The organism is Pseudomonas hygromyciniae, from assembly GCF_016925675.1.
GTDB classification, from domain to species: domain Bacteria; phylum Pseudomonadota; class Gammaproteobacteria; order Pseudomonadales; family Pseudomonadaceae; genus Aquipseudomonas; species Aquipseudomonas hygromyciniae.
This window is the reverse complement of the sequence record NZ_CP070506.1, coordinates 3,796,021-3,853,691: the sequence shown is the minus strand read 5'-3', so window position 1 is coordinate 3,853,691 and position 57,671 is coordinate 3,796,021. Positions and strand designations below refer to the sequence as shown.

At 61.5% G+C, this 57,671-nt stretch carries 47 protein-coding genes and 3 pseudogenes (2 of these 50 only partly in view); 34 read left to right on the top strand and 16 right to left on the bottom strand.

The genetic code is table 11. The features are described 5' to 3' along the window. Both JTY93_RS16985 and JTY93_RS16980 read right to left on the bottom strand, forming a co-directional pair. A protein-coding gene (locus tag JTY93_RS16985) for an efflux RND transporter permease subunit (protein WP_205476719.1) crosses the window boundary here: on the bottom strand, positions 1-1,670 show its 5' portion. Its footprint begins 1,405 nt before the window's first position; only the first 1,670 of its 3,075 coding nucleotides appear in the window; the start codon lies at positions 1,668-1,670; the stop codon falls past the left edge of the window. 2 nt (positions 1,671-1,672) lie between these two features. Then, complete coding sequence (locus JTY93_RS16980; RefSeq protein ID WP_205476718.1) at positions 1,673-2,785, bottom strand: efflux RND transporter periplasmic adaptor subunit; 1,113 nt, start codon at positions 2,783-2,785, stop codon at positions 1,673-1,675. Positions 2,786-3,002: 217 nt separating this feature from the next. Between JTY93_RS16980 and JTY93_RS16975 the strand changes: the two genes are divergently transcribed. The 3 genes from JTY93_RS16975 to JTY93_RS16965 all read left to right on the top strand — a co-directional run bounded on the left by JTY93_RS16975 (position 3,003) and on the right by JTY93_RS16965 (position 5,933). Then, the gene (locus JTY93_RS16975; RefSeq protein WP_205476717.1) at positions 3,003-3,878 is read left to right on the top strand and encodes a pirin family protein; all 876 of its coding nucleotides are present in this window, start codon (positions 3,003-3,005) and stop codon (positions 3,876-3,878) included. A 70-nt stretch (positions 3,879-3,948) separates the two neighbouring features. Then, positions 3,949-5,391 (top strand): mechanosensitive ion channel family protein, encoded by a 1,443-nt coding sequence (locus tag JTY93_RS16970; protein ID WP_205476716.1) that lies wholly within the window; start codon positions 3,949-3,951, stop codon positions 5,389-5,391. A 104-nt stretch (positions 5,392-5,495) separates the two neighbouring features. Further along, complete coding sequence (locus tag JTY93_RS16965) at positions 5,496-5,933, top strand: carboxymuconolactone decarboxylase family protein (protein WP_205476715.1); 438 nt, start codon at positions 5,496-5,498, stop codon at positions 5,931-5,933. A gap of 214 nt (positions 5,934-6,147) precedes the next feature. Here the strand turns inward: JTY93_RS16965 and JTY93_RS16960 are convergent, their stop codons facing one another. Then, positions 6,148-8,298: a TonB-dependent siderophore receptor gene (locus JTY93_RS16960; protein WP_205476714.1), complete on the bottom strand. Its 2,151-nt coding sequence runs from the start codon at positions 8,296-8,298 to the stop codon at positions 6,148-6,150. Between the two features lie 192 nt (positions 8,299-8,490). Here JTY93_RS16960 and JTY93_RS16955 point away from each other — a divergent pair, with 192 nt between their 5' ends. Further along, entirely contained in the window at positions 8,491-9,270 is a 780-nt protein-coding gene (locus tag JTY93_RS16955) for an acetoin reductase (protein ID WP_205476713.1), read from the top strand. Positions 9,271-9,398: 128 nt separating this feature from the next. Here JTY93_RS16955 and JTY93_RS16950 read toward each other — a convergent pair whose 3' ends face one another. Continuing rightward, positions 9,399-11,261: a sigma-54-dependent Fis family transcriptional regulator gene (locus JTY93_RS16950; protein ID WP_205476712.1), complete on the bottom strand. Its 1,863-nt coding sequence runs from the start codon at positions 11,259-11,261 to the stop codon at positions 9,399-9,401. A gap of 309 nt (positions 11,262-11,570) precedes the next feature. Between JTY93_RS16950 and JTY93_RS16945 the strand changes: the two genes are divergently transcribed. The 3 genes from JTY93_RS16945 to JTY93_RS16935 are packed head-to-tail and all read left to right on the top strand — an operon-like array spanning position 11,571 to position 14,694. After that, on the top strand, positions 11,571-12,548 hold the full coding sequence (locus JTY93_RS16945; protein WP_205476711.1) for a thiamine pyrophosphate-dependent dehydrogenase E1 component subunit alpha: 978 nt from the start codon (positions 11,571-11,573) through the stop codon (positions 12,546-12,548). Positions 12,549-12,574: 26 nt separating this feature from the next. After that, entirely contained in the window at positions 12,575-13,594 is a 1,020-nt protein-coding gene (locus tag JTY93_RS16940) for an alpha-ketoacid dehydrogenase subunit beta (protein ID WP_205476710.1), read from the top strand. Beyond that, positions 13,591-14,694, top strand: coding sequence for an acetoin dehydrogenase dihydrolipoyllysine-residue acetyltransferase subunit (locus JTY93_RS16935; protein WP_205476709.1), 1,104 nt, complete (start codon positions 13,591-13,593; stop codon positions 14,692-14,694). Before JTY93_RS16940 ends, JTY93_RS16935 begins: the two co-directional genes overlap by 4 nt. 114 nt (positions 14,695-14,808) lie before the next feature. On the opposite strand, the gene JTY93_RS16930 is transcribed toward JTY93_RS16935, so the two are convergent. Further along, complete coding sequence (locus JTY93_RS16930) at positions 14,809-15,705, bottom strand: helix-turn-helix domain-containing protein (protein WP_205476708.1); 897 nt, start codon at positions 15,703-15,705, stop codon at positions 14,809-14,811. A 138-nt stretch (positions 15,706-15,843) separates the two neighbouring features. Here JTY93_RS16930 and JTY93_RS16925 point away from each other — a divergent pair, with 138 nt between their 5' ends. The 11 genes from JTY93_RS16925 (at position 15,844) to JTY93_RS16875 (ending at position 28,180) form a co-directional block, all read left to right on the top strand. After that, positions 15,844-17,202: a glutamine synthetase family protein gene (locus JTY93_RS16925; RefSeq protein WP_092239378.1), complete on the top strand. Its 1,359-nt coding sequence runs from the start codon at positions 15,844-15,846 to the stop codon at positions 17,200-17,202. 31 nt (positions 17,203-17,233) lie between these two features. Next, the gene (locus JTY93_RS16920; RefSeq protein ID WP_205476707.1) at positions 17,234-18,322 is read left to right on the top strand and encodes a polyamine ABC transporter substrate-binding protein; all 1,089 of its coding nucleotides are present in this window, start codon (positions 17,234-17,236) and stop codon (positions 18,320-18,322) included. Beyond that, positions 18,319-19,614, top strand: a complete 1,296-nt coding sequence (locus tag JTY93_RS16915; protein WP_205476706.1) for an NAD(P)/FAD-dependent oxidoreductase — start codon at positions 18,319-18,321, stop codon at positions 19,612-19,614. Before JTY93_RS16920 ends, JTY93_RS16915 begins: the two co-directional genes overlap by 4 nt. Positions 19,615-19,710: 96 nt before the next feature. Beyond that, positions 19,711-21,066 carry an MATE family efflux transporter gene (locus JTY93_RS16910; protein WP_205476705.1) on the top strand — a complete coding sequence of 452 codons (1,356 nt, stop codon included), beginning with the start codon at positions 19,711-19,713 and terminating at the stop codon, positions 21,064-21,066. An 83-nt stretch (positions 21,067-21,149) separates the two neighbouring features. Continuing rightward, entirely contained in the window at positions 21,150-21,650 is a 501-nt protein-coding gene (locus JTY93_RS16905) for a sigma-70 family RNA polymerase sigma factor (protein WP_205476704.1), read from the top strand. 32 nt (positions 21,651-21,682) lie between these two features. Further along, positions 21,683-22,651: a FecR family protein gene (locus JTY93_RS16900; RefSeq protein WP_205476721.1), complete on the top strand. Its 969-nt coding sequence runs from the start codon at positions 21,683-21,685 to the stop codon at positions 22,649-22,651. A 96-nt stretch (positions 22,652-22,747) separates the two neighbouring features. After that, positions 22,748-25,153, top strand: coding sequence for a TonB-dependent siderophore receptor (locus tag JTY93_RS16895; protein WP_205476703.1), 2,406 nt, complete (start codon positions 22,748-22,750; stop codon positions 25,151-25,153). Between the two features lie 325 nt (positions 25,154-25,478). Beyond that, positions 25,479-26,528, top strand: a complete 1,050-nt coding sequence (locus tag JTY93_RS29155) for a type III secretion effector protein (RefSeq protein ID WP_240344277.1) — start codon at positions 25,479-25,481, stop codon at positions 26,526-26,528. A 181-nt stretch (positions 26,529-26,709) separates the two neighbouring features. After that, positions 26,710-27,027 (top strand): hypothetical protein, encoded by a 318-nt coding sequence (locus JTY93_RS16885; RefSeq protein ID WP_205476702.1) that lies wholly within the window; start codon positions 26,710-26,712, stop codon positions 27,025-27,027. Positions 27,028-27,228: 201 nt separating this feature from the next. Then, a complete protein-coding gene (locus tag JTY93_RS16880) occupies positions 27,229-27,576 on the top strand; it encodes a hypothetical protein (RefSeq protein WP_205476701.1) in 348 nt (115 codons plus the stop codon). Beyond that, positions 27,566-28,180 carry a type III secretion effector protein gene (locus JTY93_RS16875; protein WP_169995036.1) on the top strand — a complete coding sequence of 205 codons (615 nt, stop codon included), beginning with the start codon at positions 27,566-27,568 and terminating at the stop codon, positions 28,178-28,180. Before JTY93_RS16880 ends, JTY93_RS16875 begins: the two co-directional genes overlap by 11 nt. Positions 28,181-28,190: 10 nt before the next feature. Here the strand turns inward: JTY93_RS16875 and JTY93_RS16870 are convergent, their stop codons facing one another. Then, complete coding sequence (locus JTY93_RS16870; RefSeq protein WP_029296682.1) at positions 28,191-29,345, bottom strand: MFS transporter; 1,155 nt, start codon at positions 29,343-29,345, stop codon at positions 28,191-28,193. Positions 29,346-29,664: 319 nt separating this feature from the next. Between JTY93_RS16870 and JTY93_RS16865 the strand changes: the two genes are divergently transcribed. The 5 genes and pseudogenes from JTY93_RS16865 to JTY93_RS16845 all read left to right on the top strand — a co-directional run bounded on the left by JTY93_RS16865 (position 29,665) and on the right by JTY93_RS16845 (position 36,746). Then, positions 29,665-30,636, top strand: coding sequence for a diaminopimelate epimerase (locus tag JTY93_RS16865; protein ID WP_205476700.1), 972 nt, complete (start codon positions 29,665-29,667; stop codon positions 30,634-30,636). 296 nt (positions 30,637-30,932) lie between these two features. Next, positions 30,933-32,978 (top strand): annotated as a pseudogene (locus JTY93_RS16860) (type VI secretion system Vgr family protein). Beyond that, positions 32,978-33,814 (top strand): DUF4123 domain-containing protein, encoded by an 837-nt coding sequence (locus tag JTY93_RS16855; protein WP_205476698.1) that lies wholly within the window; start codon positions 32,978-32,980, stop codon positions 33,812-33,814. The pseudogene JTY93_RS16860 and the gene JTY93_RS16855 overlap by 1 nt, the downstream one beginning before the upstream one ends. Further along, positions 33,807-34,580 carry a hypothetical protein gene (locus JTY93_RS16850; RefSeq protein WP_205476697.1) on the top strand — a complete coding sequence of 258 codons (774 nt, stop codon included), beginning with the start codon at positions 33,807-33,809 and terminating at the stop codon, positions 34,578-34,580. Before JTY93_RS16855 ends, JTY93_RS16850 begins: the two co-directional genes overlap by 8 nt. A 12-nt stretch (positions 34,581-34,592) precedes the next feature. Next, positions 34,593-36,746, top strand: a complete 2,154-nt coding sequence (locus tag JTY93_RS16845) for a lipase family protein (RefSeq protein WP_205476696.1) — start codon at positions 34,593-34,595, stop codon at positions 36,744-36,746. A gap of 9 nt (positions 36,747-36,755) precedes the next feature. On the opposite strand, the gene codA is transcribed toward JTY93_RS16845, so the two are convergent. The 6 genes from codA to JTY93_RS16815 form a co-directional block, all read right to left on the bottom strand. Beyond that, the gene (gene codA / locus JTY93_RS16840; protein ID WP_205476695.1) at positions 36,756-37,991 is read right to left on the bottom strand and encodes a cytosine deaminase; all 1,236 of its coding nucleotides are present in this window, start codon (positions 37,989-37,991) and stop codon (positions 36,756-36,758) included. Positions 37,992-38,019: 28 nt separating this feature from the next. Beyond that, positions 38,020-39,222: a PucR family transcriptional regulator gene (locus JTY93_RS16835; protein ID WP_205476694.1), complete on the bottom strand. Its 1,203-nt coding sequence runs from the start codon at positions 39,220-39,222 to the stop codon at positions 38,020-38,022. Further along, complete coding sequence (gene codB, locus JTY93_RS16830; RefSeq protein WP_205476693.1) at positions 39,219-40,487, bottom strand: cytosine permease; 1,269 nt, start codon at positions 40,485-40,487, stop codon at positions 39,219-39,221. The genes JTY93_RS16835 and codB overlap by 4 nt, the downstream gene beginning before the upstream one ends. 205 nt (positions 40,488-40,692) lie before the next feature. Beyond that, positions 40,693-41,316, bottom strand: a complete 624-nt coding sequence (locus JTY93_RS16825) for an NUDIX hydrolase (RefSeq protein ID WP_205476692.1) — start codon at positions 41,314-41,316, stop codon at positions 40,693-40,695. 129 nt (positions 41,317-41,445) lie between these two features. Continuing rightward, a complete protein-coding gene (gene queD / locus JTY93_RS16820) occupies positions 41,446-41,802 on the bottom strand; it encodes a 6-carboxytetrahydropterin synthase QueD (RefSeq protein ID WP_003190259.1) in 357 nt (118 codons plus the stop codon). A gap of 134 nt (positions 41,803-41,936) precedes the next feature. Next, the gene (locus JTY93_RS16815) at positions 41,937-42,254 is read right to left on the bottom strand and encodes a hypothetical protein (protein WP_205518887.1); all 318 of its coding nucleotides are present in this window, start codon (positions 42,252-42,254) and stop codon (positions 41,937-41,939) included. 76 nt (positions 42,255-42,330) lie between these two features. Between JTY93_RS16815 and JTY93_RS16810 the strand changes: the two genes are divergently transcribed. Next, a complete protein-coding gene (locus JTY93_RS16810; RefSeq protein WP_169994876.1) occupies positions 42,331-42,588 on the top strand; it encodes a hypothetical protein in 258 nt (85 codons plus the stop codon). Positions 42,589-42,615: 27 nt separating this feature from the next. On the opposite strand, the pseudogene JTY93_RS16805 reads toward JTY93_RS16810, so the two are convergent. Next, positions 42,616-42,800, bottom strand: a pseudogene (locus tag JTY93_RS16805) (helix-turn-helix domain-containing protein). Positions 42,801-42,893: 93 nt separating this feature from the next. Further along, positions 42,894-43,973: a patatin-like phospholipase domain-containing protein gene (locus tag JTY93_RS16800; protein ID WP_092238909.1), complete on the bottom strand. Its 1,080-nt coding sequence runs from the start codon at positions 43,971-43,973 to the stop codon at positions 42,894-42,896. A gap of 159 nt (positions 43,974-44,132) precedes the next feature. Here JTY93_RS16800 and JTY93_RS16795 point away from each other — a divergent pair, with 159 nt between their 5' ends. From JTY93_RS16795 to JTY93_RS16765, 7 genes and pseudogenes are all read left to right on the top strand, one after another. Then, positions 44,133-44,441 (top strand): PepSY domain-containing protein, encoded by a 309-nt coding sequence (locus JTY93_RS16795; RefSeq protein ID WP_205476690.1) that lies wholly within the window; start codon positions 44,133-44,135, stop codon positions 44,439-44,441. Beyond that, complete coding sequence (locus tag JTY93_RS16790) at positions 44,441-44,755, top strand: PepSY domain-containing protein (RefSeq protein WP_169994872.1); 315 nt, start codon at positions 44,441-44,443, stop codon at positions 44,753-44,755. Before JTY93_RS16795 ends, JTY93_RS16790 begins: the two co-directional genes overlap by 1 nt. Then, positions 44,755-45,423 carry a response regulator transcription factor gene (locus JTY93_RS16785; protein WP_169994871.1) on the top strand — a complete coding sequence of 223 codons (669 nt, stop codon included), beginning with the start codon at positions 44,755-44,757 and terminating at the stop codon, positions 45,421-45,423. The genes JTY93_RS16790 and JTY93_RS16785 overlap by 1 nt, the downstream gene beginning before the upstream one ends. After that, a complete protein-coding gene (locus tag JTY93_RS16780; RefSeq protein ID WP_205476689.1) occupies positions 45,420-46,739 on the top strand; it encodes a sensor histidine kinase in 1,320 nt (439 codons plus the stop codon). Before JTY93_RS16785 ends, JTY93_RS16780 begins: the two co-directional genes overlap by 4 nt. A 204-nt stretch (positions 46,740-46,943) precedes the next feature. Continuing rightward, positions 46,944-47,898 (top strand): annotated as a pseudogene (locus JTY93_RS16775) (TAXI family TRAP transporter solute-binding subunit). Positions 47,899-48,024: 126 nt separating this feature from the next. Beyond that, positions 48,025-50,052: a TRAP transporter permease gene (locus JTY93_RS16770; RefSeq protein ID WP_205476687.1), complete on the top strand. Its 2,028-nt coding sequence runs from the start codon at positions 48,025-48,027 to the stop codon at positions 50,050-50,052. Then, positions 50,049-50,465 (top strand): DUF1850 domain-containing protein, encoded by a 417-nt coding sequence (locus JTY93_RS16765; RefSeq protein WP_205476686.1) that lies wholly within the window; start codon positions 50,049-50,051, stop codon positions 50,463-50,465. The genes JTY93_RS16770 and JTY93_RS16765 overlap by 4 nt, the downstream gene beginning before the upstream one ends. A gap of 7 nt (positions 50,466-50,472) precedes the next feature. Here JTY93_RS16765 and JTY93_RS30280 read toward each other — a convergent pair whose 3' ends face one another. Continuing rightward, the gene (locus tag JTY93_RS30280) at positions 50,473-52,620 is read right to left on the bottom strand and encodes a methyl-accepting chemotaxis protein (protein WP_205476685.1); all 2,148 of its coding nucleotides are present in this window, start codon (positions 52,618-52,620) and stop codon (positions 50,473-50,475) included. Between the two features lie 238 nt (positions 52,621-52,858). Between JTY93_RS30280 and JTY93_RS16755 the strand changes: the two genes are divergently transcribed. Both JTY93_RS16755 and ctpM read left to right on the top strand, forming a co-directional pair. Continuing rightward, positions 52,859-54,178 carry a Na+/H+ antiporter family protein gene (locus JTY93_RS16755; RefSeq protein WP_169995082.1) on the top strand — a complete coding sequence of 440 codons (1,320 nt, stop codon included), beginning with the start codon at positions 52,859-52,861 and terminating at the stop codon, positions 54,176-54,178. Positions 54,179-54,342: 164 nt separating this feature from the next. Beyond that, positions 54,343-56,022: a methyl-accepting chemotaxis protein CtpM gene (ctpM, locus tag JTY93_RS30290; protein ID WP_205476684.1), complete on the top strand. Its 1,680-nt coding sequence runs from the start codon at positions 54,343-54,345 to the stop codon at positions 56,020-56,022. 118 nt (positions 56,023-56,140) lie between these two features. Here the strand turns inward: ctpM and trhP are convergent, their stop codons facing one another. Then, the gene (gene trhP, locus JTY93_RS16745) at positions 56,141-57,460 is read right to left on the bottom strand and encodes a prephenate-dependent tRNA uridine(34) hydroxylase TrhP (RefSeq protein WP_205476683.1); all 1,320 of its coding nucleotides are present in this window, start codon (positions 57,458-57,460) and stop codon (positions 56,141-56,143) included. A 162-nt stretch (positions 57,461-57,622) separates the two neighbouring features. Here trhP and JTY93_RS16740 point away from each other — a divergent pair, with 162 nt between their 5' ends. Further along, positions 57,623-57,671: the 5' end (the start) of an AI-2E family transporter gene (locus JTY93_RS16740; RefSeq protein ID WP_205476682.1), read on the top strand. It continues 1,019 nt past the right edge of the window; the window shows 49 of its 1,068 coding nt (coding positions 1-49); its start codon is at positions 57,623-57,625; its stop codon lies off the right edge, out of view.

Genomic DNA, 57,671 nt, shown 5'->3' with positions numbered 1-57,671 from the left:
GAGCGGTCGGAGTTAGGGAAGAACTGCTTCTTCACCACGGCCATGCCCAAGCCGCACAGCACAAACGCCGACACGACCAGGCCGGTCACCAGCCAGCGTCGGCGCACGCAGGTTTGCACCAGGTGGCGCAGTTTCTGGTACCAGGGGCCGGCATAGATTGCGTCGTGGCCGCCGGGCACCGGCTGGATGTTCGGCAGCAGCTTGACCCCCAGGTACGGGGTAAATACCACCGCCACCAACCAGGAGGCGATCAGGGCAAAGCCAACGATCCAGAAGATATTGCCGGCATACTCGCCCGCAGCCGAACGGGCAAAACCCACCGGCAGAAAGCCGATGATCGTCACCAGGGTGCCGGTCAGCATGGGGGCGGCGGTGGAACTCCAGGCGAAGGTGGCGGCGTGGATGCGGTCGAAACCTTCTTCGAGCTTCACCACCATCATTTCAATGGCGATGATCGCGTCGTCCACCAAAAGCCCCAGGGAAATAATCAGCGCGCCGAGGGTGATGCGGTCAAATTCACGGCCGGTCAGCAGCATGATCACAAACACGATGGACAGGGTCAGCGGCACCGCTGCCGCCACCACCAAACCGACGCGAAAGCCCAGGGCCAACAGACTGATGAGCATCACCACGGCCAGGGCGACGAAGAACTTGAGCATGAATTCATCGACTGCCAGGCGGATGTTTTTCGCCTGGTCGGAGACTTTCGCAAAGTTGACGCCCAGGGGCAGATCCGCCTGGATCCCCGCTTCCTCGGCTTTGAGGCTCTTGTCCAGGTCCAGGCCATTCCAGTGTTTTTCCATGATGATGCCGAGCATCAACGCGGGGTCGCCCTGGTGGCGGATGCGGTAGCTGGGCGGGTCTTCATAGCCACGGCTGACGGTGGCGACGTCAGCGATGCGCAGCACTTTGCCGTCCACCGGCAGCGGCACGTTTTCGATCAGCGCCAAGCTGTCGAAGGCGCCGTCGATACGGATATAGGCGCGGGCGCCGGCGGTTTCGACAAACCCCGATGGGGCCACGGCGTTTTGCGCGGCGAGGGCGGCGAAGATCTGCTCGGGCTTGATCCCCAGGGTGGCCAGGCGCTCATAGGAAAACTCGACAAACACCCGCTGCGCCTGCTCGCCGAGGATATTGACCTTCTTCACCCCCGGTAGCCTGAGGAAGTCCTGGCGTATGGCTTCGGCCATCTGTACCTGTTGGCGATGGGGCAGGTGTTCGGCTTCCAGGGCGTACAGGGCGAAGTACACATCGGAATATTCATCGTTGAAGAAGGGCCCGATCACACCTTTGGGCAGCCTGGCGGCTTCGTCGCTGAGTTTTTTGCGGGTCTGGTAGAACAGGTCCTGGATTTCATTGGGGCGCGTGGACTCGAGGAAGGTCATGCGCATCGACACGAAACCCGGTTGGGCGATGGTTTCCACCCGATCGTAATAGTCCAGTTCTTGCAGGCGCTTTTCCAGGCGGTCGGCCACTTGCTCCTGCATCTCCTGGGCCGTGGCGCCGGGCCAGGCGGCGCTGATGGTCATGACCTTGACCGTGAACAACGGGTCTTCGGCACGTCCCAGTTTGCCAAAGGAAAAAATCCCGGCGGCGAGTATCGCGAGAATCAGGAACAGCGTGACGGCGCGGTGCTTGACCGCCAGTGCAGAGAGGTTGAGGCCATGCATGCTCAAGGTTCCTGGCGGCGATTGAGGGTCAGTGCCTGGGCGGGCAACAGGCGCACGCTGTCACCCTGGTGCAGCAGATGCGCGCCGAGGGCGACGATCAGTTGCCCGGGGCTGACGCCGCCGGAAAGCAAGGCTTCTTCCTGGCCCAGGCTGGCCACCGTGACCGGGGCGAAGCTGACCTTGTCATCGGCACCAATCAGCCAGACTCCGGTGCCGTTGCCGGCATCCAGCAGGGCGCCAATCGGCACGCGGGTCTGTGGCGGTTGGCCGTTGCCTTGCAGGCGCAAGGTGATGGTGGAGCCGAGGGCGAAACGCTCAACCGTGCCGTGCAATACATAGCGCGCACGGTAGGTGCGGGTGACGGGATCGGCGCTGGCGGACAGTTCGCGCAAGGTTGCGTTGACGGCGTGGTCCGGCGCGCCGAACGGCAAGGCCAAGGCTTTTTGCGAGGCGCGGTCGCGCTGGTTTTCCGGCAGGTTGATGATTGCTTCCCGTGCTCCGTCGTGGGCCAGGCGTGCGACGATCTGCCCTTCGGCTACCACCTGGCCGCGCTCTACCCGCACGTCGGTGATCACCCCGTCGCCATCGGCTCGCAGCACCGAGTAGGTGCGACGGTTTTCGATCTGGCTGGCATCCGACCGGGCGGCGGCGAGTTCCGCTTCGGCGACCCGCAGGTTAGTCGCGGACTGGTCGAAAATCTGCCGTGACACCGCGCCAGTGCTGGCCAGGCGTTGGTAGCGGTTTGCATCATCACGGCGCTGGCGCAGTTGGGCCTGGGCGGCGTTGACGCGGTTGTTCGCCGAACGCAGTGCCAGTTCGAAGTCGCCGATGTCCAGCACCAGCAAGGTGTCGCCACGGGAAACGTGTTGGCCGGGATCGACCTTGCGTTCGATCACCTTGCCGCTGACTCGAAACCCCAGATCACTTTCGGTCCGGGCCGCCACCACGCCGGTATAGGCGTTCTGCTGGCTGGCGGCGGCTTCGACCTTGGCCGCCAGCACCGGACGTGATGGCGCAGCATTGGCGCTGGGGTCGGCCTGGCTGTTGCAGCCGCTGAGCAGCAGCAACAGCGCCAAGGGCGGGAAAAGGCTTTGAAGGAGAAGGCGCGTGCTCATTTCAGGCTCCTGGTGCTGCTGGGTCAGTAAAAATTACATGTGTAATATTTTGTGGAATATTACGACCGAAATATAATTTAATCCAGCCCCTAAAAGTGAGTTGAGCGGGAGAGTGGCGACATCAAGTTGTCCCATGTATGGAACGATGCGAGTCAAATCCGCCGTCTACCGCCTTATTGGTATTGGATTTAAGGTGTATGCACATTGGAGGACCCTCATGAAAAACATCATCGGTATCTACACCAGCCCACGCGGCCATTGGGTTGGCGACGGTTTCCCGGTTCGCACGCTGTTTTCCTACGACACCATGGGTAAGCACATCAGCCCGTTCCTGCTGCTGGACCACGCCGGCCCGGAACATTTCACCCCCACCACCCAGCGACGTGGCGTGGGCCAGCATCCCCATCGCGGCTTTGAAACCGTGACCATCGTTTACGAAGGTGAAGTCGAGCACCGCGATTCAACCGGTGCAGGCGGCACCATCGGCCCCGGCGACGTGCAGTGGATGACGGCAGCCAAGGGCATCCTGCATGAGGAGTTCCATTCCCAAGCCTTCGCCAAACGAGGTGGGGCCCTGGAAATGGTGCAGCTGTGGGTCAACCTGCCGGCCAAGGACAAAATGAGCGACGCCGGCTACCAGACCATCCTCGACGGCGATATCCCCGCGTTGCCCCTGGCCAACGGTGCTGGCAGCCTGCGCCTGATCGCCGGTGAGTTCGACGGCCACACAGGCCCGGCGCGCACCTTTACGCCCATTGATGTGTGGGATCTGCGCCTCAATGGCGGCAAGGCCGTGACCTTTGACCTGCACGCCGGGCGCAATACCGCGCTGGTGGTGCTCAAAGGCACCGTGCAAGTCAACGGCGGTGAAGTGGTCCGGGAAGGGCAACTGGTGCTGTTCGAGCGCGATGGCAAGCAGATCAGCCTGGAGTCCAACACCGACGCCATGGTGTTGCTGCTCAGTGGTGAACCCATCGACGAGCCCATCGTCGGTCACGGCCCGTTCGTGATGAACACCGAGCAAGAGATCCACCAGGCCTTTGCCGACTTCCAGTCCGGCCAATTCGGGCAACTGCACGGCGCCGCCGATTGATTGGTGGCGCCCTATACCCGCCAACTGCATTTCATGCGATCTTCAGGGCATTCGCCCTGGAGTCGCCTGGATGCTGTCTTTTATCGCCGATCACCCGATGCTGTGCGCCCTGGCGCTGATCCTTATCGATATCGTCGTCTGGCGTCTGTTTTCGGCCAGCCCCGGCAACTGGAAATTGATCGCGCGCCTGGGGATTTTCGCCGTGTTCAGCGCCGTGCTGTTCAACGATGGCATGAACCCCATGCAACTGGCGCCCTATGCCGACAACACCCCGCTGCACCTGGCCGCCACGGCGTTGCAGATCGGCTGGTGGTTGTTCGCCGCGCGCACCCTGACGGTCTTGCTCGGGGCCTTGATGATGCAGCGGGTCGGCCATACCGGGCGGTTGCTGCAAGACCTGATGGGCGCGGTGATCTTCCTGATCGCGATCATCGCGGCCATGGCCTACGTGCTCGACCTGCCAGTCAAGGGCGTGCTGGCGACGTCCGGCGCGGTGGCGATCATCGTCGGCCTGGCCTTGCAAAGCACCTTGAGCGACGTGTTCTCCGGGATCGTGCTCAACACCACCAAGCCCTACCAACTGGATGACTGGATCTCCATCGACGGCACCGAAGGCCGGGTGACGGACATCGACTGGCGTGCCACGCGCCTGCAAACCTCCCAGGGCAGCATGGCGGTGATCCCCAATTCGTTGGCGGCCAAGGCCAAGATCATCAACTTCTCGCGCCCGGCCGATATGTTCGGCCTGGCGGTGAGCCTGCAAGTCAGCCCCCATGCGCGCCCACAAACAGTGCTCGAAGCCTTGGAGCGTGCCATGCAGGGCTGCCGGCAATTGCTGGCCAAGCCGGCGCCAAGCGTGGCGTTCAAGACCTCCACGGGCGGCGGTGTGGAATATGAAATCAGCGGTTTTGTGCCTGCCATGGGCCTTAAACGCGAGGTGCGCAATCAGCTTTATGACCTGGCCTACCGGCATTTGCAGGCGGCTGGCGTCAGCCTGCTGTCGAGCGCCGAGAGCCCCACCTCGCCGACCACCTCGCCGGCGCGGGCGCTGCTGGAAAGCTCCAATATCTTCTCGACCCTGCGCCAGGAAGAGAAGGAAACGTTCAGCCAGAACATGACCCTGCGCACCTTCCGCGCCGGCGAGATGATCCTGCCGACGGGGGAGGTCAGCGATCATCTGTTTATCATCGAGTCCGGGGTGGTTTCGGTGATGCTGGCCAAGGCCGGGCACACGTTCGAAGGCGGGCGCATGGGCCCCGGTGAAGTGATTGGTGAAGCCGGGATCCTGGGTGAGCAAAGCGTGCCGGCGGACTTTGTGGCGAAGACCTACTGCACCCTCTACCGCATCGAAAAGGAATACCTCAAACCGTGCCTGGACGCGCGCCACGATATCAGCGAAGCCATGCAAAACCTCCTGGATTTCCGCCTGCATGCCGCCCAGCACCTGACCCAGGACGCGCCAATCGTACCGGTGAAAAAGGGCTTCTTGCATTGGCTGCGCAGCCGCGCCTGAAGCGCTTGGCATTGGCTACCTGTTCTTCGCCCGGATTGGCTATTTGTGCAGGGTAGTGGGGTGATTAAGCTGGGCACCAATCCCCACTGTCCTGGAGTAACACCATGTCTGCCCGTATCGATTTCTACACCGCTTCCCCTGACGCGATGAAAGCCATGCTCGCCCTGGAAGCGGCCGTCGGCAAATTGTCCATCGAACTGCCGCTGCTGGAGCTGGTGCGCCTGCGCGTGTCCCAGATCAACGGCTGCGCCTTCTGCCTGGACATGCACACCGCCGATGCACGCAAGGGTGGCGAGACCGAACGTCGCCTGTACACCCTTTCGGCCTGGCGTGAAACGCCATTCTTCACCCCACGGGAACGTGCCGCCCTGGCCTGGGCCGAAAGCCTGACACTGATCAGCCATACCCACGCCTCGGACGAAGATTACGCGTTGCTCAATGACCAATTCAGCCCCGCCGAACAGGTTGACCTGAGCGTGGCCATCGCCACCATCAACAGCTGGAACCGCCTGGCGGTGGGCTTTCGCAAGATGCCCAAGTAACACCATTCAAAGATGGGCGCTGGCTATTAAGGGCCAGCGGACCAATCCCCTGTGGCGAGCGGGCTTGCCCCGCGCTGGGCTGCGTAGCAGCCCCAAAACCAGCCGCTAGGGTGTATCTGGCACACCGCATTCGGCTTATTGGGGCTGCTAAGCAGCCCAACGCGGGGCAAGCCCGCTCGCCACAACAGCCCGATTCAGGTTACTTGGGGCGGGATCAGAAGTTGACGGACGCACTCAAGCGCGCCGTCAATGGCGCGCCCTGGAACAGATAGTCATCGCCCATGTATTCGCCCGCGTCACGCCAGTAGCGCTTGTCGAACAGGTTGTCGACGCTCAGGCGAAACACCGTTTCATAGCCGTCAACCTTGGTGGTGTAGCGGCTGCCAATGTTGACCAGCGCATAGTCGCCCACTTCCACATTGCCGGTGCGATTGGCGTTTTTGCTGGCGCTGTATTGCACGCCGCCGAGTACCGCCAGGCCGTTGACCCACGGTAGGGCGTAGTCGGCGTATACGCTGGCGCGCAGCTTGGGCACGTTGATCGTCTGGTGACCTTCGTATTGCGGCGTGCCGCTGCCGTTTACCCGGGCGCGAATCGCCGCCACGCTGGTGGCGATCTGCAGACGCTCGGTGGCCCAGCCATTGGCCGACAGCTCCAGGCCGGTATTTTTCTGCTGGCCCTGCTGCACGTAGGTGAAATCGCCGGCGCTATCGGGCTTGGCGTACTGGTAGGCCTGGCGTGTCTGGAACACGGCGGCGGCGAAGCTGATGCGGCGCCAGTCGTATTTCACCCCGGCTTCGAGCTGGCGGGAAACGGTTGGCGCAAGTATCTGGCCGGGAATCCTCGCATACCACGGTGCTTCGCCGCCCAGCGACAGGCCTTTGCTGTAGCTGGTGTACAGAGACAGGTTTTCCATCGGCTTGAAGATCAAGGCAGCGTTGGGCAGGAACACATACTTCTGGGTATGGCGAGCCTGCACCCCAGTCTCGTCGAAGGCTTTTTCATCCAGGCGCACTTCACGGCCACCGAGCACGGTTTGCCATTGCTCGTTGAAACTGATGCGGTCGGTGACGAACAGCCCGTACTGGCGGCTGTCGAGGCGCCGGTGACTGTCGTTCAATGGTTTGTCGGTGGGCGGGAAGGTTTCCGGGTCCTGATTGATGTTGCCGGTGCCGACGTATTCGTTGACCGACTTGCGCTTGTCGATCACCCGGCGGAACGCGCTGGTACCGAAGGTCAGCTCATGGCCTATGCCTGCGGTGTCGAACAGCCCGGTCATGGCCGCCTGGATTTCATCATTGCGCCGGGTGTCGTCGGGGCTTCGGTAGTCGTAGACGTCGTAGTCACCCTCGGGGCTGAAAGTGTTCGCGTTGCACGTGCCAACGTAGTAGCAACCCCACGCAAACGAACTGTAATCATCAATTACCACCTTGCTGCGGGCCGCGCTGACGCTGCCTTTCCACTGGTCGCTGAAGCGGTACTCGAACTTGCCGTTGAGGTTCAGCGATTCGATGCCCACCTGCTTGGAGCCGCTCTGATGGCCGAGCAGTTTTTTCGGCGAGGCGTCATGGGGCACTTCGGTGCCGCCGAGCAGTTGGTAGCCGGGCACCGAACGCTGTTGCTTGTCCTGGTATTCGGCATCCAGTTGCAGCACGGCGTCGGGGCTGATGTTCCAGTCGAAGGCCAGGGACACAAAATCGCGCTGGCCATTGGCGTGTTCGACATAAGAGTTGAGGTCTTCATGGGCGACGTTGGCGCGCAAGCCAAATTGCTGCTCGCTGCCAAACCAGCCACCGACATCGGTAGCGATGTAGCCGCTGCCGCGATCATCGGTGGACAGCGTGACTGAACGCACGTCTTCCGGGCGCTTGGTCACGTAGTTGATCACGCCGCTGGGCTCGGCAATCCCGCTTTGCAGGCCCGCCAGGCCTTTGAGCAGTTCCACCCGCTGTTTGTTTTCCAGGGCGACGTTCTGCTCGCCGGTGACGGTGCGACCGTTGATCTTGTAGCTGCTGGCGGCATTCAAGGAAAAACCCCGGACCACGAAGTTTTCGTAGTAGCCGATCGGCGCGTAGCTTTCGCCCACCGAGGCGTCGTTGCGCAGCACTTCACTGAGCAGGCGTGCCTGCTGGTCCTTGATCAGCGCGGCATTGATCACGGTGATCGAAGCCGGGGTGTCGAGCAGCGGCGCTTCCTCGAAGCCGCCGACCGACGCGCTTTGTGCGCGATAACCGGACTCATCCTCGCCCTGGATATTCAGCGCTGGCAATTCAAGCTCAGCCGCCAGGCTGTTGCCAATGCCGCCGCTGAGCAGCAGGCCGAGGGCCAAATGTGAGGTGACGACGGGGCGAAAACGCAAAACCATGGGGGCAAGGCCTTAAAGCGCGGGGCGGGGGCGCATAAGCTAGGCATAACTGCGGGCCTTTACAAGTACTGGCCGTGGCGCGTCGGCTTGAGACGTTGCGTCTCAAGCCCCACGCCAGGTCATCCGGGCCTCGACAGCGCGACCCCGCACCTGCGATAGACAAGGCTTCGCTTATCGTTGCAGGAGATCATCATGAGTATCGCTGGAAAAGTTGCACTGGTGACCGGCGCCGGTCAGGGCATTGGCCGGGCCATCGCCCTGCGCCTGGCGCGGGACGGGGCGGATATCGCCCTGGTCGACCTCAATAACGCCAAGCTTGAAGCCGTGGCAGCCGAGGTCGTGGCACTGGGGCGCAAGGCCTCGGTGTTTACCGCCGACGTGTCCAAGCGTGAGCAGGTGGTCGCGGCGGTCGACCATGCGCACCAGACCCTCGGTGGCTTCGACATCATCGTCAACAACGCTGGAGTGGCGCAGATCGATTCGCTGCTGGAGGTGACCCCGGAACAGGTCGAACGCACCCTGGGTATCAACGTGCAGGGCGTGTTGTGGGGCATCCAGGCTGCTGGCAATAAATTCAAGGCGCTCAAACAGAAGGGCAAGATCATCAACGCCTGCTCGATTGCCGGGCATGAAGGCTTTGCCCTGCTGGGCGTGTACTCGGCGACCAAGTTTGCCGTGCGCGCCCTGACCCAGGCGGCGGCCAAGGAACTGGCCAGCGCCGGGGTGACGGTCAATGCCTATTGCCCGGGTGTAGTGGGCACCGATATGTGGGTCGAGATCGACAAGCGCATGGCCGAGATTACCGGTGCTGAAGTTGGCGCAACGTACAAGAAGTACGTAGATGGCATCGCACTGGGCCGCGCAGAAACGCCGGAGGACGTGGCAGGCCTGGTGGCCTACCTGGCCGGCCCGGATTCGGACTACATGACCGGCCAGGCACCGTTGATCGACGGCGGCCTTGTGTACCGCTAACCCCAGGCTCGACCCGGTAAAAATGTGGGAGCGGGCTTGCTCGCGAAGGCGGTGGGTCAGGTAGCTTATTTGTTACTGACACACCGCTTTCGCGGGCAAGCCCGCTCCCACATTTGGATTGCAGGGTTTCAGGGGTGTTTACCGGGCATATCAATGCCCAGTTGCTTGACCCGGCGATACAAGGTCGCGCGGGAAATCCCCAGCGCCTGCGCCGCCGGCAACGGCTTCCAGCGATGGCGCACCAGCGCATCCAGCAGCACCTGCCGCTCTGGGCTCGCACTGTGTTCTACCTCGACTTCCACCCGTTCGCCGCGCACCTCGACCGGCAAGTCCGTCAGTTGGATCGTCCCGCCTTCGCACACCGCACAGGCATAGGCCAGCACATGGCGCAGTTGCCGCACGTTGCCAGGCCAGGCATAGCCCAGCAGTGCCTCAAGCGCTGCCTGACCGATGCCCACCGTGATTGCGCAGCTGCGTGCTTCCTGCTCCAACAACCGGTTGATCAAGCCCAGTTTGTCGGTGCGCTCGCGCAGCGGCGGCAAGGTGACACGGGCGCAGCCCAGGCGAAAGTACAGGTCTTCACGAAAACGCCCGTCATTGACCAGGGCCGCGAGGTCGCGGTGGCTGGCGCAGATGACCTGGATATCCACCGCTTGGGTTTTCGCCGCACCCAGCGGGGCCACTTCACCTTCGGCCATCACCCGCAGCAAGCGTGTTTGCAGGGCCAGGGGCATATCGCCGATTTCATCGAGGAACAACGTGCCGCCGTGGGCCTGTTGCAACAGCCCGGTCATGCCCTTGCTGGAGGCCCCGGTAAAGGCACCGGCGACGTAGCCAAACAGCTCGCTTTCAATCAGGTTTTCCGGGATTGCCGCACAGTTCACCGCCACGAATGGCCCATCGCGGCGCGCACTGCGGGCGTGCAGTTGGCGGGCGAAGACTTCCTTGCCGGCCCCGGTTTCGCCTTGCACCAGCACCGGCAGGTTGCGGTCCTTGACCCGCACGGCCAGGCGCAGGTGTTCTTCCACCCGTGGGTCGACCTGGGCATGGGGCAGCGCCCGCGCAGGTTGGCGCCGCGGGGTGTTGACGCGCACATGCAGCACGCCAGTTTCTCCCAGCCACTGCAGTTGCTGGACCGATTGATCGGTCACCGCGCGCAACGCGTCGAGGTCGAACACCTCGCCGATATGCACCGGCACCTGGCCAAAGCGCCGGCGCAACGCCTGGCGTGCCTTGCTGTTCAAGGCTTGCAGACGACCTTCCTGGTCCCAGGCCAGCAGCAGGTCGGGTTGGCTGTCGACATAACCCGGCGTGCTATGGGCCTGGAGCACCCAGTGGCGGGCGGCGCTGTGCATGAAGAAGGCGTTTTCGATGGCCTGGGCGCTCTGCGCCACCATCTGGCGCACCAGGTGCTGGCTGCGTCGGTCATCCGGCGATTGCAGCGCCGAAGCGTCCATCACCCCCAGCAGGTTGCCCTGGGGGTCGAAGATCGGCGCGGCGGAGCAGGTCAGGTTGATAAAGGCGGCGCGGAAGTGATCGCGCTTGTGCACCGTCACCGCCGCTTGGCTGGTCAACACCGTGGCCACGCCGCACGTGCCTTCTTCGGCTTCCGACCAGCAGGTGCCCAGGTACAGGCCGGCCTTGCGGCAGTCGCTGCGGATCGCCGCATCTACCCGGTGGTCGATGGTCTGGCCCTGGGCGTCGGTGAGCATCACGCAGTAGTCGGCATGGCGCACGCGGTGGTGCAGTTGGCTGACTTGCTCGCTGGCAATGCGCATGAACAGCTCGGCGCGCTCGCGGCATTCCTTGAGCAACGGTTCGGTGAGGATCCGTGGACCCTGCAGCGAGCCAGGATCCAGGTGGTGTTGCTCCATGGAGCGACGCCATGAATCGAAAATCAGCGACGGCACTGGCGCCTGGGGCAGGCGCTCGGCATTACGGACCACGCGACTGACACAGTCGACATGCTCCCTGGAGTTCGCGGCGAGCATAAGGCCTCCGGTTCTCGATCTTTGTTGTTATGCCCGCCATTAAGCGCCCAGGGGCGCAAGGGGACAAGGGCGGCCTGACCAACTGCCCGCCGTGAGACGCAACGTCTCATCCTGCCTGAGACGCAGCCCGCACGCTGCAATGCGCCGTCTCATTGTGCGGTGGCCTGCCGCACCGGCACAACCGCACGGCACTGCTCTGGATCAAGGCTTTGCCAGGTTTTGCCGCACGTTGGCACAGGCTGTGCTGAACAGGTTGCAGCTGGCCGCAGCCAGCCTTTTGTGTGTCGAGACAACCTGGAGAACAACAAGATGTCCACTCACCTGTCCACTGATCAACTGCTGCATGCCTATACCGTGATGCGCACCATCCGTGATTTTGAAGAACGCTTGCACGTGGAATTCGCCACCGGCGAAATCCCAGGCTTCGTGCACCTGTATGCCGGCCAGGAGGCCTGCGCCGCCGGGGTCATGGCCCATCTCAACGATGAAGATTGCATCGCCTCCAACCACCGTGGCCACGGCCACTGCATCGCCAAGGGCGTGGATGTGTTCGGCATGATGGCCGAGATCTACGGCAAGAAAACCGGGGTATGCGGCGGCAAGGGTGGCTCCATGCACATTGCCGACCAGGAGAAGGGCATGCTCGGCGCCAACGGCATTGTCGGTGCCGGCGCTCCGTTGGCGGCCGGTGCGGCATTGGCGTCCAAACTCAAGGGCAGCCAGGGCGTGGCCGTGGCGTTTTTTGGCGACGGCGGTTCCAACGAAGGCGCGGTATTCGAGGCGATGAACCTGGCCGCGATCATGAAATTGCCGTGCCTGTTCGTCGCCGAGAACAACGGCTACGCGGAGGCGACCGGTTCCGGCTGGTCGGTGGCGTGCAAGGACATTGCCGAGCGTGCCGTGGGGTTTGGCATGCCGGGGGTGATCGTCGATGGCAATGACTTCTTTGCCGTCCACGCAGCGTTGGGCGTGGCGGTGCAGCGGGCGCGCCAGGGCGAGGGGCCGACCCTGGTCGAGGTCAAGCTGCACCGCTTCTACGGCCACTTTGAAGGCGACGCGCAAACCTATCGCGGCCGCGATGAGGTGAAAAACCTGCGCGAAACCCAGGATTGCCTGGCGCTGTTTCGCCAGCGCTGCAGCGCCGAAGGCTGGCTGGACGCGGCGCAGTTCGAGCGCATCGACGCCGAAGTCGCGCAGTTGATCGACGACGCCGTGCGCCTGGCCAAGTCCGATCCCAAGCCCCAGGCAGCCGACCTGCTCAGCGATGTCTACGTCGCCTACCGCTAATAACAACAAGACCCGGAGAGAATTTTATGGCTCGCAAAATCAGTTATCAGCAGGCAATCAACGAAGCCCTGGCCCAGGAAATGCGCCGCGACCAGAGCGTGTTTATCATCGGCCAGGACGTGTCCGGCGGCACCGGCGCCCCTGGCGAGCAAGATGCCTGGGGCGGTGTGCTGGGGGTGACCAAGGGCCTGTACCCGGAGTTTCCCGAGCGCGTGCTGGATGCGCCGCTGTCTGAAGTTGGTTACGTGGGCATGGCCGTTGGCGCCGCCACCCGGGGCATGCGCCCGGTGTGCGAGTTGATGTTCGTCGACTTTATCGGCTGCTGCCTCGACCAGTTGCTCAACCAGGCCGCCAAGTTCCGCTACATGTTCGGCGGCAAGACCACCACGCCGCTGGTGGTGCGCGCCATGTACGGCGCCGGCCTGCGTGCCGCGGCCCAGCATTCGCAGATGCTCACCTCGATGTGGACGCACATCCCTGGCCTGAAGGTGGTGTGCCCAGCCACGCCCTATGACGCCAAGGGCATGCTGATCCAGGCGATCCGCGACAACGACCCGGTGATCTTCCTTGAACACAAGATGCTCTACAGCCTGCAAGGCGAAGTGCCGGAGGAGCTGTACACCGTGCCGTTTGGCGAGGCTAACTTTGTGCGTGAAGGCAACGACGTGACCCTGGTGACCTACGGGCGCATGGTGCATGTGGCCCTGGAAGCTGCGGCCAACCTGGCGCGCCAGGGCATCGACTGCGAAGTGCTGGACCTGCGCACCACCAGCCCGCTGGATGAAGACAGCATCCTTGAAAGCGTGGAGAAAACCGGGCGCCTGGTGGTGATCGACGAGTCCAACCCGCGCTGCTCGATTGCCACGGATATCAGCGCCCTGGTGGCCCAGCGTGGGTTTTCCTTCCTGCGTGCGCCGATTGAGATGGTCACTGCGCCGCATACGCCGGTGCCGTTTTCCGATGCCCTGGAAGACCTGTACATCCCCGACGCGGCAAAGATCGAGGCCGCTGTGCGCAAGATCGCTGACAAGAGGACTGCGGCATGATCCATACCTTGACCATGCCCAAGTGGGGGCTGTCGATGACCGAAGGCCGGGTCGATGTCTGGCTCAAGCAGCCGGGCGACCGGGTAGAGAAGGGCGAGGAAGTGCTTGACGTGGAGACCGACAAAATCTCCAGCAGCGTCGAGGCGCCGTTCAGCGGCGTGTTGCGCCGGGTGCTGGCGCAGAGCGACGAGACGTTACCGGTCGGCGCGTTGCTGGGCATTGTGGTGGAGGGCGAAGCCACGGAAGCAGAAATCGATGCGGTGATCGACAGCTTCAATGAAGGCTTTGTCTCCAGCAGCGCCGAGGCGCAGGCGTCGGGGCCGAGTGCGCAGAAGGTCGAGCTGGGCGGGCGCCTGCTGCGTTATCTCGACCTTGGCGAGGGTGGCACGCCGCTGGTGCTGATCCACGGTTTTGGCGGCGACTTGAACAATTGGCTGTTCAACCATCCGGCCCTGGCCGCCGAGCGCCGGGTGATCGCCCTGGACCTGCCGGGGCATGGCGAGTCGGGCAAGCACCTGCACGGTGGCGATGCCGAGGAGTTGAGCCAGGCGGTGTTGGCGTTGCTCGATCACCTCAAGCTTGAACGCGTGCACCTGGCTGGGCACTCCATGGGCGGGCTGGTTTCGTTGACAGTGGCGAGCCAGGCGCCGGGGCGCGTAGCGTCGTTGGTGCTGATCGCCAGCGCCGGCCTGGGCGCGGATATCAACGGCGATTACCTGCAGGGATTCACCGAGGCCAATAACCGCAACGCGCTCAAGCCGCAGTTGGTGCAACTGTTCAGTGACCCGGCATTGGTCACGCGGCAGATGCTCGAAGACATGCTCAAGTTCAAACGGTTGGAAGGGGTGGATCAGGCGCTGCGCCAGCTCAATGCCAAGCTGTTCGACGGTGGACGGCAGATGTTGGACTTGCGGGCGGTGGTAGGGCAGCAGCCGAGCTTGGTGATCTGGGGCAGTGACGATGCCATCATCCCGGTGCGGCATGCCCAGGGGTTGCAGGCCCAGGTGGAGGTCTTGCCGGGGCAGGGGCATATGGTGCAGTTGGAGGCGGCGGAGCAAGTGAATCAGTTGCTGAGTCTCTTCCTCAAATCTCAAGCCTGATAGCAATCAAATGTGGGAGCGGGCTTGCTCGCGAATACGGTGGGTCAGTCAGACATTCATTGCCTGACACACCGCTTTCGCGAGCAAGCCCGCTCCCACAGGGTTGACCGTGTATCAACCATGACGCTTGAGGGTTTCGCTGGGCAGTTCCTTGAACAGCGCCCGGTAGCTATTGGAAAACCGTCCCAAATGCCAGAACGACCAATTCATCGCCACCTCGGCCACCGTGGTGGTGGCGCAGCTCAACAACTCGCGCCGCGCGCCGTTCAATCGGCGCAGGCGCAGCCATTGTGCCGGGCTCATCCCGGTGTAGGTCTTGAAGCCTTGTTGCAACTGACGCAGCGGCACACCGGCAATCTGTGCCAGTTGCAGCAGGTTGACCGTTTCATCCGGCGCATCCGCCGCCCACGCGCCAATGCGCGCCATCAACTGGCGTTCTGCGCTGCGTCGCTGCAATGAGTGGCGGTCCAGGCAGACACAGGCGTTGTCGAGGATAAACAGACAATCGTCCAGTAGTTGCCGGGTCAGGGCGTCGCGGCTGAGCGGGTCGATCACACTGGACAAACGCGTTAGGGTGCCACTGAGCCAGCGGCTGAACAGCGCGTTTTGTTGGCCGGTCAACGGCGCCATGAACAGGCCTTCAAGGCTGGCCACGTCCAGGCCATGGCGTTGCACGAACTGCGGGCCAAACACCACCGCCACTTCACGGTAGTTTTCCGGGGTGATCCAGGTATTGCGGCTTTCGCCATTGAGCAGATACAGCGCGTTGTCGCTGCCGTCGAAACAGAAGGCGAGTGAGCCCGGCGGCGCATTGAAGTGCTGCTCGACGCGGGTATTCATGCACTCTTCGTACACCTGCACACCCTGTAGGTCGAGGTAGCGGATCTGCCCGGCAAAATGCCCCGGGGACATCTGCTGGTACTGCTGCACCCAACCGGGTGTCGCACTGCATTGAGCGGCCACATCACCGGTGGTGAAGGCCTGTACGCGCAAAGCTGTTGCCTGTGTCATGGGTGATCCGTGCGCACTCTATTGGTGCGTTGTGGGTCGTGCAAAGTGGATAGATGCCGGGGTAAGGCTGGCCCAAGATAGACCTCAATGCGCTGGGAGTACAAGCCGGCGCAGCACCCAACCCATGCCGAGGTCTTTATGAATGCCCCTTTCGATCAGCTGTCCACCTGGCTGAAAGAACACAAGATTACCGAAGTCGAATGCGTGATCAGCGACCTGACGGGCATTGCCCGCGGCAAGATTGCGCCCACCAACAAGTTTTTGCATGAGCGTGGCATGCGCTTGCCGGAAAGCGTGTTGCTGCAAACGGTAACCGGGGACTTTGTCGACGACGATATCTATTACGACCTGCTGGACCCGGCCGATATCGACATGATCTGCCGCCCGGTGGCCAACGCCACCTATGTGGTGCCGTGGGCCATCGAACCCACCGCCATCGTGATCCACGACACCTTCGATAAACAGGGTAACCCCATCGAACTGTCGCCACGCAATGTGCTGAAAAAGGTTCTGCAGCTGTATACCGACCAAGGTTGGCAGCCGATTGTCGCGCCGGAAATGGAGTTCTACCTGACCCAGCGCTGCGAAGACCCGGACCTGCCGCTGAAAACCCCGGTGGGGCGTTCCGGGCGTGCCGAAACCGGGCGCCAGTCGTTCTCCATCGACGCGGCCAACGAGTTCGACCCGCTGTTTGAAGATGTCTATGACTGGTGCGAAGCCCAGGGCCTGGACCTCGATACGCTGATCCACGAAGACGGCCCGGCGCAGATGGAAATCAACTTCCGCCACGGCGACGCCCTCGACCTGGCCGACCAGATCACCGTGTTCAAGCGCACCCTGCGCGAAGCGGCGCTCAAGCACAATGTGGCCGCAACCTTTATGGCCAAGCCTGTGGCCGACGAGCCGGGCAGCGCCATGCACCTGCACCAGAGCGTGGTGGATATCGCCACCGGCCAACCGGTGTTTGTCGACGCTGACGGGCAGATGAGCCAGCTGTTCCTGCAGCACATTGGCGGCCTGCAGAAGTACATCCCGATGCTGCTGCCGATGTTCGCGCCCAACGTCAACTCGTTCCGCCGCTTCCTGCCCGACACCTCGGCGCCGGTCAACGTGGAGTGGGGCGAAGAAAACCGCACCGTCGGCCTGCGCGTGCCGACCTCCAGCCCCGACGCGATGCGCGTGGAAAACCGTCTGCCGGGTGCCGATGCCAACCCCTACCTGGCCATCGCCGCCAGCCTGCTATGCGGCTATCTGGGGATGATCGAAAAGATCCAGCCGAGCGCGCCGGTGGAAGGCCGCGCTTATGAACGCCGCAACCTGCGCCTGCCGATCACCATCGAAGATGCCCTGGCGCGCATGGAAGCCTGCGACACGGTCAAGCAGTACCTGGGGGACAAGTTTGTGCGGGGGTATGTCGCGGTGAAACGCGCCGAGCATGAGAATTTCAAGCGGGTGATCAGCTCCTGGGAGCGTGAGTTCCTGCTGCTGAGTGTCTGACTCCACCACCAACCATAAAAAAGGTGTCGATATGCCTCTCGTCAAACAGCTTCTCCCACTGGCCCTGGCCGCAGTGTTCAGCAGCGCCAGCCACGCCGCACCGACGGTCAGTGTCTACAACTGGACCGACTACATCGGCGAGACCACCCTGGCCGACTTCCAGGCCAAGACCGGGACCAAGGTGGTCTACGACGTGTTCGACTCCAATGAAACCCTGGAGGGCAAGCTGCTGGCGGGGCGTACCGGGTATGACGTGGTGGTGCCGTCCAATCACTTTTTGGGGCGCCAGGTAAAGGCCGGGGCGTTCCTCAAGCTGGACCGCGCGCAATTGCCCAACTACCCGAACCTGGACCCCAAGTTGCTCAAGCTGCTGGAGCAGAACGACCCCGGCAACGCGCACGCGGTGCCGTACCTGTGGGGCACCAATGGCATCGGCTATAACGTCGACAAGGTCAAGCAAGTGCTGGGCATCGACCATATCGATTCGTGGGCGGTGATGTTCGAGCCCGAGAACCTGAAGAAGCTGCAGCAATGCGGCGTGGCGTTCCTCGATTCGGCGGATGAAGCGTTCCCGGCGATCCTCAACTATATGGGCATGGACCCGCGCAGCGAGAAGGTCGGCGACTATGAAAAGGCCGAAGCCAAGTTGCTGACCCTGCGCCCGTACATCACCTATTTCCATTCCTCCAAGTACATCTCGGACCTGGCCAATGGTGATATCTGCGTGGCCTTCGGCTACTCCGGCGATGTGTTCCAGGCGGCCAACCGCGCCAAGGAAGCCAAGAACGGGGTGAACATCGCCTATTCGATTCCCAAGGAGGGCAGCAACCTGTGGTTCGACTTGCTGGCGATTCCTGCAGACGCCACCAACCCGAAAGAGGCCCATGCGTTTATCAACTATCTACTGGACCCCGAGGTCATTGCCAAGGTCAGCACCTATGTCGGCTACGCCAACGCCAACCCGGCGGCGAAGGCCTTCATGGCACCGGAGCTGGTGAATAATCCTGAGGTGTACCCGCCCCAGGAGGTGCTCGACAAACTGTACATTTCCACCACTCCCAGCCCGGCCATCATGCGTGTGATGACCCGCGCCTGGAGCAAAGTGAAGTCCAACCGATGAATCAGTCCCAAGACCACGCCCGCTCCTATTACCGGGCTTCGGCCAATGCCATGCCCGAACGCCCAGCGCTGGCCGAAGACTTGAGTGCCGATGTGTGTGTGATCGGCGGCGGCTTTACCGGCGTCAACACCGCCATCGAACTGGCCCAGCGCGGCCTTTCGGTGATCCTCCTGGAAGCCCGGCGTATTGGTTGGGGCGCCAGCGGGCGTAATGGAGGGCAGTTGATCCGGGGGATCGGCCATGATGTTTCGGGCTTTGCCCGTCATGTGGGCGAGGAGGGCGTGCGTTACCTGCAGCGGGCCGGGATCGATTCGGTGGCGTTGGTGGGTGAGCGCATCCGTGAGCATGGCATCGACTGCGACCTGCGCTGGGGCTTTTGTGAGTTGGCCAATACGCCGGCGCAATTTGCCGCGTTCAAGGGCGAGCAGCAAAGCCTGGCTGCTCTGGGCTATGTGCCTGAAACCCGGCTGGTGGCGGCGCAGGATATGGCGCAGGTGGTCGGCTCTAAGCTGTACGCCGGTGGTTTGGTGGACATGGGCTCGGGCCATTTGCATCCGCTCAACCTAGTGCTGGGCGAGGCCCGCGTGGCCGAGGCGCTGGGCGTGCGGATTTTCGAGCAAAGCCCGGCGCTGCAACTGAGCCATGGCGACACCGTGCAGGTGCGCTGCGCCAGCGGCACTGTGCGGGCTGCCAGCCTGGTATTGGCGTGCAATGCACACCTTGAAGAACTGGAGCCACGCCTGAGCGGCAAGGTGCTGCCGGCCGGCAGCTATATCATCGCAACCGAGCCGTTGCCGGCCGCGCTTGCCGATCAACTGATCCCGCAGAACCTGGCGCTGTGCGACCAGAAAGTCGGCCTGGACTATTACCGGCTCTCGGCAGACCGTCGGCTGCTGTTCGGAGGTGCCTGTCATTATTCGGGGCGTGATCCGGTGGATATCGCGGCTTATATGCGCCCGAAAATGCTCAAGGTGTTTCCACAACTGGCCACTACCGCCATTGAGTTCCAATGGGGCGGCAAGATTGGTATCACCGCCAATCGCTTTCCCCAGGTCGGCAGGTTGCAGCAGTACCCCAACGTGTTTTACGCCCAGGGCTATTCGGGGCATGGGCTTAATGTCACCCACTGGTGCGCGCGGCTGCTGGCCGAAGCTATCCATGCCGGCCACAGCCAGGGCCTGGAGACCTTCAGCCGGGTGCCGCATATGACGTTCCCGGGCGGCAAGGCCTTGCGCTCGCCATTACTGGCACTGGGCATGTTGTGGTACCGGCTGCGGGAAATGCTGGGATAGGCGTTGTAAGCGGGGTGGCGGGTTAAAACACAGCAACATCGGATCCAATACGCTATAAACCCTCGGTCGCTGTGTAAATCCGAGGCCCCGCTGTTCATGCAGAACCCTTTGCAACGCCCGCTGTGGCAGGTCTACCTGTTCTTTCTTGCGCCGATGGTGCTGTCTAACTTCCTGCAGAGTTTTTCCGGCACCCTCAACGGTATCTATGTCGGGCAAATGCTCGGCACCCAGGCGCTGGCGGCGGTGTCGGGGATGTTTCCCATCGTGTTCTTTTTTATCGCCCTGGTGATTGGCCTGGGGGCGGGCGCTTCGGTGCTGATCGGCCAGGCCTGGGGCGCGGGCGAAACGGCGTTGGTCAAGGTCATCACCGGCGCGACCCTGACCCTGGGCGCGCTGATCGGGCTGATCGCCGCCGTGCTCGGCAGCCTGTTCGCGCGCCCGGCCATGCAAGCGCTGGGCACACCGTTGGATGTGCTGGACGACGCGGTCGGTTATGCCCAGGTGATGATGCTGATCATGCCGTTGTTGCTGGTGTTCATCCTCTACACCCAACTGCTGCGGGGCGTGAGCGATACGGTGTCACCGCTGCTGGCGCTGATCGTTTCGACCGTGGTTGGCCTGTTGCTGACCCCGGCCCTGATCCGCGGCTGGCTGGGGCTGCCGCCCATGGGTATCCAGAGCGCGGCCTATGCCGGCCTGGCCGCGAATGCCGTGGCCATGTTGTTTCTGGTGCTGCGCCTGCGCCACAAAAACCACGTGATGGCGCCGGACCGCCTATTGCTGGCGGCCTTGCGCCTGGACCGGGCGATCCTTGGCAAAGTCCTGCGCATCGGCCTGCCCACGGGCTTGCAGATGGTGGTGCTGTCGTTGTCGGAGTTGGTGATCCTGGCACTGGTCAATGGCCACGGCTCCCAGGCCACGGCGGCGTATGGCGCGGTGACGCAGATCGTCAACTATGTGCAATTCCCGGCGCTGTCGATTGCCATCACCGCCTCGATCCTCGGCGCCCAGGCCATCGGCGCCGGGCGCCTGGAACGCATCGGGCCGATCCTGCGCACCGGACTTGCGATCAACCTGTGCCTGACCGGGAGCCTGATCCTGCTCGGTTACGCCTTGTCCCACTGGCTCCTGGGCCTGTTCATCACCGATGACCAGGCGCGGGTCCAGGCCGAACACCTGCTGCACATCATGCTCTGGAGCATTCTGGTGTTCGGCTTCCAGGCGGTGATAGGCGGGATCATGCGCGCCAGCGGCGTGGTGCTGATGCCGGTGGCGATCTCGATCTTCTGCGTGTTGGGTGTGGAGTTGCCGGTGGCGTATCTGCTCAATGCACGCTTCGGCCTGGAAGGGGTGTGGATGGCGTTCCCGGTGACCTATCTGGTGATGCTGGGGTTGCAGACCGCGTATTACCGGTTGGTGTGGCGGCATAAGCAGATCAAGCGGTTGGTCTAGAGGCTGGATTGGCGACGGCAAGCAATTGCTCCACTTAATAGGAAGAATTACTATTCACGCCCCGCCTATCCAGTGCATCCCCGATGACTCCCCAGCCGCCCCGCAGACCAGGCTTTTTCGCGTACTACGAAGAGTTGGTCGGGACCTGGACGCGTCGCCTGCGCAATCGCCAGCAGGCCGAGGACCTGGCCCATGACACGTTTGTGCGGGTCTTGGAGTCCAAGTCGGCGCAGGTCGAGCAGCCGCGTGCCTATTTGCACCAGACGGCACGCAATATTGCGGTGGATGCCTATCGTCGTGCGGACCGGCACGACGCGGTGGCGTTGCAGGCCTTTGAACCGGGTGCGTCGCACAGTGGCGACCCGGAGCATTTCATGCACGCCGTGCAGTTGGCGGACTCCATCGAACGGGCCCTGGCCGAATTGCCCCTCAATTGCCGCAGGATTTTCATCTGGCAAAAGATCGAGGGCCTGACCCAGCAGGAAATCGCCGAGCGCCTGGGGCTTTCTAAAAACATGGTGGAAAAGTATATGATCCGCACCCTGCGGCATCTGCGTGATCGCCTGGACGCGCTGGCCCCATGACCAATGCCCGCTTTGAAACAGGATCTTCCATGATGGATACCCGTGAGTGTGCCTGTGGCAGCGCAACGGTGCGTGACGAGGCGGCGCAGTGGTTCGTGCGTTTGCAGGACCATCCCTTGAGCGTTGGGGACCAGCATCTTTTTGACGCCTGGCGTGGGGAGCATCCCGCGCACCAGTATGAATTCGAGGTGCTGCAAGGGCTGTGGAGCGTCGCTGACCTGCTGCCCAAGGTTCGTTTGCAGGCCTTGGTCGCTACGCCTGTGCCGCGCAAGCGTCGTGGGGTGGTGCGCTATGCCATGGCGGCGAGTGTGCTGGCGGTGGCCGTGGGTTTGGGGCTGTTCAGCGGCCTGGATCATCCGGCGGTGTACGACGCACAGTTCAGCACAGCGTTGGGTGAGCGCCGCCAAGTGGCGTTGCCCGACGGCTCGCTGATGGACCTCAATAGCCGCAGCGTGGTGGCGGTGCATTACGAAAAGGGCCGGCGTGGGATTGAACTCAAGCAGGGTGAGGCGCTGTTCAGCGTCGAACACGACACCAGCCGGCCTTTTGTGGTGCAGGCCGGGGCCGGGCAGGTGACGGTTACCGGGACTCGGTTTGACGTGCGCCGCGACGATGACCAAACCCGCGTGGTGGTCGAGGCCGGAACGGTCAAGGTGCAAGGGCATGCCGCGCAGCCGGTGGTCACACTGACGGCGGGCCTGGGTACATCGATCGACAACCAGGGCGCGGTCGCGGCGGCCCGTCCGGTCAACGCCCAGGCGCTGCTGGCCTGGCAGACCGGCAAGCTGGTGTTCAACGACGCCAGCCTGGCCGAGGTGGCGCGGGAAGTCTCGCGCTACCGCGAAAAACCCTTGCGGGTCAGCGCTGCGGCCAGCGAGTTACGCCTGACCAGCGTGTTCAAATCCAACGACACCGATGCCTTGCTCAAGGCGTTGCCGCACATCCTGCCGGTGGCTTTGCGCACGCTGCCTGACGGTAGCCAGGAAATAATTTCACGCTAGGTTCAGGTTTTTTTCGAGTTCTTCGTCTTCTTGTCCAACTGCAACTGGTTTGCATTAACCGACGCGCTCTCTTGGCATCACTGGACTAGGTACGACGTGAAAAAACTCGCTGCGAACAACAATAAAACCTCCCGCTGGGCTCCTCTTGCCCTGGCCTTGGGGGTCAGTGCCGCAATGCCTGCGGCTTACGCCGACGAAGCCATTCATATCAAGGCCCAGCCCCTGGGCGCGGCGCTGAGCCAATTGGGCCAGCAAACGTCGCTGCAAGTGTTTTTCAGCCCGCAGATGGTGGCCGGCAAACAAGCTCAGGCTATTGACGGCAACCTGTCGCCGGAACAGGCCCTGCGCCAGCTGTTGCAGGGCAGTGGCCTGGACTATCAGATCGACGCGGGTTCGGTGACGTTGCATCCAGTCTCCACGGGCACCGGTGAAGCCGGTTCGCCCCTGGAACTGGGCGCCACTGCGATCAATGTCGTAGGCGATTGGCTGGGCGACGCCAATGCCGAAGTGGTGCAGAACCATCCCGGCGCACGTACCGTGATCCGCCGCGAGGCAATGGTGGAGCAGGGCGCGATGAACGTCGGCGACGTGCTGCGCCGGGTGCCCGGGGTGCAGGTGCAGGAGTCCAACGGCACCGGTGGCAGCGATATTTCCCTCAACGTCGGCGTACGTGGCCTGACGTCGCGTCTGTCGCCACGTTCCACGGTGTTGATTGACGGGATTCCTGCGGCGTTCGCTCCCTATGGTCAGCCGCAGTTGTCGATGGCGCCGATTTCCGCTGGCAATCTGGAGAGCATCGATGTGGTACGTGGCGCCGGTTCCGTGCGTTATGGACCGCAGAACGTCGGCGGGGTGATCAACTTCGTGACCCGCGCGATCCCCGAGACCTTTTCCGGCGAAGTCGGCACCACCCTGCAAACCTCTTCCCATGGCGGTTGGAAACATGTCGACAACGCCTTTGTCGGCGGTACCGCAGACAACGGCATCGGCATGGCGCTCCTGTATTCCGGGGTCAATGGCAACGGTTATCGCGACAGCAACAACGGTAACGACATCGACGATGTGATCCTCAAGACCCACTGGGCACCGACCGATCAAGATGACTTCACGCTCAACTTTCATTACTACGATGCCACTGCCGATATGCCCGGCGGCCTGACCCAGAAGCAGTTCGACGCCAACCCTTATCAGTCGGTGCGCGACTGGGACAACTTCAGCGGCCGGCGCAAGGATGTGTCGTTCAAGTACATCCGCCAGGTGGACGACCGTACCCAGGCGCAAGTGCTGACGTACTACTCCGACAGCTTTCGTGGCAGCAACATCGCCAGCCGTGACCAGCAGACCCTCGGTTCGTTTCCACGTACCTACTACACCTTTGGCATCGAGCCACGGGTGTCCCATGTGTTCGACCTGGGCCCGACCAGCCAGGAAGTCAGCGTCGGCTACCGCTACCTGAAAGAAGGCATGCACGAACAGGCCAGCACTCTGCGACTGGTCAACAATGTCCCCACACCGATCGGTCAAAATGACGGCCACGTTTATCAGGACCGTACCGGTGGCACCGAGGCCAACGCGTTCTACATTGATGACAAAATCGACGTCGGCAAGTGGACGATCACCCCAGGTATCCGCTTTGAGAGCATTCGCACCCAATGGCATGACCGCCCGGTCGTGGGCTTGAACGGCACGCGTACCCAGGAAAAACACCGCGAGATCAAGAACAACGAACCGCTGCCGGCCCTGAGCGTGATGTACCACGTCTCCGATGCCTGGAAACTGTTTGCCAACTACGAAACGTCCTTCGGCAGCCTGCAATATTTCCAGTTGGGCCAGGGCGGTAACGGCGACCAGACAGCCAATGGCCTGCAACCGGAAAAGGCCAAGACCTACGAGATCGGTACCCGCTACAACGATGAGGTCTGGGGTGGCGAAGTGACGCTGTTCTATATCGACTTCTCCGATGAGCTGCAGTACGTCAGCAATGACGTGGGTTGGACCAACCTGGGCGCTACCAAACACACCGGTATCGAAACCTCGGCCCACTACGATCTGTCCAGCCTGGACCCACGCCTGGAGGGTTTGACCGCTAACGCCGGGTTCACCTACACCAGGGCGACTGCCGAGGGCGACGTAGCATTCAAGGGCCGTGACTTGCCGTTGTATTCGCGCCAAGTGGCGACCCTGGGGCTGCGATATGCGGTCAATCACTGGACCCACAACCTGGACGCCTACGCTCAGTCTGGCCAGCGCGCCCCCGGCACGACCAGCACCTATATCACCCAGCCGACCGCTAATGGTCAGTACGGTGATATTCCGGGATATGTGTCGGTCAACGTGCGCAGTGGCTATGACTTTGGCGCCCAACTGTCGAACCTGAAACTGGGCGTGGGGGTAAAAAACCTGTTCGACCAGCAGCACTACACCCGTTCCAGCGATAACAACGCAGGGATTTACCTGGGCGAGCCGCGTACATTCTTTGTGCAGGCGAGCGTGGGCTTCTGATCGCGTGACGGCAGCGTCGCCGCGCCTTGATCGGGCCGGCGGCGATGTGCCTGCTGACCCAAGACGTTGCTGCTGACGTACTTCACAGCGCCTTTCCTCGCACTGCGGTGTATGCGCCTGACGATTCTTCTGTGCTGATTGAAGGGGCGTTAACGTGCATTTCCTACCTTTTTTTTGCGGCTTTCATCGCTTTCAGGAACCGAACTCCGTAGGCCTGCCACACACCATCAACCCTCCGTGCACGGGTGCCTTGTGATAACTGCGTTGTCGAGGTGCCTGGGCGTGTGAGGTGGACCGTGTCAACAAGTCGCACTGGAGAACATCTATGTCGGTACCTGCGTTCAATCAGCCTGTTGTCAATCTACCAACTGACGGCACACATCAAGGAGCCCAACAAGGGGCCAACACCAAAGAGGCAAAGGCTCCGGTTATCGGGTCGCCTTCCAGTGGCCCTAGTTTCAGCGCGCCAGCGGGTAAGTCGGGGCCGGTGTTCGCCGAGTCACCGACGCTGGCGCACGTCGCTGCAGGCGCTCGCGCCCCTTGGAGCAGCCAGGCTTCCACGTGGCAGAACAACTTCTCTCAGGGGATTTTCAGCCGTTTGAAAGGATTTTTCTTCGCCGCCAGGCCGCCGCATTGTGGGCATTTGCCCCACAGGCCCGATCCGGGCTATGGGCGTCCACCGCAAAGGCCCGATCCGAGCTGCGGGCGTCCACCGCAAAGGCCCGATCCGAGCTGCGGGCGTCCGCCACAAAGGCCCCATCCGATCCACGGAAACCCGCCGCCAAGACCGTTTCCCCAGCAGCCCGATCCGCACTATTCAAAGCGCAGTCATGACCAGTTGGCCCAACAGCTGCTGGATAACTTCCAGGTATTCAAGGATCCGCGAAATCCTGGCCACGTGACGCGGCAGAGTTTGAGCAACATGGCGGCAAGACCGCTGACAGGCAACCCGGCCATGGATCAGAACATCAGGCTGGCCAGGGAAATCCTCAAGCGTCCGGAACTCATGAGCGCGCTGGATCGCGACGGACGTACGGGCGTGCTGGACGATCGGTTCAGTTGGCAGAACATCAATGACGTAGTCCGTTCCAGCAATCCGTTGAAGTTCCAGGATGACAAGCAACTGGCCAATACGATGTTCGAGAACTTCGACAAGTTGAAAGGCTGGAGCTGGAACCAAACCATCAAGATCAAGGATCTGCGTGCCTTGGCCCAGCGTCCGCTGACGGGCAACTCGCAAAGGGATCAACTCATCCTCCTGGCGAAAGAAGTCGTCAGCCGCTCGAGTCTCTTGCAGAAAATGGACAATATCGCTGGCCATCCCTATGACGGCCGGATTAGCCGACAGACGCTGCACGAACTGAAGTTGTCGTAATCAATCATCGGTACTGCACAGGTATTTCATCCACGGGAAAAAGCCGCAGGCTCTTCGCGGCTTTTTCCTGCTCGCCGGTGCCATATCAATCGTCCGGAACTGTTTTGCGCTGTTTGCCACACAACGTGTATCTGACGGCCTTTATGACGCCGACGGTTTCACTCAAAGAGAGGGTGTTGACATGACTTCAACGTCACTTGGAACTCAAACTCCCGGTCTGCCGCAATCCCTTCTTGCAGCCACCTGTGACAATGGTGAGCAGGGCCGACGCTTCGGTGTCCAGGCCCAGCACGTGCTTGGCGAGGAGGCGCCTGAAGCTCTGGGGGCAAAGTTCTTTCCAGGGCAGTACACATTCAAGGCACCGGCGGCGGATGATTTCGCCAAAGGCCTGCTTCCTCACCGTACCACCCACACCCCAGGTGGCCCGGTGCCGGAAACCGCGGGCATGACAACCGGCTTGGTCACGGCATTAAAGGTCTTGCTGGGTGTTTCCAGATAGGCAGCGTTGTGGTGCTCAAAGACGGGCTGAGGCTGCCCCAGGTCTTGCCAGTTGTTTACATGTAGTCATCGAAATTGATAGGCCAACCGGAACCATTGCGGATGCCAGGCCACATACTTTGCGCTTGTTGGAGAGCCACCGTTGCAGTGACAGGGGTGGTAGCCGGTCTGAGATGGGGTCTAGAAAAGGTGGATATGAAACATGGCAATTGACGGTGGGGTACCTCTTCTGCGGCCCGATATTACGAGCCGCCATGATGCGATACCGGATCACGCACAACAAAAAGCTCATGCTGCTTCAAGCGAAACCACGCCGCGTGGGTGGCAGGATGATAATCAGCCGTTGCCCAGCACGATTCGATCTTCGGGGTTCCGGCGTCCCTTGCGCTGGGCCACGCCTAACGAAATGACGCTGCATCATCAGGAATTGAGAAACACGCTTTCGGTGCGTACAACCGATGTGAACCCCTATACCCAACTGCCGGATAGCCAGCTCGTGACGGCGCTGGGTGATCATTTTTCCGTGCTGGAAAAATTTCATGAAAAATGAAGGATTGAAACTGTCGTCACTGCGGCGGATTGCCAGTGAAAAAATGACTGACACACCCGCGCGCAATAACGCCATCCTGCTGGCCAGGGCACTTGTCCAGCGCCCGCGGTTGATCGACGCGATCCTCGACGAGGAAGGGTTCATCACGCGGCAAAGCCTGTCAAAGGCCGTGCCGGCAGTGTTTGGCAACAGCGATCCCAATGCCTTCAGCTCGGACCCTTTTCATGCCAAGACCAATGTCGAGCTGGTGCAGGCGTTTCGGGCGGCATTTGATGAACTTCGGGACAGGTCCCGGGACCGCACGAACTTTTTTGAGCAGGTCGGCTACGTGCAGATCGAGAGGCTTGTCTCAATCAGCAAGGACCCGGACGAAACAGACACCCAAGGCACGGTTATCCGGGACCCCGCCACCGGGCTGCCGAAAAAGATGTACAGCGAACAACTGGTGTACATGTCAAAAAACCTGGTGGACCGTCCCAGGCTATTGAACTCACTGGCGCGCATCCATTCTGGCTGGCGACGCATTTATGGCAGTCGTAACCAGAAGGGATGGTTGAGCAGTAAAGACCTTGACGGCTGGCTTGAAAACAACAAGCCCCTTTAGTGCTCTGGACTCATGACACCCGCAGTATTTTTCCACTGATCGCCACGCCCAGCAGGAGCACGGCGATCAACACAAAGGCTACGCTCAAGCTGCTGCCATGGGCGATAAAGCCGATCAGCGCCGGGCCCGCGAGAATGCCCGCGTAACCCAGGGTGGTGATGGCGGGCACCGCAATGTGCTCCGGCATGACGGTTTGCTTGCCGACAGCGGTGTATAACACCGGCACAATGTTCGAACAGCCGGCGCCTACCAGTGCATAGCCCAGCAGCGCGGTTTCCCACGCCGGGAGCAGCGTGGCCAGGAGCATGCCGGCGGTGGCCAGCAAACCACCGATCACAATTACCCGTTTGGCCCCCAGGCGACGAACAATGGCATCGCCGGTCAGGCGGCCGATGGTCATGGTCAAGGCAAACGCCGCATAACCCAGGCCCGCATAGGCTTCATCGAGGCCGCGCTCGTCACTGAGGAACACGGCGCTCCAGTCAAGCACGGCACCTTCTGCCAGGAACACGATAAAACACAAGCAACCGATAAACAGCACCACCCCGTGGGGGATGGCAAAGGCAGGGCCTGAGCTTTCACTGCCATAGGGCAACAAATGGGGGGCCGCCTTGAGCAGTGCGGCCAGCGTAATCACGATCACCACCAGGGTCGCCGACAGCGGCGACAGCCCCAGGCCGAGCAAGGCGCTGACACCCGCGGCCCCCACAATCCCTCCCAGGCTGAACAACCCATGGAAACCCGACATCATGGTCTTGCCGCTGGCTCGTTCTACGATCACGGCCTGCAGGTTGACGGTTGAGTCCACCGTGCCAAGGCCGGCACCAAACAGAAACAACCCAGCCATTAGTAACGGTATCGAGCTGACGGTGGCCAGCATCGGTAAGGCCACGCAGAGCAGAATCGTCCCGGCGCTGAGCACGCGGCGGCAGCCAAAGCGTGACGCCAGCGCGCCCGCTACCGGCATGGCGATGATGGACCCCACCCCCAGGCACAACAGCAACAGGCCCAGCGTACCTTCGTTGAGCTGGGCACGGGCCTTGGCATAGGGAACCAGCGGTGCCCAGGCCGCGATGCCAAAGCCTGCAATGAAAAACGCGATGCGGGTCGACATTTGTTCCAAACGTCCTGGAATCACAGGCGCTGGGGTGGGGATGGCAGTCATGAAAATCCTTGATTTTGCGTTCAGCGAACGATGTGCGGCGCAACATCCTTGCACATCAGGCCTTATCGAGCGAGCTGGGTTCCCGTGGTCGCAGCGAACTTATTTTTTACGACATGGAACACTTTTGCCAATGAGCACCACATAGAGGCTAGCGGGCCCGCTTGAGGTGGCCTGGATGGTGCGTAATCCCTTCGAGTGGCGGTGAACCCCAGGCTGCTTGCAGAGGATTACCACCTTCCAGGCCACTTTGGTGGGTGGTGTCCCGGGTCGACATTGCCCACAATCGCCAGGTGCTTTTCCCTGTCGAGGTGGATGATCCATGACCCTGTTTTACGACGCTCGCGGCAATATCTACGGAGTGGCCAGCCCGACCCTGTTACGCAGCCGGGGCATTGCCGTGCCCGATAGCGCCGCCCTGGCCGCCAGCACTCGTCAGGCCTGGGCAGCCTCGGCGATAGCGTCCGAATGTGGCTGGGGGACGGCGCCGCGTCCAGCCCAGGCCAAGGCTTATCGCTGCGATGGTTTGCTGGTCGGGCCGTTCCAGGCTGCGCCGCCGTATGACCTGCTGATTGTCAACACCGATGGTTCCCTGGCCGAGCGCAGCGGCAATGGCTTGACGATCTTTGCCCAGGCCCTGACGGACGCCGGGCTGATGACTCAGGCCTGTGAGCTGCGGGTGCACCATGACAAACCTGACGCCCCATCAACGGTGGCGACCTGGGTTGAGCCGGCGGTCTATCAGCAGGTTTCGGGGTTCTGGTTGACGTTGGGGCAGCCGACATTCGGACCTCAGGCGGTGGGAGCAGTGGGGTCGGCGAGCAACGCGCCTGACCACGTGAGTGTGCTGGCTGCGATCAACCCGCAATGGGCGCGCAGTGAATTTGTGCGTATCGGCAATCCCCATTGTGTGACCTTGGTCGAGCACGTGTCGGCCTTGCCGGACAATCGGCAAATGCACCAGCCGGGTCTGTTCGCACCATTGAAAGCGATTGCCTTTGCCCCGCCGGCAGGTGATGGCCGGCCTTGTGCTGCCGGGGTCAATCTGCAATGGGCCGCCCGCGATTCTGCCAATCGGGTGATTGCTCGGGTATTCGAGCGCGGCGAAGGCCCCACGGCATCCTCCGGGACCAGCGCCAGCGCGGTGGCCTGTGCAGCATGGCGAGCGGGTTGGGTCGAGGCGGGGGAGGTTGCCGTGGTGATGCCAGGAGGCACGGCGCCGGTACGTCTGCATGTTCAGGCCGACACGTTGCTCAGTGTCAGTCTGTTCGGGGCCGCAACGCTTCAAAGTTGAGGGGGAAGTACTTGATAGCTTAAATAAGTGTCAGTTGTTTCCTTATTGTTTAGTTATCGATTGATGTGTTGCGTAAGTGATTTCCTGTTGTTGTGACCTGGTTTTTTTGCTGCTTTCTCATCTTGTAAAAGAGACTTCCATCCTGTTCGTACGAAACTTCTTTTTTATTTTCAAAGTGCCGAATGTTCGCGGATCTCGCTAATCTTTAAGAGCATTCAGGCACTTTCTTTGGCTGCGGGCTTTAGCTTGGCGGGGGGGAGTATTTCAGTCAGATAGCGGACGGCGGGTAACAACGGATGGTTAATGCGCTTGTTTCGTCACGTTTCAAATTTGTCCTGCACAGTGTGGAGAACGACTTTCAAGTCCTGGCATTCAAAGGCCACGAAGCCCTTGATCAGCCCTACTTCATCGAGGTGCAGTTGGTCAGCGAAAACCCTGGCCTTGATCTGGAAGCATTGCTGCACCAGCCGGCATACCTGGGTTTCGGCGAAGCGGGCGAAGGCCTGCATGGGCAGGTGTATGCGGTCGGTCGCGATGACCCCGGGGCTCGGCTCACCCTTTACCGGCTGACCCTGGCGCCGCGCCTGGCGTGGCTGGAACACCGTCGTGACCTACGCATCTTTCAACAACGCAGCGTGCCGCAGATTATCGCGGCCGTACTCGAACGCCACGGTATCCTGGCCGACGCGTATGCCTTCGAATTGGGCCCGGTGGTCTATCCGCCACGTACGTTCTGTGTGCAATACGCAGAGACCGACCTGCACTTTATCCAGCGGCTGTGTGAAGAAGAGGGGATTCACTACCACTTTCGCCACAGCCCGGACGCTCATCTACTGGTATTTGGTGATGACCAGACGGTGTTTCGCCGTTTGCCTGCACAGCGTTATCGCCCTGCCAGCGGGCCAGAGGCCGAGGCGCGAGTCATCCAGCGCTTCGATGTGCGCCTGGCAACCCGTAGCCGCCAGGTCGTGCGTCGTGACCATGACTTCGAGCATCCTTCGCGGCGCCTGCAAGAGCAAGCCGGGGCGCCATCGGTGCTACCTCTTGAGGACTATCACTACCCCGCAGGTTTTACGGGTCGGGCACGCGGCGTGCAACTGGCCCGTCGCAGCCTGGAGCGCCATCAGCGCGACCATTGCCGGGCCTTGGGCAAGAGTGATCAACCGGCATTGTGCAGTGGCCATTTCCTGCCGTTGAGCGATCACCCGCAGTCCTCCTGCAATGACTTGTGGCTGCTGACCTCAGTGCGTCACGAGGGGTATCAACCACAGGTGCTGGAAGAGGCGATGCCTGGCAGTGAAGTGTTCCAGGGCTATCGCAACCGCTTCAACGCCACACCGTGGCGCGCGGTCCACCGCCCGGCGCTCAAGCACCCCTAGCCGACGATCACCGGTAGTCAGACGGCCACCGTGACGGGGCCGGTGGGCGAGGAGGTGCACTGTGACGCCTATGGTCGGGTGAAGGTGCGGTTTCACTGGGATCGGTTGGACACGATGAGTGACAAAAGCAGCTGCTGGGTGCGAGTGTCCTCCGGGTGGGCGGGTGACGGCTTTGGCGCGATCATGACGCCCCGGGTCGGCATGGAAGTGCTGGTGACTTTCCTGGACGGTGATCCTGACCGGCCTTTGATCAACGGTTGCCTGCCCAATGCGCGGCATCTGCCCCCTTATCCGTTACCGCAACACAAGACCCGCAGCGTATTGCGCAGCCGCAGTTCTCCCGGTGGCGCCGGTGCCAACGAACTGCATCTGGAGGACCGTCTGGGTAAAGAGCTCATCTACCTGCGGGCCCAACGGGACCTGCAGCAGCAGGTGGGTCACGACTGCCACCTGGAAGTCGGTGGCGAGCGGCGCGAAACCATTCGCGGCTTGAGCACGGCGTACCTGGAAAGCGAGGAGCACCGCGACGTTCGCGGCAATCGCAAAGTCCTGATCGGGGCTGGCGATCACCTCCAGGTAAAGGGCGACAGCCAGGCCTATATCGGTCAGACCCTGGTGGTCGAGGCGGGACAACAGATCCATCTCAAAGCGGGCGCCAGCCTGGTGATCGACGCGGGTGCGCAGTTGAGTTTCAAGGCCGGAGGCGAACACCTGCTGATCCAGGCCGGCGGAATTTTCAGCAGCCGCCCCATCACCCTTGGTGGCGCGCCAGCGGCTACGCGTTCGGCCAATCCCTTGGGGCCGGGCGATAACCCGTCATCGCCGCCGCGTGCCACCAGCGGTCCCTCTATTTCAGTGGTTCAGGGCGAAATCATGCACTGGGCAAGGCAACTGGATGCGGATTTTTGTCCGGTATGCGAGCGCTGCCGTGAAGGTGAGTGTGATATCGGGAGGGTCGCGTGATGGCGCTGATGCCAGGCCAATGGATGGCCCAACAGCAGCAGGCAGGGCGACGCCTGTGTTTGATCCTTGAGGGCAGCAGCGAGGCACGCCTGTCGTTGATGGCGTCCCGCAATCTGGCGCAATGTCGCAGCGTCTACGCTGGGAGCGCAGTGGCGGCACTGGCCGCTGTAGGGCCAGTGATCCTGCTGGTGGAGCAACTCGGTGAACCTGCCCTGGTGGGCTTGCTGGAGCGCCCACAGGTGAACTGGGGTTGGCTGGGCAGCTTGCCCGACACGGATCTGGGTGGCGTCATCGAGCATTGGCACGCGCGAATGCTGGTGGGACCGCCGGGCGATCAGGCCCTGTACCGTTTCCACGACAACCGTACCCTGGCACGTGCACTGGCCTGTTTGCCGATAGCGCAGCGACCGGCCTATCTCGGGCCGCTGATCAGTGTGTGCTACTGGTATGAAGACCAATGGTGCAGTGCCAGCAACCCTGCGCCGGGCAAGTACCCGGTACCCGATCCCGCCCCTTGGCTCGACATTCCCAATCCCCAGTCCTCGGCCATTCTGCACGCCAATATCTTGCGTTACCTGCTGGCTGAACACGGCGAAAGCCTGGCGGCATTGGTTGAATTCCAGGACCCAAGGATATGGCTGGCCCAGGTACTGGAACAGGCTCGCACCTGGCAATGGCGCGGGGCGCAACAATTGGAATTTTTGGTGGTGCGCCGGTTGGAGGAAGCGACGGGGCCCTGTTTGATCCGGTGGCAGCCGTTGGCGGGGGAAGCGCCGGCAGATCACTTTTCACGGGTGTTGGCCCAGTGGCACAGCTTGAGGGAAAAACATGAGTAAGCGGGCGTACGGTGCATTACTGGTAGTGGGCATGGTGTGGATGGCGGGATGTGCAAGGGTGCCCGCTGAGCGTTTTACCTTGCAGGTGGAACTGCCTGCCAACTTTCGTTTTAAAAGCGCGGCCAATTACAGCCCCGCGGCTGGCGAAAGCTGCACGTTGCCTGCACGTCGAGGCAAAAGGCCGGAGCGCAAGATCTTTAGCGTGGCATATAACCCGGCGGCCAGCCGCGTGACCCAGGACCTGCCGCTGACTGAAACGGTAGACGGTTGCCCGTTGGTGTTGCGCAGCGTGGAGTTTGATTTTTATGCACGGTGGGGAACGCGGGATACGGATATTGGGGGGGATATTGCGGCGATCTACTTTCAGGACCGTTCAGGAGGGGAGGCGCCTGGGTTGGAGACTTTGGAGTTGAAAGGGCGGTGTCAGTGGTTGTTTCGTACCCTCGGGTCACAACATGCCATCAGGAAGATTCTTAAATGCAACTCGCTGGACAACGAGGGGCAATTGCAGAGGATGCAGGCAGGTGGCGTAGTGCCGCGCGATCAACTAGCAGGAAACACACTTAGCTTGGTGATGGAGGTTACGAACGAAGAGAGACCTTACATGGGGAATACCTGGATCCGTTTCCCTCACGGGTGGAAGCGTTGTCTAGGGAAAAGTATGGCCGATCAATATGGTTTTTGCGCGAAGGATGCTCCCACTTTCAGGCCTTTCAAGATGCCTGACGGGCGTGAGTGCAATGTTTACCCAACCTGTACTGAATAAGGATATTCAGCTATGGCTATCGAAGAATGGAAGGTACCGTTTTTCAGCGAAAAAATGCCGGCTTGTCCGTTACGTGGATGTTGGCTGAGTTTTTCCCTGGTTGATGAAACCGGCAACGGGAAGGCCTATGGAGGGCTTGCTTATTCGGTCCTGGATAGTAACGGACAGCGGCACATTGGGCGCTTGGACGGTGATGGCTATGTGAAGCTGGCCAACCAATACAGAGGCCCATTGGTTCTGACTTTCGAGGCGGTTCATGAGTCATCTGGAGCTGATTATCACGGAGTATTGCAAGCGCGAGATCACTACCCCTTACCTATCACCGAGCTTCAATTTCGAGCTGAACATACTCGATTTGTGCGCAATGACGGCCTGCGGGTCGAGCAAAATCCGGCCCAGGAGCAAGCGAATCGTTTCTACCAAGTCGAAGTCCGCGACCTCGTCCGCCATACCGCCCATTTACCGCCTCCTGCGCCCCGGTCTTACGCCCCCCGACGCCATGCCCTGAAAATGATGGCCGACCTCGGATTCGGTCCGCCGCAGCCTGCATTATCGGGTGTGGTGCTGTTCCCCAACCAGCACAGCGTGCTGGAAGTCCGACCCTTGCGAGCGTTACGCCCGATGCTGTCCACCGAGGATGGGTTCTGTGCCTTGAACCTGTACCAACTGGCATTGATGGCGACCTTGAGTTACTGCCGTTTTGGCCAGGAGCCGGCAACCCAGCCGCAAGATGAAGTCCGTTTCCCCCTGGACCCCAGCATCGGCCATCTGTTTGCTGAAAAACTCTCGGGGTATGAGCAAGCCTGGAGGGTCGACGCAGGGCAAGTACAACGGTTTTACCCGCTGTATGAGGAAGTCGCCTATTCCCGACGTTTCGAGATACTGCCCTTCGATCCCCAGTTGTATCCGCAAAACAGCCCGAAGCTTTTGGGTGAGCAGGAGCATCCGGCGAACCTGCACTTTTTCGATGATGAAGAGCAGGGTACTGATACCCAGGCCTTTATCAGCCATCACGATGAGGTTGTGCTGATTTCGGTACGGGGTACGGCCAGTGCCGCTGATGGCCTGCGTGATGCAAACGCCCACCAGGTGCCGTTCGCGGACGGCATCGGCAAGGCCCATGAAGGTTTTTATCAGGCCTATCGTGCCATGCGCGAATTCGTGCTGCGCTACCTCGATCAGTTCTACAGCGGGCAACGCATTGTGATCTGCGGCCATAGCCTGGGAGGGGCAATCGCCCTGCTGCTGGCAGAGGGACTGCGCCGGGTCAAAGATGCCGACTACAACGTGCTCCTATACACCTACGGTGCTCCACGCGCTGCCGACGCCGAATTTACCGGGGGCGCGGCTGACCTGGTTCATCACCGTATCGTCAACCACAATGACCCGGTTCCCAGCGTGCCGGCACCGTGGATGAACACCACGGCCAAACTCTGGGTTCCCGGCGCGGTAACGTTGTTCAGCGCCCCCGCGCCCGCAGGCCTGCTGTTTGCGGCAGGCCTGGTACGTATCGGGGGCAATCCTTACTGGCACCACGGCGAGCAACAACACTTCATGCCGATCCTGCTCCCGGATGGAACGCATTCATCGGTGCTGTGGAAGCCGGGATGTGAGTCTCTGGAGGAGGCGGGATGCAATCGCGCCTTGTACCTGAACGGCGACATGCCCGAGCGCGATAACCTGATCAAGCAACTGTTTCAGGCCAGCCAACACTTCATGGTCAGCAGCTACGTGCCGGCAGCCTGGGCCACCTTGCGTCGCTGGCAACAAACCCTGGATAACCGCGGCTCCCTCGTGACGGCGCGGGAGTACGCATTGATCGATCACGCCCTGGGCACCATGGGACGCCAATTGCAGGACAAACAGTTGGAACTGCACCGTCGCCGGCCGGCGAACGGGCGTAGCCATGAGCACTACGATGGCTTGGCCGCTGAAATCGACCGCTTGCAAGTCAGTCGCCAACGCCTGGAAAGCTTGCGGTGGCGACGCCTGCAAGCGCGTGATGTCTATGGCAGCCATGCGCAGGGTGCAAACTTGCCGGCCAGCCTCAAGCGCTGGTTCAGCCACCGGGAAAACCGTGAGTTATCACAAGTGGCAAGCATCCCGCCGGCCCCGCATGACGAGCATGGCAAAGGCCAGCCTTTGGACCTCGACTCGATCGTTTAGCCAAAGGCTCTACAAAAAGGCCACCTGCGCCAGCTGGCGCTTCATCAACACCTTGCCGTTGCGGATCGAATACAGCGCCAGGCCTTGGCTGCGAATGACCTCGTAGTCGCTGTCAGCCGAGAGAATCAGCAGGTTGGCCGGTCGCCCCGGCTCCAGGCCGTAGCGATCGCCCAGGGCCATGGCCTTGGCGCTGTTGTCGGTGACAAGGTCCAGTGCTCTTTGCAGGTTGCTGTAGCCGAGCATATGGCAGATATGCAGCCCGGCTTCGAGTACCCGCAGAATATTGCCGTTGCCCAGTGGGTACCAGGGATCGACGATGGAGTCCTGGCCGAAGCACACGTTCATGCCGGCTTCCAACAGCTCGTTGACCCGGGTCACGCCCCGGCGTTTCGGGAAACTGTCGAAACGGCCCTGTAAGTGAATGCTTTCGGTTGGGCAGGAAACAAAGCTGATGCCAGAGTGCCCCAACAGACGGAACAGTTTTGCGCAGTAGGCATTGTCGTAGGAACCCATGGCCGTGGTGTGGCTGGCGGTGACCCGGCTGCCCATGTCGCGACTGCGGGCCTCTTCGGCCAGTACCTCGAGAAAACGCGAGTGCGGGTCGTCGGTTTCATCGCAATGCACGTCGACCAGGCAGCCCGTGCGTTCGGCCAGGTCCATGAGGAACTTGACCGAGCTCACCCCTTGGTCGCGGGTGTATTCGAAATGGGGAATACCACCCACCACATCGGCGCCGAGGCGAATGGCTTCTTCCATCAGTTCACGGCCATTGCGGTAGGACTCGATGCCTTCCTGGGGGAATGCCACGATCTGCAGGTCGATCAGGTGGCTGCTCTCCTGGCGCACTTCGAGCATGGCCTTGAGCGCCGTCAAGTCCGGGTCGGTGACGTCTACGTGGGTGCGCACATGCTGGATACCATGGGCCGCCAGGGCCTGGATGGTCTGTTTGGCGCGGGTCTTGGTGTCTTCCTGGGTGATGGTGGCCTTGCGTTCGCCCCAGCATTCGATCCCTTCAAACAGCGTCCCGCTCATATTCCAGCGCGGCTCGCCGGCAGTGAGGGTGGCATCAAGGTGGATATGCGGCTCGACAAAGGGTGGTACCACCAGGTTACCCGCGGCATCCAGGTCGTCCGGCCCCATGGGCGGCGTGGCTGTTTGTGGCGTAATACTGGCGATCCGGCCATGTTCCAGGTGCAGATCATGCAGGCCTTCACGGTTGCGCAGGCGGGCATTGATGATATGCATGGGCAGGTTCCTCTTGGGCAAAAAGCAATCAGGCAGACAGCCGCCAGATCATCAGCGCGACGCCGATGTCCAGGCGGTCATTGGGATTGTCCAGCGACAGCCCGCACAGGGCCTCGATACGCTGGACGCGATGGGTCAGGGTGTTGCGGTGGACCGCCAACCGCTGGGCAGCAGCCACAAGGTTACCATTGTCCAGGAACCAGGCTTGCAGGGTCGGCATCAGGCTGGGGCCGTGGCGCTGGTCATGGCGCAGCAGCGGCCCCAGGCGCTCATGGAGGAACTGGTCGAGCAGCCCGCGATCGCGTACTGCGCACAGTAGCTTCAACACCCCTAGCTCATCATAGACACAGACCCCGGCATGCTCGCCAAAGCGCCGGGCGACCACCAGTGCCTGGCGAGCTTCGTCCAGTGCCTGGGCGAGGCCGGCGGGCGGATGTTTTGCCGCGCTCAAGCCGATGCATAGCTTCAGCGGGGCCAAACGCAGGTTCAGCGGCCTCAACCAATTTGCCAGGCGTTGCCGGTGATCATCGGTGGCCGGCAGCAGCAAGGTCCATTGCCCAGCCCTGCCGAGTACTGGCAAGGGTGAGGGATGCTCGGCAGCGAACTGGCGCAATCGGCGGGTAATGGCCTCGTGCTGGCGGGCCAGTTGTGCTTCGGCCTCGCCAGCCACGGTTTGCGCAAATAACGCGTCGCCACCCACCAGTTGCAACTGCGCCACTTGCCAGTGTCCGGCCAGCGGCATACCCAGTTGGCTGGCGCGATGCAATAGCAGGTCGAGGGATTGGTAGTCCCCCGCCAACAGGCGTTCCAGCACCTCATGCCGCGAACGCCCCAACTGCTCGGACTCGATCAGCGCGGAGCCAATGGCCTGGGTCACCAGCACCATTTTCAGCGAGTACGGTTGTTCGATCAGAGGCATCCCGGCGGCGTCGGCGGCTTGCAGCAACCCCGGGGCAATCCCCTGGATGTAATCCGGGCCGGTCAGGATCACCAGGCCGGCGACGCGCCGCGAGCAGGCTTCGTCCAGCAGACGCAGGAGGTTGGCCTCATCACGCGGGTGGTTGATGCCGGTGATGAACACCAGTTCGCCGCCCAGCACCCACTCTGCAATGCCGCTGTTCTCGGCCACATAAGGCCAGCGCACGCCATTGTCCAGGCCTGCGCGACCGGCCCGCAGGGTCATGGATTCCAGCCCCGGCAGGGCCAGCACATCCGCTACGGTCAGGCTCATGCCTGGGCGTCAGCCAATGGCACCCGCACCCGCAGGACGGCGGTAAGCAAGATGTAGGTGGCAGCCGCGGCGACAATCCCCACCAAGGGCGCGACCCACGGCGAACTGAACGCCAGCACCGTACCGACTGCATAGGCAATCAGCCCCGGCCAATTGAACGCTGGCAAACGCACCTCCGCCAGCCGAGGGTACTGACCGCGATAGCGATAGAAGAAGTCGGCCATGATCACCCCTCCAATCGGTGGAATCACGGTGCCCAGCAAAATCAGATAGGGCACCAGCATGTCGTACATGCCCAGCAAGGCGAGCAGGGTGCCGATCACGGCGCCGACCAGCGTGACGGTCTTGCGGCGTTTGGTGCGCAGCAGGTTGCAGCCGGCGACAGCGAAGTTGTAGATGGTGTTGTCCTGGGTACTCCAGATATTGAGCAGCAGCATGGCCATCGCAGCCATGGCGAAACCTTGCAGCAGCAACACTTCCACCACATCCGGTTGTTGATAGACGATGGCACCGTAGGCCCCGATCAGCACCATCAGGCCGTTGCCGATAAAAAAGCCAATCAGGCTGGCCAGGACTGCCACCTTGGCCGAGCGGGAAAAGCGCGTCCAGTTGGTGGCCTGGGTTGCACCACTGACAAAGGTGCCGAATACCAGGGTAATGGCCGTGGACAAATCCAACGCACCGCTGGGCACCACGGCGAGCAAACCTTCCAGCCCCCCGACTTTTACCGTGGCCACCCACATCGACAGCAGCAACAGCAGGCCCATGGCCGGGACCGCGATGTAAGAGAGGATTTCCAGGCCACGATAGCCCACGTAGGCCGTAGCGCAGAACACCAGGCCGAACACAACCATCAGCGCCAGCACGCTGCCCTGGCCCAGTTCGAAATATTTGCCCAGTACCACGGCCGCCGTGGCTGTGCCCCAGGCGTACCAGCCTATCTGGGTGAAACCCAGGATCAGGTCACTCAACTTGCTACCCACTTCGCCAAAGCAGAACCGCCCCATCAGCACTGAGTTCAAGCCGCTCTTGAAGGCGATGTAACCCAGGCCTGCGGCGTAGATACCCAACAGCAGGTTACCCAGGGCCACGACACCGAGCATCTGGGTAAAACTGAAGGCCACCCCCAGCTTGCCGCCGGCGAACATGGTCGCGGTAAAAAAGGTGAAGCCCAGCAACACCATGGCCGTGGAGCCAAGGCCCTTGCGTGCATGCATGGGCACTTCGCTGAGAGGGTAATCGTTGCCCGGTTCGTTCTGCGTCATGTGCCGTTCCCCTGTGAGTGACCCAGGGCCTATTGCAGCGGGCGTGCCAACTGCAGAGCAGTGACGGCTGCACGGTGGGCGCTGTGCAGGTTGCACACTATTCAGGGGCTGGCGTGGCAGGAAGAGGGGATTGCTTGTCGGTTGTGCCCAGTCAGGCGCGAAAGCGGTGCAGCGGTGATACAAATTGGATCACCGTGCCGGGGTGTCAGTCGAACAGGGTCTGGGTGATTTCGCCGCGGTGAAAGGCGAAGGCTGCTTCAAGATCACTCTCGATGGTGCGGCCGCGTGACAGGGGCGGGAGTTCGTCGAGGCGGAAGAAGCCGACGTCGGTGGTTTCCAGCCCAGCCGTGGGAGCGGACTGATAGGTTCGTTCGCAGAGGAAGTACAACTTGTAGAAGTCCCTAACATCGGGCGTATACAAGCCTTTGGCCTTGTGAGTAACGCTGTAGAGCGCTTGTGCGGTGACAGTCAGTCCGGCTTCTTCGTGAATTTCTTTGATCACGTTCTCGGCGGCAGACAACCCAACATCCGCAAATCCACCGGGGAGCGCCCAGCATCCATCGGTTGCTTCGCGCACCAGCAGGATACGGTCGCCTTCTATCACAGCGCCCCTTACGTCAATCAATGGGGTCGAGTAGCGTTGGGCGAAGTCCGAGACTAGGCCAGTAATGCTTTCCAGAGGAACGTTACCCAACTGTGCGAGCATCGAATGAGCGATCTGGGCAATTTCCTCAAGGTGCTCGCGGTCAAATTCATTCTTGCAAAAGTGCAACGCGGTGGAGGCCAATGCCTGCAGGCGCTTGGCCTGTGCCAGCCAGGTGGATTCCATGATTTGGCTCCTTGAATTGCGGCGAAGTTCGGTTTTAATCGCTGTGATTATGGAACGCAAACCCTTACGCCTAGGGCGCCTCAAAGATCACCTCGAGCGGCCGTTCAAACAGCCTGGCTATGCAAGGACTTACTCACCGCGATAAATACAGCCACTGGTGCAGGTCTCATGGATACGAATGGCGCTAAGTTCCGGCAGCAACGGCTTCAACTCGTTCCAGATCCACTTGGCCAGCACTTCGCTGGTTGGGTTTTCCAGGCCGGGGATGTCGTTGAGGTAGTTGTGGTCGAGGCGCTCATAGAGCGGCTTGAAAATCGCCTTGATCTCCGAGAAGTCACGGATCCAGCCGGTATGCGGATCAAGGTCGCCGCTCAGATGGATGGCCACCTTGAAGGAGTGACCATGCAGGCGCCCGCATTTATGGCCTTCGGGGACGTGAGGCAAGCGGTGGGCGGACTCGAAGGTGAATTCTTTGAAAATTTCCACGGTATGACCTGTAAGGCAGGAGTTTCTAGGGCGGTGTGCGATGTCGGGTGGGCGCTTGATGGGCCCGGGCGACCGACTTGGCGCGCATTCTAACCTGTTTTAAGGGGCGACCTGGTGGCGTGTATCAAGCGCGGTTATTCCTGGGACCACAACGTTGTACTGACCTTGACCCCGTCCCCACACGGCAGTGAGTACTGCGACCCTCGCCGCTGCAACTCTGCGAGTGCACGGGCACACTGCACCTGGCCTTGGGCCGCCGCGTTATCAATGCTGATGTTGCCGGTGGTTTCAGATACCAGGTCACCGTTTTTTTCCACCCGGATCAATGGTCGCTCGGGCTTGATTTCAAACCGGCTATTCGTCGGCTCGATGTTCAGTGCCAGGTCGGCAGGGGCGGCTGGCAACTGATCCTCGGTGACGCCATACCGCGTGAGCAGCGAGAGATTGGGCAAGTCTTGTGCGCTTGCTGGGCCCACTGCCAGCAGCAGGAACAAACCAAGGCCACACATTATTCGGCGATTAGAACCCATGATTGTATCGTTCCATGGTCGATTCTTGATGGGCTGGATTGAAGAACAACTTGTTGTTATCGCAGCCACGTTTAGGGCAGGGAGTATCCAACCAGAAAGAAGAACCTTGGCGGTTGCCAAACTGCGTGCCTGGTTCATAAACCTTGAACGAGGACGGGTTGAAACTACCGTTGCTGCAGCCGCCGGTAATCAGGGCAACCGTGAAGAGGCCCAAGAGCCTAATGGGTTTCATAGAGGGGAGTCCGTATTAAATTGATCAGTGTTCTACAGCGCAGCCCAAGGCCTAGCTTTCTTCGCTCTCGAACTCCAGTAAATCGCCGGGCTGGCAATCCAGAGCGATACATAGCGTGTTCTGGGTTCGAGTTTAAAGCCTTTGATCTTTCCGTTTTTCAATAGCGACAGATTGGTTTCCTTCATTCTAATGGCTTCTGCAAGCTGATTGGAGCGGATCTTTTTCTCCGCCATCATGACGTCCAAACGAATAATGATGGTCTTGGTTAAATAATGCTTTTGTGTTCGTCGCTTGCATCTCTAATCGGTCGAGGTGGCAATCAAGTTGACTCACAGGGCAATCAGGCGCTCACCCAATCGGCCGTTATCGGCCAGTTCGAGGAACTCATCACCCAGCCGCTGGCTTTCACTCATTGCGGTTTGCCAGTACTGATTGCGTCGGGCGTCATCCCCCACAAAGCGCTTGAAGTCGCTGCGATCCGGCAATTTGCCGTAGGGCAGGCGAGCCAGGTACTCCCGTGAGGGGGCCAATAGCAACACATCCTGCAAACCCTGCGGGTTGCTGCGCCGCCACGGCAGGCTCTTGTCGAACCAGCCGGGGATGACCCGGTCGGTGAAGTGCGGGTACAGCACGATGTCATCGCCGTGGTAGGGCAGGTCGAGGTGGTAGTCCAGCAGGCCGCCATCGCGATAGGTGCCGGCACCGGCGCCCGGCAAGTCGCGCACACCTTGCATGACCATGGGGATCGAGCCGGACGCCAGCAATGCCTGGCGCAGGTTGCCCAGTTCCAGGTCGAGGAAGCGCGAAGGGAAATCCTTGAGCGGGTGCAGTGGTGGCGCCTGGCGCGGGTCGTGGATGATCAGTCGCTCAAAATGCCGGGACAGGCGCGCACGGCCGCGCAGGTTGTCGGCGATTACCGAGGACAGGCCCAGGCCCAGGCGGCCACGGTGATCGTCGGCCAGCAGGCCATGACTTTTAACGACCACGATATTCAGGCGATAGTGCGGGTTATCCAGCAGCGTCGCATCGCGCCCGGCCAACAGGTCATCGAGCATGCGCTGGCAGCTTTGGCTGACCTCAGCCATGGTCACGCCCTTGGCAAAGCGTTGCTCGTTGTACAAGCGACCGAGGTCGAGCAGGCCTTGTACCGGGTCTGGCAGGCAGGCGCTGGCAAAGCGCCAGGAACCGATGGAGGCACCAATCAGCGAGCGCTCGCGGGGCGCACGCGCCAGCCAGTCACCGAACAGCGCCAGGTCCAGGCCCTGAATGCCCAAGGCCTTGGGCCCCCCGGCCGCGCCGGGCAGAATGCCCACGTCGGCAGGCTGCAGGCCCTGTTCGCGAATGCGTGCAAAGGCGCGCTGGCCAGCCTTGAGCGTCAGGGCTGGGAACTTGATGTGGATGGCGGTCATACCGATCTCTGTGCAGGCGAGCAGGGCAGTATAGGAAATTTGCCCGGGGGCCTGGCAAGGTGTTGTGGGACAATTGCCATAGTGGCAATTCAGTTTCAGTTAAGTTGCGATCCGTACTGTGGGGGGCGTAGGCAAAACATCCGGAAATGGAGAATCATCATGAAAAACCTCACAGCCGTTATCGCCGCCAGTATCATCGCCCTCACCACCGGCCTGGCTCAGGCCCGGGACCTGGGACCGGATGAAGCGCTGAAATTGCGTGACGCTGGTACCATCCAGTCGTTCGAGAAGCTCAACGCTGCAGCCCTGGCCAAACATCCCGGTGGCACTGTGCATGAGACCGAGCTCGAGCAGGAGTACGGCAAATACATTTACCAGGTCGACCTGCGCGATGCCCAAGGTGTCGAGTGGGACGTGGAATTGGACGCTGTGACCGGGCAAGTTCTCAAGGATCATCAGGATACGTAATGAAGGTAAATCTACGCACCGGCAGTCGACTGGCGCTGGTGCTCCTGGCCTTTTGCTCGGTAGTGGCTGCCCGGGACCTCAATCAGGACGAAGCCCTGGCGCTGCGCCAGCAAGGGGTGATCCTGTCCCTTGAGCAACTGCTGCAGCAGGCCATGGCGCGGCATCCCGGGTCCCGGTTGCTGGAGGCTGAGCTTGAGAGCAAACACGGCAGCTACGTCTATGAAGTAGAGTTGGTGACCACCGATGGCGTGGTCCGAGAAATCAAACTGGACGCGACCACGGGTGCGCTGCTTAAAGACGAGGAAGATGACTGATGCGCCTGCTTCTGGTGGAAGACCACGTGCCCCTGGCCGATGAATTGCTGGCCGGGCTCAAAGCCCAGGGGTATGCCGTGGATTGGCTGGCGGACGGGCGTGACGCGGTGTATCAGGGACGCAGCGAGCCGTATGACCTGATCATCCTCGATCTGGGCTTGCCCGGCCTGCCGGGGCTTGAGGTGTTGAGCCAATGGCGCGCCGCCGCCCTGGCGACCCCGGTGTTGATCCTCACCGCCCGCGACTCTTGGGCCGAGCGCATCGAAGGGCTCAAGGCTGGGGCCGACGATTATCTGAGCAAGCCGTTCCACCCCGAGGAGTTGTACCTGCGCATTCAGGCGTTGTTGCGCCGCTCCCACGGCCAGGTCAACCAGCCGACGTTGCAGGCCGCCGGCCTGCATCTGGATGAAGGCCGCCAGTGTGTGATGCGCGACGGCGCCGAGGTGCAATTGACTGCTGCCGAGTTTCGCTTGTTGCGCTACTTCATGCTGCATCCCGAGCAGATCCTGTCCAAAAGCCATCTGGCCGAGCATTTGTACGATGGTGAAACCGAGCGCGACTCCAACGTCCTCGAAGTGCACGTCAATCATTTGCGCCGCAAGCTGGGGCGCAGCGTGATTGAAACCCGGCGCGGCCAGGGTTATCGCTTTGGCGCCAGCCCCACGTGAGGTCGATCCAGCGGCGCTTGAGCCTGGGGCTGATCAGCGTAATGGTGATCGTCGGCCTGGTGCTGGCGCAAACCAGCCTGTGGTTGTTCGAAATGGGTTTGCAGCGCTATCTGGAGTCGGGCCTGCGCAACGACAGTGAAAACCTGCTGGTGGCCCTGGTGCGTGGCCCCGGTGGCTTACAACTGGATGAACAGCGCTTGTCACCGGCCTATCAACGCCCGTTCTCCGGGCATTATTTTCGTATCGACTTCAGCGACAACCACTGGCGCTCCCGCTCCCTGTGGGACCAGGAACTGCCGCAACTGCCCCAGGCCGGCTTGCAGGGCAATCTGCAGTTGGGCCCGGAAGGCCAGCAATTGTTGATATTGCGCTCGGACTACAAACGTTTTGGCCAGGCGATCTCCATCAGCGTGGCCCAGGACTACACACCGGTGCGCGAGAGTTTCCGCCTGATGCGCCAGGTCGGCCTGGTCCTCGGGCTGGCGGCGTTGCTCCTGATCTTGCTGCTGCAACGGGTCACCGTGCGCCGGGCCCTGCGCCCGCTGGAAACCGCCCGCGAGCAGATCGCGCAGTTGCAGCAAGGCCAGCGCTCGCAGTTGGACACCCAAGTGCCGGTGGAACTGGAGCCGCTGGTGGCTCAGATCAATCACCTGCTGGCCCATACCGAAGACAGCCTCAAACGCTCGCGCAATGCCCTGGGCAACCTCGGCCACGCCTTGAAGACGCCCCTGGCAGTGCTGTTGAGTGTGGCGTCCAGCGAGCAGCTCAAGGACCAGCCGCAATTGGCCAAGTTGTTGCGCGAGCAGTTGCAGCAGGTGCAGCAACGGCTCAACCGCGAACTGAACCGCGCGCGCCTGGCCGGCGAAACCCTGCCCGGCGCGCTGTTCGACTGCGACAGCGAACTGCCCGGCCTGCTGGCGACCCTGAACATGATCCACGGCGAGCACCTGGACCTGAGCTACCACGTGCGCCCCGGCCTGCAACTGCCATGGGACCGCGAAGACCTGTTGGAGCTTTTGGGCAACCTGCTGGACAACGCCTGCAAATGGGCGGATGCCGAGGTGCGGGTGAGCATTGACGAGGCGCCCCACTGTTTTGAGCTGCGGGTCGAGGATGACGGGCCAGGGATTCCCGAGGCCCAGCGCAGCCAAGTGTTCAGCCGTGGGACCCGCCTGGATGAGCAGACCGATGGCCATGGCCTGGGGTTGGGGATCGTGCGGGATATTGTCGAGGTGTGGGGTGGCACTTTGCAGTTGCATGAGAGTGAGTTGGGGGGGCTCAAGGTGCTGATCGAGTTGCCTCGACGCCAGGTCTGATTGGTACCTGGCTGTCGATGTGTAGAGATTTGCAACAAGACTTTTCTTGTGGCGCCTGGCCGGGAGCATTTCGCTTATAACAACCAACTGGCTAGCCATGCCGAGCAGGTTTTTCCCCTTGCAAGGCCTGGTATCTGTCAGAGCACTTGTCAGTCGGGCGCTCGATTGCTCGGTACCCAATAAGAAAGATAAAAGGCGACTCCCATGCGAATGACCAAGCGTTTCAGTGTGTTTGCTGCTGCCGCAGCCTTTGCCGCAAGTACTGCGGCACTCGCCGCCCCCACATTTATCAACGTGCTGACCGGTGGCACCAGCGGCGTGTATTACCCCCATTGGCGTGGGCCTGTCACAGCTGTACAGCAACGGTATCGAAGGGTCGAAGACTTCGGTGCAGGCCACCAAGGCGTCAGTGGAAAACCTCAACCTGCTGCAAGCCGGTCGCGGTGAGTTGGCCTTTGCCCTTGGCGATTCGGTCGCCGATGCCTGGAACGGCGTGGAAGACGCCGGCTTCAAGGCTCCACTGAAGAAACTGCGGGCGATTGCCGGCACTTACCCGAACTACATTCAGATCGTCGCCAGCAAGGAGTCAGGCATCACCACCCTGGCCGACCTGAAAAACAAGCGCATCTCCGTCGGCGCACCGAAATCCGGCACCGAGCTCAACGCCCGCGCGATCTTCAAGGCGGCTGGCCTGAGCTATGAAGACATGGGCAAGGTCGAGTTTCTGCCGTATGCCGAATCGGTTGAGTTAATCAAGAACCGTCAGTTGGATGCCACCTTGCAGTCCTCGGGCCTGGGCATGGCCGCGATCCGCGACCTGGCCGCGACCCTGCCGATCACCTTCGTCGCCATTCCAGCCGATATCACCGCCAAGATCGACAACGCCGCCTACCTGGGCTCCGTGATCCCGGCGGGCACCTACGACGGTCAGGACAGCGATGTACCGACCGTGGCCATCACCAATATCCTGGTCAGCCATGACGGCGTATCCGATGACGTGGCCTACCAGATGACCAAACTCATGTTCGACAACCTCGATCGCCTGGGCAACGCCCACTCGGCCGCCAAGGATATCAAGCTGGAAGGCGCGGCCAAGGGCCTGCCGATCCCGTTGCATCCGGGGGCCGAGCGCTTCTACAAGGAAGTGGGCGCCCTGTAAGCGGCAGGTGGGTGCTGCGTGCAGCACCCATCGCTGCGGACACATGCATGGGCTGTGAATAAAACCTGCGTACACCGCGTGCCAGGTTTTGTTGGCCTATCGACGTTGTAACGAGGGAGTACCTGCATGAGTGAGCAAGACCAAAGCCTCGCCGCCAATCCCAGGGATTGGCCTCGAGCGCTGTTCTATGTCGCGCTGTTATTTTCCGTGTTCCAAATTATCACCGCTGCCTTCCATCCCGTCTCCAGCCAGATTCTGCGGGCCGTGCACGTGGGCTTTCTGCTACTGGTGGTGTTTCTGTGCTTTCCGGCGCGTGGCAAGGAACAGCCCTGGCAGCCCCTGGCCTGGCTATTGGGGCTGGTCGGGATGGGTACGGCGTTCTACCAGTGGTATTTCGAAGCGGATTTGATCCAGCGCTCCGGCGATTTGACCACCGGCGACATGGTCGTCGGCCTGGTGCTGATCGTGCTGGTGTTTGAAGCGGCGCGGCGGGTGATGGGCATTGCCTTGCCGCTGATCTGTGCGCTGTTCCTGGTCTACGGCCTGTTTGGCCAGTACCTGCCGGGCGACCTGATGCACCGCGGCTATGCCATCGACCAGGTCGTCAACCAACTGGCCTTTGGCACCGAGGGGCTGTACGGCACGCCGACCTACGTTTCGGCCACGTACATCTTCCTGTTTATTTTGTTCGGCGCGTTCCTCGAACAGGCCGGGATGATCAAGCTCTTCACCGATTTCGCCATGGGCCTGTTCGGCCATAAACTCGGTGGCCCAGCCAAGGTTTCAGTGGTGTCGTCGGCACTGATGGGCACCATCACCGGTTCGGGGGTGGCCAATGTGGTCACCACCGGCCAATTCACCATCCCTTTGATGAAGCGCTTTGGCTACAAATCGGCGTTTGCCGGCGGCGTGGAGGCGACCTCGTCGATGGGTAGCCAGATCATGCCGCCGATCATGGGCGCGGTGGCCTTTATCATGGCCGAGACGATCAACGTGCCGTTCTTCGAGGTAGCCAAGGCCGCGCTGATTCCGGCCTTGCTGTACTTCGGCTCGGTATTCTGGATGGTTCACCTGGAAGCCAAGCGCTCCAACCTGCGTGGCTTGCCCAAGGAGGAGTGCCCCAACCCCTGGGCGTCGGTGAAGCAGCGCTGGTATCTGCTGATTCCGCTGTTCGTGCTGATCTACCTGCTGTTCTCCGGGCGCACACCGTTGTTCTCCGGCATGGTCGGCCTGGCACTGACCTCCATCGTCATCCTGGGCTCGGCGATCATCCTGCGGGTATCGTCCACGGCCATGCGTTTCGTTTTCTGGATCGTCCTGGGCGTGCTGTGTGCGGGCTTCTTCCGGCTCGGTATCGGCATGGTGTTTGGAGTCGTGGCGCTGTTGGTGGCGGTGTGCTGGTTCATCAAGGGCGGCCGCGACACCCTGACAATCTGCCTGCATGCCCTAGTTGAAGGCGCACGCCATGCCGTGCCGGTGGGCATCGCCTGCGCGCTGGTGGGGGTGATCATCGGGGTGGTGTCGCTGACCGGGGTGGCCTCGACCTTTGCCGGCTACATCCTCGCTATCGGCCAGGACAATCTGTTCCTTTCGCTGGTGCTCACCATGCTCACCTGTCTGGTGCTGGGCATGGGCATCCCGACCATTCCCAACTACATCATCACCAGCTCGATTGCTGCCCCGGCACTCCTGGACCTGGGCGTGCCGCTGATTGTGTCGCATATGTTCGTGTTCTATTTCGGCATCATGGCCGACCTCACGCCGCCGGTGGCGCTGGCCTGTTTCGCGGCCGCACCGATTGCCAGGGAGAGCGGGCTGAAGATCAGCTTTTGGGCGGTGCGCATCGCCGTGGCCGGGTTCGTTGTGCCCTTTATGGCGGTGTATGAGCCGGCGCTGATGCTGCAGGGCGATAGCCTGCTGGCCACACTGTATGTGGTTGCCAAGGCGTTACTGGCCATCGGCATTTGGGGCGCGGCGTTTACCGGCTACTTGCAGGCCCGACTCAATGGGTGGGAGCGCGTGCTGGGTTTGGTCGCCGGTGGTAGCCTGATTCTGGCGACGCCGTTAAGCGATGAAATCGGCTTCGCCCTGGCGGCGCTGCTGATCGCGCAGCATTGCTGGCGCGCCCGCCGGGCTCGGGTGGCCACGGCGTGATTGGCCTGTGCCTGGGCTTGGCGGGTGCAGTCTGGGCACAAGTCCCCACGCCAGCCTTCACCCTCGCCTGGACCCATACCGTTGAGAAAGTGCGCTGGGAAGAGGATTACCGCGTAACGCCTGCGGGGCTGGTACTGGGTGAGGCGCGGGTCAAGGGTTCCGGGGCCGGTATGGAAATTCCGGACGGCGCCCAACTGCGCGAGGGCAGTTGGCATTACCAGCGTCAACTGCCCCCCTTGCAACCCCTGCGCTTGGGGCGCACCCCTGAGGCGGGGGATTATCAACTGTGTATCAACCAGCAGTGCGAGTGGCTGAGCGCCTGGCTCGGCCCGCCACACGCGAGCCGGCCGGCGTTGGAGCTCTGGAGTTGTGAGCTGGATCCTGCGTCCGGCGCCAGGCCCCGCGCCCTTTAAATCGCCATCAGACGCGGAACTGATCCATCAACCCCTGTTGCTGATTGGCCAGGCTATTGAGTGTCTGGCTGACCCGGGCCGACTCATTGGCCTGGCCCGACAGCGACTCGGTCACGTCACGAATCGTCGCCACGTTGCTGTTGATCTCTTCGGCCACTGCGCTTTGTTGCTCGGCGGCGCTGGCGATCTGCAGGTTCATGTCGCTGATCACCGTCACCGCATCGCCGATCTGGCGCAATGCCGTCACTGCCTGGCCGACCTGTTCGACACTGCCTTGGGCCTGGCGATGACTGTTGCTCATGGAGCTCACCACTTCCTGGGTGCCGTTTTGTAACTGTTCGATCACCTGGCGGGTTTCTTCCACCGACTCCTGGGTACGCCGTGCGAGGTTGCGCACCTCATCGGCGACCACTGCAAAGCCACGCCCGGCCTCACCGGCACGGGCGGCTTCGATGGCGGCGTTGAGGGCCAGCAGGTTGGTCTGTTCGGCAATTGCGCGGATCACTTCCAGCACAGAACCGATCTGCTCGCTATTGGCCGCCAGCCCTTCGACCTGGGTCATCGCCGTACTCATATCGGCGGCGAGGTGGCCGATGCTGGTGGTGGTGCGGTCGATCACGGTCAGGCCGTCGCGGGTGGCCTGATCGGCATCCCGGGCGGCGTGTGCGGCCTGGGCGGCGCTGCGGGCGACGTCCTGGGCGGTGGCGCTCATCTCGTGGGAGGCGGTGGCCACCTGATCCACTTGGCGGTATTGCTGCTCCATGCCGGCACTGGTCTGGCTGGCAATCGCCGCCGATTGGTCGGCGGTGGTGCGCGCGTCCTGCACCGAGCGTTTGACCTCGGCAATGATTGGTTGCAGCTTGTCGAGGAAACGGTTGAACCAACTGGCCAGTTCACCGAGTTCGTCGCGCTTGTCGTAGGCCAGGCGCCTGGTCAGGTCGCCTTCGCCGCTGGCGATATCCTCCAGCATGCGGGCCACGCCGAGGATTGGCCGGGTGACGCTGCGGGCCATCAGCCATACCAATAGCAAACCGACAATCGCGGCGAGCAAGCCCAGGCCCAGTTCCAGCAAGGTGCCTTTGGTGTTGTCGGCATCCAGTTCGGCCTTGAGGGCTTGGGCGGGGCCGATCAGGACTTTTTCCGGCACGTCCAGCAACACGCCCCAGGACTTGCCATCGGGGATTGGCTGGAACGGCGCCAGTACCTTGAGTTGCTGGCCGGTGCGTAGGCTGTAGGTCTGGGTACTGCTGGCCATGGCACTGATCAGTTGTGCGCCGCTGGTGGTGTCGACGCTGTCCAGGCGCTGGCTGAGCTTGCTCGCATCCGGGCTATAGCCGGCGAGCAAACCCACCGGGCTGATGATGCTGACGTTGGTCTGGCCGTCATACAGCTTGCGGCTGGCATTCTGGCTGACCGCCTGCAGGCTGTTGAGGTTGATGTCCACCGACAGCGAGGCGATGACTTTGCCATTGACCGTGAGGGGGAACACGATGCTGGTGAGCAATACGTTCTGCCCGTCGATCACATAGAAGTACGGTTCGATCACGCACGGTTTGAGGGTGGTGCGCGGGCAGGTGAACCAGGTGTTGGCCTTTTCGCCGCTGGGGCCGATGCTGGTGTCGGACATGTCGCTTTCCGGCAGTGCCATCGAGGTCAGCTTACCGGGTGTCGGCTGCGACCAGTACAGGGCGAAGCGGCCCTTCTCGTTACTGCCCAGCTCTTGCTGGCCGGCAAACAACTCATCCTTGCCATCCAGGGCATTGGCTTCGAATACCAGAGACAGGCCCAGCAGATCCGGATTGGCCTGCAGCGCGGCCTTGACTTGGCGGGTCAGGTCTTCACGCAAGTCAAAGGCATCGAGGAAGCGTTTCTCGGCCTGTTCCCGCAAAAACAGCACCTGGCGCGAGAAACCATGGCCGTATTGGTAGGCGTCCATAAACTGCTGGCGGATGCCCAATGCCTGGACTTCACCCTGGGCTTCGATGCGCGATTGAGCCGCGACATTGAGCATCTGCGTGCTGGAGGTCTGGACCCGTTGTGAGCTCTGGTCCATCCGATACAGCGAAAGACCCACCAGCAGGGTCACGATCCCCAACAGACAAAGGCCGGCGAGGAGGGTGATTTTCCATTGAATGGACAGCTGCCTGAGCGACATGGAGATCCTTAACCTTTCGTTACGACAGAGATGATCCGTTGTATCGGCCGCATGGTTTTTTTCTTTATTCATACGATCAATTGAATTCTGTTTGCGACGTCGTGCTTTGACATGGCGCGCCGGCTGCTGCAAAGTGCGCGCCCTCTAATAAAACACCTTTTCTGTGTGTGCCGTGGTCGCCATTTGGCCAGGGCGCCGGCGTGTGTTGTTTTTATGTTTCTGTCTTGAGGTAGCCATGATTAACGCAGTAATCGCCGCGGTCGGTACCATGCTCGTGCTGAGCCTGTCCCGCGTGCATGTGGTCATCGCGATCATCGTCGGCGCCCTGGTCGGCGGCTTGACCGGTGGTCTTGGGATCGACGCGACGCTCAGCGCGTTCAACAGCGGCCTGGGCGGCGGTGCCACCGTGGCGCTGTCCTACGCATTGCTCGGTGCTTTCGCCGTGGCGATCGCCAAGTCCGGCCTGGCCCATGCCCTGGCGGACAAGGCCTTGCTGCTGGTGGGGCGCCAGGAGGCGAGCGGCGGCAATCACGTCAAATGGCTGCTGATCTGCCTGCTGGGGGCGGTGGCGATTGCCTCGCAGAACATCCTGCCGATCCATATCGCCTTTATTCCGCTGCTGGTGCCGCCTCTTCTGTATGTGCTGACCAAGCTGCAGATTGACCGGCGCCTGATCGCCTGTGTCATGACCTTCGGCCTGATCACCCCGTATATGTTCCTGCCGGTGGGCTTCGGCAACATCTTCCTCAACCAGATCCTGCTGGCCAACGTCGCCAAGAGTGGGGTGGATATCAGCCAGGTCAATGTCACCCACGCCATGGGTATCCCGGCGCTGGGCATGGTGTTCGGCCTGTTGGTGGCGGTGTTTATCAGCTATCGCAAAAAGCGCGTCTACGACCTGAAGAAAATCGAGCGGGTCGAGCAAGTGGCGGTGCAATACAACCCGCTGACCCTGCTGGTAGCCGGGCTGGCCATTGCCTCGGCCTTTATCATCCAGCTGTGGCTGGACTCGATGATCATCGGTGCCCTGGCGGGTTTCCTGATCTTCTCGGTGTCGGGCATCGTACGCTGGCGCGACACCGATGACCTGTTCACCGAAGGCATGAAGATGATGGCGATGATCGGCTTCATCATGATCGCTGCTTCCGGGTTTGCCGAAGTCCTCAAGGCCACCGGCCAGGTGCAGACGCTGGTGCAGGCCTCTGCGGCCTTGATCGGCCATAGTCGTGGCGTGGGCGCGTTGTTGATGTTGCTGGTGGGCCTGCTGGTGACCATGGGCATTGGCTCGTCGTTTTCCACCGTGCCGATCCTGGCGGCGATTTTCGTGCCGCTGTGTGTGCAACTGGGGTTCAGCCCCCTGGCCATTGTCTGCATCGTCGGCACCGCCGGCGCCCTGGGCGATGCCGGTTCGCCAGCGTCGGACTCCACCCTGGGACCGACCTCGGGTTTGAACATCGACGGCCAGCATCACCATATCTGGGACACCGTGGTCCCGACGTTCCTGCACTACAACCTGCCGTTGCTGGTGTTCGGCTGGTTTGCCGCGATGACCCTCTGACTTCTCCTGTAGGAGCGAGCTTGCTCGCGAAGGACTCAAGGGCACCGCGTCCATCCAGGCTGCCGGTGTTATTGCTGAGTTTTTTTCGCGAGCAAGCTCGCTCCTACAGTTTTCTCTTACAAGGCCGTTAACCTGTTAACGCTGCCCTATAAGAGAGAAGCTCCATGCGACTGAGTCTGAAGGCCAAAGTCCTGTCCCTTGCCGTACTGCCGGTGTTGTTGTTTGCCGTGGTCATCAGCCTGACCACGGTGTGGATCCTCAAGGAACAGGCGCGTAGCGAGGTGGCTGAAACCCGCGAGCGGCTGCTCAACAATGCCAAGGCCACCCTGCAGAGTTACGTGGAAGTGGCGATGACCACCATCAAGCCGCTGTACGACGCTGCCGCACCTGGCGATACAGAGGCGCGGGCGCAGGTGGTCAAGCTGTTGTCCAACACCACCTACGGCAAGGACGGATATTTCTTTGGCTACGACTCCGAGACCATCCGCCTGTTCAAGGGCAACAGCCCCGACGGTGTGGGCAAAAGCTTCAAGGACAACCGTGACCCCAACGGTGTCTACGTCAACCGCGACCTGGTGAAGGTCGGCAAGGACGGCACCCACTACCTTCAATACAGCTCCACGCAGCCTGGGCAAACCGAACTGGTGCCCAAACTCGGCTACACCGAATACTTGCCCAAGTGGGACATGGTGATCGGTACATCGGTCAACCTTGACGGTATCGACGCCCTGGTCAGCGAGGTGGAAGCCAAGGTCAACGAACGTATGGAAGGCGTGTTGTTGAGCATCGTCGGTATTGCCGTGGTCCTGTTATTGCTGATCGCGGCAGTGGGCATGGTGCTGGCCAATACCATCCTGCGCCCCTTGCACCTGATGAAGGCCAACCTCGACGATATCGCCGCCGGCGAGGGTGATTTGACCCGCCGCCTGGCAATCACCAGCCAGGACGAGTTGGGTGAACTGGCCGGTTCGTTCAACCGGTTTGTCGACAAGATCCATGGTTTGGTGCGCCAGATCACCGACATGACTTCGCAGCTGACCGGCCTGGTCAGCCAGGTGTCCGAGCAGGCTCACCGTTCGGAGCAGGCCATGGAGCGCCAGCGCCAGGAGACTGACCAGGTGGCCACGGCGATCAACGAAATGTCGTCTGCCGCCCATGAAGTGGCGCGCAGTGCCCAGGGCGCCGCGGTGGCGGCGCAGCAGACCGACGCCGAAGGCCAGGCCGCCAAGCGCGTGGTGGATGGCAGCATCGCGCAGATTCATGCACTGGTGAATGACATCCGCAGCAGCGGCGTGTCCCTGGACAGCCTGCAACAGGACGTATCGTCGATTGTCAGCGTGCTCGGGGTGATCCGCTCGATTGCCGAACAGACCAACCTGCTGGCCCTCAACGCCGCCATCGAAGCGGCCCGCGCCGGTGAAGCCGGGCGTGGGTTTGCGGTGGTGGCCGATGAAGTCCGCGCACTGGCCAGCCGCACCCAACAAAGCACCCAGGAAATCCAGGGCATGATCGACCGCCTGCAAAAGGGCACCGAGGCGGCGGTGGAATCCATGCGCCGCTCCAGCGATGCCGGCGACGGCACCTCGGCCCAGGCCAATGAGGCCGGGGCGTCCCTCGATACCATGGCGCAACTGATTGGCACCATCAACACCATGAACGCGCAGATCGCCAGCGCCGCGGAAGAGCAAACCGCCGTGGCTGAAGAGATCAACCGCAGCGTGCATCAGATTGCGGTGGCGGTGGACAGTGTGGCGGACGAGACCCAGCAGGGTGCGCAGACCTCCCGCAGCCTGGCGGACCTGGGGCAACGGTTGGGGCAGTTGGTGGGGCAGTTCAGGATCTGACCTGGCAATTGCGGTGCTTGTTCTGGCCTCATCGCGGGCAAGCCCGCTCCCACACCTGGTTTGTGAACAGGGTCAAATGTGGGAGCGGGCTTGCCCGCGAAGGGGCCCTCACAGATACCTACACATCCCGCATCAACAACCCAAACCCGATCTCCATCTCCAGCGGCACCGGCACATACACCGTATGCCCATCCCCCGGTGCCACCTCGATCGCCTCGCCCTTGGCGTTATGCATCATCCCCAAATCAAAATGGAAATTCCCCGCCGGGGTCATCAATTCCAGGTGGTTGCCCAGCGCAAAGCGGTTCTTCACCTTGACCTCGGCCAGTTCCCCGCGCCGTTCCCCGGTCAATTCCCCGACAAACTGCTGTTGTTCCGAGACTGAGCTGCCGTTCTGGTAGTTCTGGTACTCGTCATGCACATGGCGGCGCAGGAAGCCTTCGGTGTAGCCGCGCTGGGCCAGGGATTCAAGGTTGGTCATCAAGCCACGGTCGAACGCGCGCCCGGCTGCCGCGTCATCAATGGCCTGGCGATACACCTGGGTGGTGCGCGCCACATAGAAGTGGGATTTGGTGCGGCCTTCGATCTTCAGCGAGTGCACGCCCATCTGCGTCAGACGCTCGACGTGCTGCACCGCCCGCAGGTCCTTGGCGTTCATGATGTAGGTGCCGTGCTCGTCCTCGAAGGCCGGCATCTGCTCATCCGGGCGGTTGGCCTCCTGGAGCAGGAACACCTGGTCGGTGGGCGCGCCAAGGCCCAGGGTCGGTTCGGGCTGATACTGCTGGACGATATCGCCCACGCTGTTTTCGACGGCGGGGCTGGCCTGGTACTTCCAGCGACAGGCGTTGGTGCAGGTGCCCTGGTTGGCATCGCGTTTGTTCATATACCCCGACAACAGGCAGCGCCCGGAATAGGCCATGCATAGCGCGCCATGCACAAACACTTCCAACTCCATGGCCGGTACTTGCTGACGGATTTCGGCGATTTCTTCCAGGGACAGTTCCCGCGACAGGATGATCCGACAGATGCCTTGCTGCTGCCAGAACTCGACGCTGGCCCAGTTCACCGTGTTGGCCTGCACTGACAGGTGGATCGGCATCTGCGGGAAGTGCCGGCGCACCAGCATGATCAAGCCTGGGTCAGACATGATCAACGCGTCCGGACCCATGGCGATTACCGGTTCCAGGTCCTTGAGAAAGGTCTTCAGCTTGGCGTTGTGCGGTGCGATGTTGACCACCACATAAAAGCGCTTGCCCTGGGCCTGGGCTTCGGCGATACCCAGGGCCAGGTTGGCGTGGTCGAACTCGTTGTTGCGCACCCGCAAGCTGTAGCGCGGCTGGCCGGCGTAGACCGCATCGGCGCCGTAGGCAAAGGCGTAGCGCATGTTTTTCAGGGTGCCGGCAGGGGCGAGCAATTCGGGAGCGAGGACAGGGGGCATGGGGATTCAGGTCGCAAAAGGGCGGCAGGGTAGCCGAGCCGGGCCTGGCGCTTATTGATCTGGGTCTACGCTGTAGAAATAAAGATGGCACTCGCCGGATGCGCGGTGGACTAAGCAACAGGGCGCGCTGGGCGCCTGGCGTTTTTCTGGTACGGATCGGACATGAACCAAACGAATCTGCAATTCAAAACCCTGCTGTTATTGCTGGTCA

Coding starts and splice junctions, on each gene's coding strand:
- JTY93_RS16980 (WP_205476718.1), bottom strand. CDS start 2,785: ATGAGCACGCGCCTTCTCCTTCAAAGCCTTTTCCCGCCCTTGGCGCTG.
- JTY93_RS16975 (WP_205476717.1), top strand. CDS start 3,003: ATGAAAAACATCATCGGTATCTACACCAGCCCACGCGGCCATTGGGTT.
- JTY93_RS16970 (WP_205476716.1), top strand. CDS start 3,949: ATGCTGTCTTTTATCGCCGATCACCCGATGCTGTGCGCCCTGGCGCTG.
- JTY93_RS16965 (WP_205476715.1), top strand. CDS start 5,496: ATGTCTGCCCGTATCGATTTCTACACCGCTTCCCCTGACGCGATGAAA.
- JTY93_RS16960 (WP_205476714.1), bottom strand. CDS start 8,298: ATGGTTTTGCGTTTTCGCCCCGTCGTCACCTCACATTTGGCCCTCGGC.
- JTY93_RS16955 (WP_205476713.1), top strand. CDS start 8,491: ATGAGTATCGCTGGAAAAGTTGCACTGGTGACCGGCGCCGGTCAGGGC.
- JTY93_RS16950 (WP_205476712.1), bottom strand. CDS start 11,261: ATGCTCGCCGCGAACTCCAGGGAGCATGTCGACTGTGTCAGTCGCGTG.
- JTY93_RS16945 (WP_205476711.1), top strand. CDS start 11,571: ATGTCCACTCACCTGTCCACTGATCAACTGCTGCATGCCTATACCGTG.
- JTY93_RS16940 (WP_205476710.1), top strand. CDS start 12,575: ATGGCTCGCAAAATCAGTTATCAGCAGGCAATCAACGAAGCCCTGGCC.
- JTY93_RS16935 (WP_205476709.1), top strand. CDS start 13,591: ATGATCCATACCTTGACCATGCCCAAGTGGGGGCTGTCGATGACCGAA.
- JTY93_RS16930 (WP_205476708.1), bottom strand. CDS start 15,705: ATGACACAGGCAACAGCTTTGCGCGTACAGGCCTTCACCACCGGTGAT.
- JTY93_RS16925 (WP_092239378.1), top strand. CDS start 15,844: ATGAATGCCCCTTTCGATCAGCTGTCCACCTGGCTGAAAGAACACAAG.
- JTY93_RS16920 (WP_205476707.1), top strand. CDS start 17,234: ATGCCTCTCGTCAAACAGCTTCTCCCACTGGCCCTGGCCGCAGTGTTC.
- JTY93_RS16915 (WP_205476706.1), top strand. CDS start 18,319: ATGAATCAGTCCCAAGACCACGCCCGCTCCTATTACCGGGCTTCGGCC.
- JTY93_RS16910 (WP_205476705.1), top strand. CDS start 19,711: ATGCAGAACCCTTTGCAACGCCCGCTGTGGCAGGTCTACCTGTTCTTT.
- JTY93_RS16905 (WP_205476704.1), top strand. CDS start 21,150: ATGACTCCCCAGCCGCCCCGCAGACCAGGCTTTTTCGCGTACTACGAA.
- JTY93_RS16900 (WP_205476721.1), top strand. CDS start 21,683: ATGGATACCCGTGAGTGTGCCTGTGGCAGCGCAACGGTGCGTGACGAG.
- JTY93_RS29155 (WP_240344277.1), top strand. CDS start 25,479: ATGTCGGTACCTGCGTTCAATCAGCCTGTTGTCAATCTACCAACTGAC.
- JTY93_RS16885 (WP_205476702.1), top strand. CDS start 26,710: ATGACTTCAACGTCACTTGGAACTCAAACTCCCGGTCTGCCGCAATCC.
- JTY93_RS16880 (WP_205476701.1), top strand. CDS start 27,229: ATGGCAATTGACGGTGGGGTACCTCTTCTGCGGCCCGATATTACGAGC.
- JTY93_RS16875 (WP_169995036.1), top strand. CDS start 27,566: ATGAAAAATGAAGGATTGAAACTGTCGTCACTGCGGCGGATTGCCAGT.
- JTY93_RS16870 (WP_029296682.1), bottom strand. CDS start 29,345: ATGACTGCCATCCCCACCCCAGCGCCTGTGATTCCAGGACGTTTGGAA.
- JTY93_RS16865 (WP_205476700.1), top strand. CDS start 29,665: ATGACCCTGTTTTACGACGCTCGCGGCAATATCTACGGAGTGGCCAGC.
- JTY93_RS16855 (WP_205476698.1), top strand. CDS start 32,978: ATGGCGCTGATGCCAGGCCAATGGATGGCCCAACAGCAGCAGGCAGGG.
- JTY93_RS16850 (WP_205476697.1), top strand. CDS start 33,807: ATGAGTAAGCGGGCGTACGGTGCATTACTGGTAGTGGGCATGGTGTGG.
- JTY93_RS16845 (WP_205476696.1), top strand. CDS start 34,593: ATGGCTATCGAAGAATGGAAGGTACCGTTTTTCAGCGAAAAAATGCCG.
- codA (WP_205476695.1), bottom strand. CDS start 37,991: ATGCATATCATCAATGCCCGCCTGCGCAACCGTGAAGGCCTGCATGAT.
- JTY93_RS16835 (WP_205476694.1), bottom strand. CDS start 39,222: ATGAGCCTGACCGTAGCGGATGTGCTGGCCCTGCCGGGGCTGGAATCC.
- codB (WP_205476693.1), bottom strand. CDS start 40,487: ATGACGCAGAACGAACCGGGCAACGATTACCCTCTCAGCGAAGTGCCC.
- JTY93_RS16825 (WP_205476692.1), bottom strand. CDS start 41,316: ATGGAATCCACCTGGCTGGCACAGGCCAAGCGCCTGCAGGCATTGGCC.
- JTY93_RS16810 (WP_169994876.1), top strand. CDS start 42,331: ATGATTGTATCGTTCCATGGTCGATTCTTGATGGGCTGGATTGAAGAA.
- JTY93_RS16800 (WP_092238909.1), bottom strand. CDS start 43,973: ATGACCGCCATCCACATCAAGTTCCCAGCCCTGACGCTCAAGGCTGGC.
- JTY93_RS16795 (WP_205476690.1), top strand. CDS start 44,133: ATGAAAAACCTCACAGCCGTTATCGCCGCCAGTATCATCGCCCTCACC.
- JTY93_RS16790 (WP_169994872.1), top strand. CDS start 44,441: ATGAAGGTAAATCTACGCACCGGCAGTCGACTGGCGCTGGTGCTCCTG.
- JTY93_RS16785 (WP_169994871.1), top strand. CDS start 44,755: ATGCGCCTGCTTCTGGTGGAAGACCACGTGCCCCTGGCCGATGAATTG.
- JTY93_RS16770 (WP_205476687.1), top strand. CDS start 48,025: ATGAGTGAGCAAGACCAAAGCCTCGCCGCCAATCCCAGGGATTGGCCT.
- JTY93_RS30280 (WP_205476685.1), bottom strand. CDS start 52,620: ATGTCGCTCAGGCAGCTGTCCATTCAATGGAAAATCACCCTCCTCGCC.
- ctpM (WP_205476684.1), top strand. CDS start 54,343: ATGCGACTGAGTCTGAAGGCCAAAGTCCTGTCCCTTGCCGTACTGCCG.
- trhP (WP_205476683.1), bottom strand. CDS start 57,460: ATGCCCCCTGTCCTCGCTCCCGAATTGCTCGCCCCTGCCGGCACCCTG.